Raw genomic sequence first — 55,132 nt, forward strand, 5'->3', positions numbered from 1 at the left:
GATACGTCGACGGCGATCACCCTCGCTCCGGACGCCGCCGCGATCATCACCGCCGACAGGCCCACGCCCCCGCAGCCGTGCACCGCGACCCACTCCCCCGCCGCCACCCGCCCCTGCTGCACCACCGCCCGGAACGCCGTCGCGAACCGGCAGCCCAGCGAGGCCGCCGTCGCGAACGACATGCCGTCGGGCACCGCGACGAGGTTGACGTCGGCGTGGTCCAGCGCGACGTACTCGGCGAACGAGCCCCAGTGGGTGAAGCCGGGCTGGGTCTGGCGCTCGCACACCTGCTGGTCGCCCGCCGCGCAGGATGCGCAGGTGCCGCAGGCGCAGACGAACGGGACGGTCACTCGGTCGCCAGGCCGCCATGCGGTCACTCGGTCGCCCACCGCCTCGACGACACCGGCGAGTTCATGGCCCGGAACGTGCGGGAGCGTGATGTCCTCGTCGTGGCCTTGCCAGCCGTGCCAGTCGCTGCGGCAGAGGCCGGTTGCCTCTACGCGTACGAGCACTCCGTGGGGGGCGGGGGTGGGGTCCGGGGCGTCGTTTCTGACCTCGGCCGGTTGCCCGTACCGCTCGAACATCACTGCGCGCATGTGCTTCCGCCTCCGAGGTGGGTGCCGCGATATGCCGGTTTGTTGTCTGCGGCACCATCGTGGCTGGTCGCGCCCACGCGGCGGAGCCGCATATCGATAACAGCCCCGCGCCCCTTCGGGGCGCTGATCAACCCTGCGTGACCTTGTCCCGTTCCTCCTCCTTGACCCTCGTCGCACTCGCCTCCGCGCTTCCATCCCCCTCGCTCAAGCCGAACCGCTGATGCAAGCGGCGCAGTGGCCCCGGTGCCCACCAAGTTGCTCTGCCCGTGAGGCGCATGACTGCTGGGACCAGGAGGCTGCGGATGATCATGGCGTCCATGAGGACCGCCAGGGCGATGCCCAGGCCGAGCATCTTGGTGTTGGTTACTCGGGAGGTGCCTATGGCGACCATCACCACGGCCAGGATGACGGCGGCGGCGGTGATCAGGCCGCCTGTGCGCTGCAGGCCGTGCCGGACTGCCTGCTGGTGGTCGCCTGTGTGGTCGTACTCCTCCTTGATGCGGGAGAGCAGGAACACGCCGTAGTCCATGGAGAGTCCGAAGGCCACGCAGAACATCAGGACCGGGAGGGTGGTCTCGATGGAGCCGGGGCTGGTGAAACCGAGCAGGCCGGAGAGATGGCCGTCCTGGAAGACCCAGACCACCGCGCCGAACATCGCCGTCAGGCTGAGCGCGTTGAGCACCACCGCCTGGAGGGGGATGAGCACGCTGCCGGTGAGGAGGAAGACCAGGAGCAGGGTGACTATGGCGATGAAGGCCGCCGCCCAGGGCAGTTGCTCGGCGATCGCGTCCTTGGAGTCGACCAGGACGGCCGCGGTGCCGGTCACCTCGGTGTCGAAGGGGGCGTCCGTTTCCCGTAGTTCGCCGACGAGTCGCTGGGCCGGGTCGTCGACCGGCTCGCCCTCGGGCTGCACCGTGAAGTAGGCCGAGTCGCCCTTGACCAGCGGGCCCTCGACCCGCAGCACGTCGGGAAGGGCGGTGATCCGCTGCTTGTAGGCGGTGTACTGCGCCTTGGTTGCCCCTCCCTCGGCCAGCACTTCGAGGCCACCGCCGGGGCTGCCCGGGAAGCCCTCCCGGATGTGCTGCTGCACGACGTGGGACTCGGCGCTGGACGGCAGCTGGCGGTCGTCCGCCGTGCCGAACTTCACGCCCAGGAACGGCAGGCCCAGCAGCACCAGCACGGCCGTGGTGCCCAGGGCGAAGAACGGGGCGCGGCGCATGACGAGGGACGCGGTGCGCGCCCAGCCCGTGCCCTCCTCCTCAGCGGTGCCGGGGGTGCCGGTCGCCTTGGACGGCCTTCCGCGTCGGAACAGCTTCCGCAGATCCAGTGCGTTCACCCGGTGGCCCAGCAGGACCAGCGCCGCCGGGAGCAGGATCAGCGCCGCCGCCGCGGCCAGCAGCACCACGGCGATGCCGGCGTAGGCGAAGGACCGCAGGAAGTACTGCGGGAAGAGCAGCATCGCCGCCAGCGACACCGCGACCGTGAGGGCGGAGAAGAGGACGGTGCGGCCCGCCGTGCGCAGTGTGGTGCCGACCGCCGTCAACGGCTCGGCTCCTCTGGAGAGTTCCTCGCGGTAGCGGCGGACGATGAACAGGGCGTAGTCGACGGCCAGGCCCAGGCCCAGGGCCGTGGTCAGGTTCATCGCGAAGATGGAGACGTCGGTGAACTCGGTGAGGCCGCGCAGTACCGCGTTCGTCCCCAGGATCGCGACGATGCCGATGCCGAGCGGCAGCAGGGCCGCGACCGCGCTGCCGAAGACCATCACCAGCAGGACGAGGGTCACCGGCAGGGCGATCACCTCGGCGCGGGTCAGGTCCTCCTGGATGATCGTCTGCATCTCGTGCCGCACGGCGACCATGCCGCCGACCTTCACCTCCACCGGGCCGTGCGTGCCGCGGAACGAGGGCAGGATGCGGTCCAGGGTCTCGCCCATCGCCGTCTCGTCGCCGGTGAGGCGGGCGGCGATCAGCGCTTCGTGTCCGTCCTTGGCGCGCAGCGCGGCAGCCGCCGAGGGTTCCGCCTGCCAGTAGGAGCCGACACCTATGACGCCCTTCTCCCTTGCCAGCCGCTCGGCGATACGCTCGGCCTCGGCGGCGACCGCCGGATCGTCGACCGAGGCGCGGCCCGCGTCGACGAGCAGCAGGAAGTTGGGCTGGGAGGCGGGGAATTCACGCTCCAGCGCCTTGGTCGCGTAGGTCGACTCGGCGTCCGGGTCCTCCCAGCCGCCACTCCCCAGCCGGTCGGCGACACCGCCGCCGGCCAGCACGGCCAGGGCGGTCAGCACCAGGGCCGCGAGCAGCGACAACCGGGGTCGGGCGGTGACGAGGCGGGTCCAGCCTCCGACCCTGGGCGGGCTGTTGACTTCGGTCATGGTGCGGTGTCCCCCTCGCCGTGGAAACCATAGACTGGAAAACACGAGACATCGCTCGCGTTCCGACTCCAGAATGCGAGCGGTCACTCGTGTTTGTCAATGACGTTCCGAGAGCTGGGGATAACCGCGTGTCCGACAACCAGGAGAAGAAGGACCAGCCGCGCCGCCGCCAGGCCCGCGGTGAGCGCCGTATCGCCCAGCTGCTGGAGGCCGCGGCCACCGTCTTCTGCGCGACCGGCTACACGGCGGCCAGCGCCAACGCCATCGCCCGCGAGGCGGGCGTCTCGCCGGGCACGCTGTACCAGTTCTTTCCGAACAAGGAAGCGATCGCGATCGAGCTGGGCGACCGGCTCATGCACGAGATGCGGGAGGCGTACGGCGAGGCGCTCGCGCCGATCGACCCCGCGACCCCGCTGGAGGAGGCCGTCGGCGCGGCTGTCGACCGCTTCATCGCCTTCAACTGCGCAAACCCCGTGTTCTTCGCGCTGATGCACGGCCCCGACGTCCCCGGCCGGATCGCCGAGGACCACGACGCGCTGCACGCGACCCTGCTCGCCCGGGTGGAGGGCCTGCTCTCCTCACTCCTGCCGGACACCCCGGCCACCGACATCACCCGCACCGCGCATGTCGTGCTCGGGATGTACATGGCCGGCCTGGAACTGGTGCTCGCCCACGAGGGCGCCGAACGCGACGCGTACATACAGGAATTGAAGAACGTCCTGATCCGCTACCTGGACCCGATGGTCGGCGACCGACTCGGCCGCACGAACCTCACCACGACGCCGCCGACCCCCTCTTGGAGAGGTACCCCCTAGGGGTATAGTCTGTGGGTAAGGGGCTCCCCAGGGCCCCCTCAGCCCCACATGCCTCCACGAGGAGTAACGACATGAGCATCACCGCCACGTACAAGGTCAGCGGGATGAGCTGCGGACACTGCGAGGGCGCCGTCTCCGGCGAGATCTCCGAACTCCCCGGTGTCAGCTCGGTGAAGGCCGTCGCCTCGACCGGCGAGGTCACCGTCACCTCGGAGGCCGCACTGGACGAAGAGGCCGTGCGTGCCGCCGTCGACGAGGCCGGCTTCGAGCTCGTCGGCACGGTCTGAGAGCACTCCGAGAACACCCAGAGAACCCCCAGAGAACACCGTGAGCGCACTCCGAGAGCACTTGAGCGCATGACCGGCATCATCACCACCGCCTCCGCCGCTCCGGCGCAGGTAGCCACGACCTCCGAGGTCGAGCTGCTCATCGGCGGGATGACCTGCGCCGCCTGTGCGGCCCGCGTCGAGAAGAAGCTCAACCGCATGGACGGCGTGACGGCCACGGTGAACTTCGCGACGGAGAAGGCCAGGGTCACCTACCCCGCCGGCCTCGAGGTCGCGGACCTGATCACCACGGTCGTCAAGACCGGCTATACGGCCGAGGAGCCCGCGCCCGTCAGCGAGGCGACATCGCCCGAGGACCCCGAACTCACGTCCTACCGGCACCGCTTCACCGTCTCCGCGCTGCTCGCCATCCCGGTCATCGTGCTGTCGATGGTCCCGCCCCTCCAGTTCGACTACTGGCAGTGGCTCGCGCTCACCCTCGCCGCGCCCGCCGTCGTCTGGGGCGGGTGGCCCTTCCACAAGGCCGCCTGGACGAACCTCAGGCACGGCGCCGCCACCATGGACACGCTGGTGTCGCTCGGCACGCTGGCCGCGTTCGGCTGGTCCCTGTGGGCGCTGTTCTTCGGCGACGCGGGCATGCCGGGCATGCGGGACAGTTTCCGGCTGACCGTCGGCGGCATGGACGGCGCGTCGACGATCTACCTCGAAGTGGCGTCCGGAGTCGTCGCGTTCATCCTGCTGGGCCGCTATCTGGAGGCCCGCTCCAAGCGCCGCGCGGGGGCCGCCCTGCGGGCGCTCATGGAATTGGGTGCGAAGGACGTCGCCGTCCTGCGCGATGGGCGGGAAGTGCGGATTCCGGTGGCCCGGCTGGCTGTCGGTGACCGGTTCGTCGTACGGCCCGGCGAGAAGGTGGCCACCGACGGGACGGTCGTGGAGGGCTCCTCCGCCGTCGACGCCTCCATGCTGACCGGCGAGTCCGTGCCGGTGGATGTGACGGTCGGGGACGCGGTCACGGGCGCCACGGTCAACGCGGGCGGGCGGCTGGTCGTCGAGGCCGTCCGGGTCGGCGGCGACACCCAACTCGCCCGGATGGCCAAGCTGGTGGAGGACGCGCAGAACGGCAAGGCCGAGGTGCAGCGGCTCGCCGACCGGATCTCCGGGGTCTTCGTGCCGGTCGTCATCCTCATCGCGGTCGCCACGTTCGGCGCCTGGCTCGGCCTCACCGGCGACACCGTCGCCGCGTTCACCGCGGCCGTCGCGGTCCTGATCATCGCCTGCCCGTGCGCGCTGGGCCTGGCCACCCCGACCGCCCTCATGGTCGGCACCGGCCGCGGCGCCCAGCTCGGCATCCTCATCAAGGGCCCCGAGGTCCTGGAGTCCACCCGCCGCGTCGACACGGTCGTCCTGGACAAGACCGGAACGGTCACCACCGGCCGGATGACCCTCCAGAAGGTGTACGTCGCCGAAGGCGTCGACGAGCAGGAGCTGCTGCGGCTCGCCGGCGCCCTGGAGCACGCCTCCGAGCATCCCGTCGCCCGTGCGGTCGCCGTGGGCGCGGAGGCGCGCGTCGGACCGCTGCCGCAGGCCGAAGGATTCGAGAACGTACCCGGGAGGGGTGTGCGAGGACGCGTGGAGGGCCGTGAGGTGGCCGTGGGGCGCCTCTATGACGCTCTCCCCGAGGAGTTGACGCGGGCGAAGGGCCAGGCCGAGAGCAGCGGTCGTACGGCCGTCGTCGTCGGCTGGGACGGAGTGGCACGCGGTGTCGTCGCCGTCGCGGACGCCGTCAAGGAGACCAGCGCCGAGGCGGTGCGCGAGCTGCGCGCGCTGGGGCTCACGCCGGTGCTACTGACCGGCGACAACCGGGCGGTCGCGCAGGCGGTCGCGCGGGCCATCGGGATCGACGAGGTGATCGCCGAGGTGCTGCCCGAGGACAAGGTCGATGTCGTACGGCGACTGCAGCGCGAGGGACGTACGGTCGCCATGGTCGGTGACGGCGTCAACGACGCGGCGGCGCTCGCCACCGCCGATCTCGGGCTGGCGATGGGCACGGGGACGGACGCGGCGATCGAGGCGAGCGATCTGACGCTGGTGCGCGGGGATCTGCGGGTGGCCGCGGACGCGATCCGGCTGTCCCGCAAGACGCTGTCCACGATCAGGGGAAACCTTGTGTGGGCGTTCGGATACAACGTGGCCGCGCTGCCGCTGGCCGCGACGGGGCTGCTGAACCCGATGATCGCCGGGGCGGCGATGGCCTTCTCGTCCGTGTTCGTGGTGACGAACAGCCTTCGACTGCGGACATTCCGCTGAAGTTACCGCTGGTTACGCGGAAGCTGAGGTGAGAGACCCTCTAGAGTCCGCGACGAGCCTCACATAAGCTCTTCACAAGGCTCACGCATCATCCTTACGATGAGGCCCCGATCAGCAAATCGGGGCTCTTGCGCATCTAACGGACATATGCAAGAGACGCAGATCACAGTGATGAGAAGGTAACCATCGAAGGGGTTCGAAGGTCTAAATTGACGATGTCAGGAAGCGTCTTGGGGGGCGCCAACTGACATCTGAGGATGTCTTGGGGGACTTCCTCAGAGCTGCGTTGCCGGGGCACGTACAGACGGGAAGCTTTGAGCGGCCCTCCCGATCGTGCGCTGTCCCGGCAGACCGCACACCCCAGGAGTACGACGAGTTCCACTCGTTTTACTCAAAGGCTGCCTCGGCAGTTTGCTTGACAGCGATTTCAGGCGCTGGTTTCTCACAGACGCCCGGCCGGATCCCGTGGGGGGAATCCGCACCGGGACATGGGAAGGCGCCCTGATCGTCGGCCCGTGGGGGGACCGGCGCAGGGCGCCTTCCTCTTTTTTGGGGCTCGGTTCGCCTCCGGGGCGCCAAAGTCGGTGTCGAGAAGCCGACCGTGCTCAGCGCTTCGCGCCTCCGGAGCCACCGCGCCCATCACAGAAGGGTCCGGCACGCGCGCCCGAAACCGCAGGGCAAGCCCCAGTGACGGGGCACCAGTGACCCGGCGCCCCTCACCGGCAGGTGTCAGCGAGCCTCGACCGGCACGAAGTCGCGCTCGACCACGCCCGTGTAGATCTGGCGCGGGCGGCCGATGCGGGAGCCGGGCTCCTTGATCATTTCGTGCCACTGGGCGATCCAGCCCGGCAGGCGGCCGAGGGCGAAGAGGACCGTGAACATCTCGGTCGGGAAGCCCATGGCGCGGTAGATCAGGCCGGTGTAGAAGTCGACGTTCGGGTAGAGGCTGCGCGAGACGAAGTAGTCGTCGGAGAGCGCGTGCTCCTCCAGCTTCAGCGCGATGTCCAGCAGCTCGTCGGACTTGCCGAGGGCCGAGAGGACATCGTGCGCCGCCGCCTTGATGATCTTCGCGCGCGGGTCGAAGTTCTTGTAGACCCGGTGGCCGAAGCCCATCAGACGGACGCCGTCCTCCTTGTTCTTCACCTTGCGGATGAAGGAGTCGACATCGCCGCCGGACGCCTGGATGCCCTCGAGCATCTCCAGGACGGACTGGTTGGCACCGCCGTGCAGCGGCCCCCACAGGGCGGAGATGCCGGCGGAGATCGAGGCGAACATGTTCGCCTGCGAGGAGCCCACCAGACGCACCGTCGAGGTCGAGCAGTTCTGCTCGTGGTCCGCGTGCAGGATCAGCAGCTTGTCGAGGGCGGCGACCACGACCGGGTCGAGGTCGTACTCCTGAGCCGGCACCGAGAAGGTCATGCGCAGGAAGTTCTCGACGTACCCGAGGTCGTTGCGCGGGTAGACGAAGGGGTGGCCGATCGACTTCTTGTACGCGTACGCCGCGATCGTCGGAAGCTTGGCGAGCAGCCGGATCGTGGAGAGGTTGCGCTGCGTCTCGTCGAACGGATTGTGGCTGTCCTGGTAGAAGGTCGACAGCGCCGAGACGACCGACGACAGCATCGCCATCGGGTGGGCGTCGCGCGGGAAGCCCTTGTAGAAGTTCTTGACGTCCTCGTGCAGCAGGGTGTGCTGCGTGATGTCGTTCTTGAACGTGGTGAGCTCGTCGACGGTCGGCAGCTCGCCGTTGATCAGCAGGTAGGCGACCTCCAGGAAGGTGGAGCGCTCGGCCAGCTGCTCGATCGGGTAGCCGCGGTACCGCAGAATGCCCGCTTCGCCGTCCAGATAGGTAATGGCGGATTTGTACGCGGCGGTGTTGCCGTAACCGCTGTCCAGCGTCACCAGACCGGTCTGGGCGCGGAGCTTGCCGATGTCGAAGCCCTTGTCACCGACGGTGCTGTCGATCACCGGGTAGGTGTACTCGCCGTCGCCGTACCGCAGTACTACAGAGTTGTCGCTCACGTCTTCCCTCACCGACGTTGTGCCTCATCTTCGAGGTTGCCCTGACTGTCTCTACCATCCCCCATTTGGCGCAGGAGAGTGCACTCGGGGTCGACCATTGGGCCTATTGGCGGCACTGAGTGCCGCCAACTGTTCATCCTGCCCCTTCTTGTTCCCCGTCTGCTAGTGCTGTGTGACCCAAACGACTCATTTGATCGATCATTTTTCCCACGGCCTCTCGTCAGCCGTTCAGGGGCCGCGGCGAGAGCCTGAAGTCGAGGGCCGTACAGCGGCGTCCCGCCGACACCGTGCGCACCGCCTGTCCGATCGCCTTGCGTGAACCGACGAGGACGACCAGCTTCTTGGCCCGGGTCACCGCGGTGTACAGCAGATTCCGCTGGAGCATCATCCAGGCCCCGGTGGTCACCGGGATCACCACCGCCGGATATTCACTCCCCTGCGAGCGGTGAATCGTCACCGCGTACGCATGGGCCAGCTCGTCCAGCTCGTCGAATTCGTACGGAACCTCCTCATCTTCGTCGGTCAGCACCGTGAGGCGCTGGTCGACCGGGTCGAGCGAGGTGACCACGCCGACGGTGCCGTTGAAGACACCGTTCTTGCCTTTCTCGTAATTGTTGCGAATCTGGGTGACCTTGTCGCCGACCCGGAAGACACGGCCGCCGAACCGCTTCTCGGACAGGTCGGGGCGGCCGGGTGTGATCGCCTGCTGGAGCAGGCCGTTGAGGTTGCCGGCGCCCGCGGGCCCCCGGTGCATGGGGGCGAGCACCTGGACGTCGCGGCGCGGGTCGAGCCCGAACTTGGCCGGAATCCGCCGTGCCGCCACGTCCACCGTGAGCCGGCCGGCCTCCTCCGTGTCGTCCTCGACGAAGAGGAAGAAGTCCTTCATGCCGTCGGTGACCGGATGCTGCCCGGAGTTGATCCGGTGCGCGTTCGTCACCACGCCCGACTGCTGGGCCTGGCGGAACACGCGCGTGAGGCGGACGGCGGGGATCGGGCTGCCGTCGGCCAGCAGATCGCGCAGCACCTCGCCGGCTCCGACGCTGGGCAGTTGGTCGACGTCCCCGACGAACAGCAGGTGGGCCCCCGGAGGCACCGCCTTCACCAGCTTGTTGGCGAGCAGGAGGTCCAGCATGGAGGCCTCGTCCACCACCACCAGGTCGGCGTCCAGGGGCCGGTCCTTGTCGTAGGCGGCGTCGCCGCCGGGCTTCAGCTCCAGCAGGCGGTGGACGGTGGAGGCCTCGGCGCCGGTGAGTTCGGCGAGGCGTTTGGCGGCGCGGCCGGTGGGGGCGGCGAGGACGACCTTCGCCTTCTTGGCGCGGGCCAGTTCCACGATCGAGCGGACCGTGAAGGACTTGCCGCAGCCCGGCCCGCCGGTGAGCACCGCGACCTTCTTCGTCAGCGCCAGCTTGACGGCGGCCTCCTGCTCGGGGGCGAGGTCGGCGCCCGTACGGCCCTTCAGCCAGCCGAGCGCCTTGTCCCAGGCCACGTCATGGAAGCCGGGCATCCGGTCCTCGTCGGTGCGCAGGAGGCGCAACAGCTGGGCGGAGAGGGAGAGTTCGGCGCGGTGGAAGGGGACGAGGTACACGGCGGTGACGGCTCCACCGTCCGGGCCCGGCACCTTCTCCCGTACGACGCCGGGGTCCTCGCCCTCCTCGCCGGGCGCCGCCAGCTCGGCGAGGCACTCGATGACCAGGCCGGTGTCCACCTGCAGCAGCTTCACCGCGTCGGCGATCAGCTGCTCCTCGGGGAGGTAGCAGTTGCCCTGGTCGGTGGCCTGCGACAGCGCGTACTGCAGGCCCGCCTTGACCCGCTCCGGGCTGTCGTGCGGGATGCCGACGGACTGGGCGATCTTGTCGGCGGTGAGGAAGCCGATGCCCCAGACGTCGGAGGCGAGGCGATAGGGCTGGTTCTTCACCACGGAGATCGAGGCGTCGCCGTACTTCTTGTAGATGCGGACGGCGATGGACGTGGACACCTCCACCGTCTGCAGAAAGAGCATGACCTCCTTGATCGCCTTCTGCTCCTCCCAGGCGTCGGCGATCTTCTTGGTCCGCTTGGGACCGAGCCCGGGGACCTCGATGAGCCGCTTGGGCTCCTCCTCGATGATCTGCAGGGTGTCCAGGCCGAAGTGCTGGGTGATCCGGTCGGCGAAGACCGGCCCGATCCCCTTGACCAGCCCGGAGCCGAGATAGCGGCGGATGCCCTGGACGGTGGCCGGCAGGACCGTCGTGTAGTTCTCGACGGTGAACTGCTTGCCGTACTGCGGATGCGAGCCCCAGCGGCCCTCCAGCCGCAGCGACTCCCCGACCTGGGCCCCGAGCAGCGCACCGACGACGGTCAGCAGATCCCCGCCGCCGCGGCCGGTGTCGACGCGGGCGACCGTGTAGCCGTTCTCCTCGTTGGCATACGTGATCCGCTCCAGGACACCCTCGATCACGGCGAGTCGTCGCTCACCGCCCGCCGCCTGGCTCCCCGCCTGATTGGCCATGATCCGACGCTACAGCCGGCCTCTGACATCACGATCCGGTCTCGCACTCTTGTCAACGTTCGTGTAATCGATTCCAATCCTCTGTACGCAATCGATGTAATCGATTCCATGCATCCACGAGGAGGTGGAGCGGCGATGGCGAGCATCAAGGACGTCGCTGCCGAGGCGGGGGTTTCCGTCGCCACGGTGTCGCGCGTCCTGAACGAGCATCCGTCGGTCAGCGCGGACGCGCGCACGCGTGTGCTGGCCGCCGTCGAGACGCTGGACTACCGTCCGAACGCCGTCGCCCGCTCCCTGCGCACCGACCAGACCCACACCCTCGGCCTGGTCATCAGCGACGTGATGAATCCGTACTTCACCGAGCTGGCCCGCTCCGTCGAGGAGGAGGCCCGCGCGCTCGGCTACAGCGTGATCATCGGGAACGCCGACGAGCGGCCCGAGTTGCAGGACCACCACGTACGGAATCTGCTGGACCGGCGCATCGACGGGCTGCTGGTCTCCCCCACCGACGGCGGCTCCCCGCTGATGCTGGACGCCGCGCGGGGGACGCCGATGGTGTTCGTGGACCGGTGGATTCCGGGTGTGGACGTACCCGTGGTGCGCGCCGACGGGCGGGCCGCCGTACGGGATCTTGTCGCGCATCTGCACGGGCTCGGGCACCGGCGGCTCGCCATCATCGCGGGCCCCGCTGCCACCACCACCGGCAGCGAGCGTGTCGAGGCCTTCCGGGAGGCCCTGGCCGAGTACGGGATTCCGCTCCCGGCCGCCTACATAGGGCAGGGCGACTTCCAGGCCGAGAGCGGACGCCGGGTCACCGACGGCTTCCTCGATCTGGCCGAGCCGCCCGAGGTCGTCTTCGCCGCCGACAACCTGATGGCGCTCGGCGCGCTGGATGCCGTACGCGCGCGCGGGATGCGAGTGCCACGTGACATAGCACTGGCCGCGTTCGACGACATCCGCTGGTTCGTGCACACCGATCCCCCGATCACCGCCATCGCCCAGCCGACCGGCGAGCTGGGCCGGGCCGCCGTCCGGGCGCTCGTCGACCGCATCGAAGGGCGGCCCGGCGAGTCCGTCACTCTCGCCGCCCGGCTCGTCGTACGCCGCTCGTGCGGCGAGAACCCCGAACAGAACAGGAGCACGTCGTGAGCAACGAGGACGAGTTGCTGCGCATCGAGGGCATACGCAAGTCCTTCCCCGGTGTGGTCGCGCTCGACGGCGTCGACTTCGACCTGCGCCGGGGCGAGGTGCATGTGCTCCTCGGCGAGAACGGCGCCGGCAAGAGCACGCTGATCAAGATGCTGTCGGGCGCCTACCACCCCGACAAGGGCCGCGTCCTGGTCGACGGCAAGGAGACGCAGATCCGCGGGGCGCAGGACGCCGAGCGGCTGGGCATCGCCACCATCTACCAGGAGTTCAACCTGGTTCCCGATCTGACGGTCGCCGAGAACATCTTCCTGGGCCGCCAGCCGCGCCGCTACGGGATGATCGACCGCAAGCGGATGGAGGCCGAGGCCGCCGTCCTGCTGGAGCGGGTCGGCGTCCATGTGTCGCCCCGCGCGCGTGTGCGTGAACTCGGTATCGCCCGCCTCCAGATGGTGGAGATCGCGAAGGCACTCAGCCTCCACGCGCGCGTGCTCATCATGGACGAGCCGACCGCCGTGCTCACCTCCGAGGAGGTCGAGAAGCTCTTCTCCATCGTGCGCACGCTGCGCGAGGACGGCGTCGGCATCGTCTTCATCACGCATCACCTGGAGGAGATCGCCGCCCTGGGAGACCGGGTCACGGTCATCCGGGACGGCAGGTCCGTCGGACAGGTCCCCGCCGCCACGCCCGAGGACGAGCTGGTACGCCTGATGGTCGGGCGGTCGATCGACCAGCAGTACCCGCGGGAGCGCGCCGACACCGGGGACGCCCTGCTCAAGGTGGAGGGGCTCACCAGGGACGGCGTCTTCCACGACGTGTCCTTCGAGGTGCGCGCCGGTGAGGTCGTCGGGATCGCCGGGCTCGTCGGAGCCGGTCGTACGGAGGTCGTGCGGGCCGTGTTCGGCGCCGACCCGTACGACAAGGGCGCCGTGAAGGTCTCCGGTTCCCCGGTTCCCAAGTACGACGTCAACGCGGCGATGACCGCGGGCATCGGGCTGATCCCCGAGGACCGCAAGGGCCAGGGCCTGGTGCTCGACGCCTCCGTCGAGGAGAACCTCGGTCTCGTCACCATGCGGGCCGCCTCCCGTGCCGGTCTCGTCGACCTCAGGGGACAGCGCGAGGCCGCCGCGCGCATCGCCGGGCAGCTCGGCGTGCGGATGGCCGGACTCGGCCAGCACGTACGGACGTTGTCCGGCGGCAACCAGCAGAAGGTCGTCCTCGGCAAGTGGCTGCTCGCCGACACCAAGGTGCTGATCCTCGACGAGCCGACGCGCGGGATCGACGTGGGCGCCAAGGTCGAGATCTACCAGCTGATCAATGAACTGACGGCCGCCGGTGCCGCCGTACTGATGATCTCCAGCGATCTGCCCGAGGTGCTCGGCATGAGCGACCGGGTGCTGGTGATGGCCCAGGGCCGGATCGCGGGCGAACTGGCCGCCGACGAAGCAACGCAGGACGCGGTGATGGCGCTCGCCGTCAGCACGCCCACGACAGAAAGGGAGGCCACCCGTGGCCGCTGACACGCTCAAGAGCACATCGGGCGCGAGTGGCGCCTCGGGGCTTCGCCGCCTCCTGCTCGACAACGGGGCGCTCACCGCGCTGATCGTCCTCGTCATCGCCATGTCGGCGCTGTCCGGCGACTTCCTGACGACGGACAACCTCCTCAACGTCGGCGTCCAGGCGGCCGTGACCGCCATCCTCGCCTTCGGTGTGACCTTCGTGATCGTCTCGGCGGGCATCGACCTGTCGGTGGGCTCGGTCGCCGCGCTGTCGGCCACCGTCCTTGCCTGGAGCGCCACTTCGGAGGGGATTCCGGTCCCGATAGCCGTCCTCCTCGCGGTCGCCACGGGTATCGCGTGCGGCCTGGTCAACGGCTTCCTGATCTCGTACGGCAAACTCCCGCCGTTCATCGCGACGCTCGCCATGCTCTCGGTGGCCCGCGGTCTGTCCCTGGTGATCTCGCAGGGCTCCCCCATCGCCTTCCCGGACTCCGTCTCGCACCTCGGTGACACGCTGGGCGGCTGGCTGCCGGTGCCCGTGCTCGTGATGGTCGTCATGGGGCTGATCACGGCCTTCGTGCTGGGACGGACGTACATCGGCCGCTCCATGTACGCGATCGGCGGCAACGAGGAAGCGGCCCGGCTGTCGGGGCTGCGGGTGAAGAAGCAGAAGCTCGCGATCTACGCCTTCTCCGGGCTGTTCGCCGCCGCCGCGGGCATCGTGCTCGCCTCGCGGCTGTCCTCCGCGCAGCCGCAGGCCGCGCAGGGGTACGAGCTGGACGCGATCGCCGCGGTCGTCATCGGTGGCGCCTCGCTGGCGGGCGGTACCGGCAAGGCGTCCGGCACGCTGATCGGCGCGCTGATCCTGGCGGTGCTGCGCAACGGACTCAACCTCCTGTCGGTGTCCGCCTTCTGGCAGCAGGTCGTCATCGGTGTCGTGATCGCGCTGGCGGTGCTGCTGGACACCGTGCGCCGCAAGGCCGGAGCGACTCCGGTGACGACCGGCGGGGGCGGCAACAAGGGCAAGCAGGCGGTGACGTACCTCCTCGCCGCGGTGGTCGCGGCCGCGATAGTCGGCGCCACCTCCCTGCTGCACACCGGCTCGTCGAGTGCGGCCCAGCAGAAGGTGGGCCTGTCCCTGTCGACCCTCAACAACCCGTTCTTCGTGCAGATCCGGGCCGGCGCCCAGGCTGAGGCGAAGAAGCTGGGCGTCGACCTGACCGTCACCGACGCGCAGAACGACGCCTCGCAACAGGCCAACCAGCTGCAGAACTTCACCAGCGAGGGCCTCGGCTCGATCATCGTCAACCCGGTCGACTCGGACGCGGCGGGCCCGGCGGTGCAGGCCGCCAACCAGGCCGACATCCCCGTCGTCGGCGTCGACCGCGGCGTCAACAACGCGGAGACCGCCGCGCTGGTCGCCTCCGACAACGTGGAGGGCGGCAAGCTGGGCGCCCAGGCGCTCGCCGAGAAGCTGGGCGGTCAGGGCACGATCGTGATCCTCCAGGGCCAGGCCGGTACGTCCGCCAGCCGTGAGCGCGGCGCGGGCTTCGCGGCCGGACTCAAGGAGTACCCGGGCATCAAGGTCGTCGCCAAGCAGCCCGCGGACTTCGACCGCACCAAGGGCCTCGACGTGATGACGAACCTCCTCCAGGCCCACCCCGGCATCGACGGCGTCTTCGCCGAGAACGACGAGATGGCGCTCGGTGCGATCAAGGCGCTGGGGTCGAAGGCCGGGAAGTCGGTCCAGGTCGTCGGTTTCGACGGCACTCCGGACGGTCTGAAGGCGGTCGAGGCAGGCACGCTGTACGCATCCGTGGCGCAGCAGCCCAAGCAGCTTGGGAGGATCGCCGTGGACAACGCCGTCCGGGCGGCCGAGGGGAAGAACGTCAGCAAGACGGTGAAGGTGCCGGTGAAGGTGGTCACGAAGGAGAACGTGGCCGGCTTCGGCGGCTGACCGGATCTCGACCGAAACCGACCCGGACCGAATCGGGGAGACATTTCATGTACGACTACGACCTCCTGGTCGTGGGGTCCGCCAACGCCGACCTGGTGATCGGCGTCGAGCGGAGGCCCGCCGCCGGGGAGACGGTGCTCGGCTCCGAACTGACCGTCCACCCCGGCGGCAAGGGCGCGAACCAGGCGGCCGCGGCCGCCCGGCTCGGGGCCCGTACGGCGCTGCTGGCCCGGGTCGGCGACGACGCCAACGGCCGGCTGCTGCTCGACTCGCAGCGGGCGGCCGGCGTCGACACGGTGGGCGTCCTGGTCGGCGGCGCGCCGACCGGGGTGGCGCTGATCACCGTGGACCCGTCCGGGGACAACAGCATCGTGGTCTCGCCGGGCGCCAACGCCCGTCTGACGCCACCGGACGTACGGGTCGCGGCCAGCCTCTTCCAGGCGTCCCGGGTGGTCTCGGCGCAGCTGGAGATTCCGCTGGAGACGGTCGTGGAGGTGGCGAGGAACATCGCGGACGGCAGCCGCTTCGTACTGAACCCGTCCCCGCCGCGCCCCCTGCCGTCCGAACTCCTCGCCGCCTGCGACCCGTTGATCGTCAACGAGCACGAGGCGAAGGTGATCCTGGGCGAGTCCGCCGTGGGGGATTCCCCCGAGGACTGGGCGCGGATCCTGCTCGCGAAGGGCCCGCGGTCGGTCGTCGTGACGCTGGGCGCGGACGGTGCGCTGGTGGCCTCCAACGAGGGTGTCACCCGGGTCCCGTCCGTGAAGGTGAACGCCGTGGACACGACGGGCGCGGGCGACGCGTTCACGGGCGCGCTGGCCTGGAAGCTGGGCGCGGGCTCGTCCCTGGTCGAGGCGGCGGCGTACGCGGCCCGGGTCGGAGCGGCGGCCGTCACCAAGCCGGGCGCGCAGGAGTCGTTCCCCACGGCGGCAGAGGTGGACGCCCTGTGAAGAAGGCGGGCATCCTCAACCGTCATCTCTCCGGTGCCCTGGCCGAGCTGGGCCACGGGGACGGGGTGCTGGTCTGCGACGCCGGCATGCCGATACCGGACGGGCCCCGCGTCGTGGACCTGGCGTTCCGGGCCGGGGTGCCGTCCTTCGCCGAGGTGCTGGACGGTCTGCTGGCCGAGCTGGTCATCGAGGGCGCGACGGCGGCGACGGAGGTGCGGGACGCCAATCCGGCGGCCTCAGCGCTGCTGGACGGCCGCTTCCCCGAGCTGGAGCTGGTCTCCCACGAGAAGCTCAAGGATCTGACGGCTCACGCCCGGCTGGTCGTACGGACGGGGGAAGCACAGCCGTACGCGAATGTGCTGCTGAGGTGCGGAGTCTTCTTCTAGCGGCTACTCAACAGACTTGAGAGGGCCCGGTCCGTCGACCAGGCCCCCTCATGTTTTCCCCTCCGCATCAGAACCCCACGATCCCCCCAGATCTCCCCCCAGAAGTCCTGATGCCAAGTACGACCCGCGGGGTCCCGGAAGGGTTGCACGGTTTCTCCGGAATTTTTTTCGGCCCGTCCACGCGCCGGGTCCCTACGATGGCCCGGAGGACGACGGCCCAGAGGTTCCCGTGCGGTGCGGGTGGGGGTGCACGCCGATGCTGATGCAGGAGTTCACGACCGAGGTGGTGCCTGCCGCTGAGCGGTTCGATCTGTGGCAGGACATCAGCGCGCGCACGTACATGCCCCATCTGCTGCGCACCGACTGCCGGGACGACTTCCGCGCCACGCTGCGCACGCTGCCGCTCGGTGATGTGCAGATCTCCTCGGTGGCCTTCGAGCATCTGGTGTCCGTCCGCACGACCCGGCTCATCCGGCGCTTCGATCCCGAGGTCTACCTGTTCAACTGCCAGCTCCACGGCAAGGGAGTCGTCGCCCAGGACGGCCACGACCGGGCCTTCCGCGCCGGGGACCTGCTGCTCATCGACAGCAGCCTGCCGTACGAGTCCTGGCACTGCATGTCGTCGGAGACCGCGTCGACGGTGATCGTCGCGATGCCGCGCACGGTGCTGCCGCTGCCGCCGCGGACGGTACGGCGGCTGCTGGCCCAGCCGATTCCGCTGGACCGGGGCCTGGGCGGGGTGCTGTACCGCTGGCTTGCCGACATCGCGGCCCGCGCCGACGAGTTCACCGAGGCCGATGTGCCGACGCTGGCCTCGGTGACCACGGATCTGCTCGCGTCCGTGTTCGGCGACTGCCTGGACGCCGAGGACGCGCTGACACCGGAGGCCCGCCGCCGCGCCCTGCACACACGGATCCGGGACTTCATCGACCAGAACCTCGGCGATCCGTCACTCTCCCCGGCGGGCATCGCGGCAGCCCACGGCATCTCGGTACGCCACCTCCACCAGCTGTTCGCCGACGAGGGCGCGACGCCGGCCGCCTGGATCCGCCACCGCCGCCTGGAGCGCTGCCGCCGCGACCTGGCCGACCCGCGCCTGCGTGCCCGCTCCATCCAGACGGTGGCCGCCCGTTGGGGCTTCACCGACCCGGCGGCGTTCAGCCGGGTCTTCCGGCGGGAGTACGGAATGGCGCCCCGGGACTACCGCCACCACACCTGACGGACCCGCCGCTTGTCGCACGGAAGCGTGCAGGAATCGCCAAGATCCGTGCACGCCCGGCCAAGGATCCGGGCGCTTTGCCTTGACATCCTGTTGCCCGGGGGAGGACCCGTCGCACCGCGGGGGAAGCACGGGGACGGGGGTACGGCGGCTCACTGCCGGTGTCGGCGCGGCAGTGAGCACCGTACACAGCGCCTGTCATCCGGCCGTGTGCTCCACGAACCGCGCCGCCGTCTCCGCCAGCACCTCCCGCCCGTCCCGGGCCCACAGCGCGTCGTTGAACAGCTCGACCTCGATGGGCCCGGTGTACCCGGCCGCCTCGACGTGTCCCTGCCACTCCCGCATGTCGATCGAACCGTCCCCGATCTGACCGCGGCCGTTCAGCACGCCCTGAGGCAACGGGGTGGTCCAGTCGGCCAGTTGGAAGGTGTGGATACGGCCGCCGGCGCCCGCGCGGGCGATCTGCGCGGGCGCGTTGTCGTCCCACCAGATGTGGTACGTGTCCACCGTGACGCCGACCTGGTGCGCGGGGAAGCGTTCCGCGAGGTCGAGGGCCTGGGTGAGGGTGGAGACCACGCAGCGGTCCGCCGCGTACATCGGGTGCAGCGGCTCGATCGCCAGCCGTACGCCGTGGGATTCGGCGTACGGCCCCAACTCGCCCAGCGCGTCGGCGATCCGCTCCCGCGCGCCGTGCAGGTCCTTGGAGCCCGCGGGCAGACCGCCCGAGACCAGGACCAGCGTGTCCGTGCCGAGCGTGGCCGCCTCGTCGATCGCACGGCGGTTGTCGTCGAGGGCCTTGGCCCGCTCCTCGGGGTCGATCGCCGTGAAGAAGCCGCCGCGGCACAGGGTCGTCACCGTCAGGCCCGCCTCGCGGACCAGCTTGGCGGTCGCCTCCAGGCCGTACGACTGGACCGGCGCACGCCAGAGGCCGACGTTACGGATGCCCAACCGACCGCAGGCGTCGGCCAGTTCGGGCATGCTCAGCTGCTTCACCGTCATCTGGTTGATGCTGAAGCGTTCGAGGCCGGTCACTGGTTCACTCCGTACAGGCTCAGCAGGTTCTTCATCCGCTCCTCCGCCAGCTTCGGGTCCGGGAACAGGCCCAGTCCGTCGGCGAGTTCGTAGGCGCGGGCGAAGTGCGGGAGGGAGCGGGCCGACTGCAGGCCGCCGACCATCGTGAAGTGGGACTGGTGGCCCGCGAGCCAGGCCAGGAAGACCACGCCCGTCTTGTAGAAGCGCGTCGGGGCCTGGAAGAGATGGCGGGACAGCTCGACGGTGGGGTCGAGCAGCGCCCGGAAGCCGGCCGCGTCCCCGGTGTCCAGCACCCGTACCGCCTCTGCCGCCAGCGGCCCCAGCGGGTCGAAGATGCCGAGCAGGGCGTGGCTGAAGCCCTGCTCGTCGCCCGCGATCAGCTCGGGGTAGTTGAAGTCGTCGCCGGTGTAGCAGCGGACGCCCTGCGGGAGTCGGCGGCGGATGTCGATCTCGCGCCGGGCGTCCAGCAGCGAGACCTTGATGCCTTCCACCTTGTCGGGGTGGGCGGCGATGACCTCCAGGAAGTTGTCAGTGGCCGCGTCGAGGTCGGACGAGCCCCAGTAGCCCTCCAGCGCCGGGTCGAACATGGGGCCGAGCCAGTGCAGGATCACGGGTTCGGTGGCCTGGCGCAGGAGGTGGCCGTAGACCTCCAGGTAGTCCTCGGGGTCGAACGCGGTGGCGGCCAGCGCGCGGGAGGCCATCAGGATCGCCTGGGCGCCGCTCTCCTCGACCAGCGCGAGCTGCTCCTCGTACGCCGCCCGGACCTCGGGCAGCGAGCCCTTGACGATCTGGTCGGTGCCGACACCGCAGGCGATCCGGCCGCCGACCGCCTTCGCCTCGGCGGCACTGCGCCGGATCAGCTCGGCCGCGCCCGCCCAGTCCAGCCCCATCCCCCGCTGGGCGGTGTCCATCGCCTCGGCGACCCCGAGCCCGTGGGACCACAGATGGCGGCGGAAGGCGAGGGTGGCGTCCCAGTCGACGGCGGCCGGCGAGTCGGGGCTGACGTCGGCGAACGGGTCGGCAACGACATGGGCCGCCGAGAAGACCGTACGAGAGGTGAACGGGGCGCCGGGGGTGACGGCGAGGGGTTCGGGGCGGGGCTCGTACGCCCTCAACCCGCCTTCGGCGTCCGGGAGTCGGATGGTCACAGCGCGATCTCCGGTACGTCGAGACGGACGCCCTCGGCCGAGGACTTCAGGCCCAGTTCGGCGAGCTGGACGCCTCGGGCGCCGGCGAGGAGGTCCCAGTGGTAGGGGGCGTCGGCGTAGACGTGCCTGAGGAACAGCTCCCACTGGGCCTTGAAGCCGTTGTCGAACTCGGCGTTGTCGGGCACCTCCTGCCACTGGTCGCGGAAGACCTCGGTGGCGGGGATGTCCGGGTTCCACACCGGCTTGGGGGTGGCGGACCGGTGCTGGACGCGGCAGTTGCGCAGACCGGCGACCGCCGAGCCCTCCGTGCCGTCGACCTGGAACTCCACCAGTTCGTCGCGGTTGACGCGGACGGCCCAGGAGGAGTTGATCTGGGCGATCGCGCCGCCGTCGAGCTCGAAGATGCCGTACGCCGCGTCGTCGGCCGTGGCGTCGTAGGGCTTGCCGTTCTCGTCCCAGCGCTGCGGGATGTGGGTGGTGGCGATGGCCTGGACGGACTTCACCCGGCCGAACAGCTCGTGCAGGACGTACTCCCAGTGCGGGAACATGTCGACGACGATGCCGCCGCCGTCCTCCGCACGGTAGTTCCAGGAGGGGCGCTGGGCGGCCTGCCAGTCGCCCTCGAAGACCCAGTAGCCGAACTCCCCGCGGATCGACAGGATGCGGCCGAAGAAGCCGCCGTCGATCAGGCGCTTGAGCTTGAGCAGGCCGGGGAGGAAGAGCTTGTCCTGGACGACGCCGTGCTTGATGCCGGCGTCGGCGGCGAGCCTCGCCAGCTCCAGGGCGCCCTCAAGCCCGGTGGCGGTCGGCTTCTCGGTGTAGATGTGCTTGCCCGCGGCGATGGCCTTCTTGAGCGCCTCCTCGCGGGCGGAGGTCACCTGCGCGTCGAAGTAGATGTCGACGGTCGGGTCGGCGAGGACCGTGTCGACGTCGGTCGAGATGTTGTCGAGATCCAGGCCGTGCTGCTCGGCGAGCGCCCTGAGCGCGTGCTCGCGGCGGCCGACCAGGATCGGCTCCGGCCACAGCACGGTGCCGTCGCCGAGGTCGAGGCCGCCCTGTTCACGGATGGCCAGGATCGAGCGGACCAGGTGCTGGCGGTAACCCATGCGCCCGGTCACGCCGTTCATGGCGATACGCACCGTCTCGCGTGTCACGTCATTCCCTTCGTGGGCGTCGTACGCGGTCGTGCGCCGCGTACGCCCCTCGCGTCACAGGCGAGCGAGGTGAGCCGTACAGCAAGCGCTTTCTATCTAGTGAGAAGCTAGCCTCTGACCAGGGGTCTGGACAAGACCGTAACGAGGTCGAGTTGTTCGAGGGGGCGAACAACAGGGGTCGATGGCCTTAAGGTCTGCTCGGCATGCGGGGAACCGTGGCTCCGGCCGGCCTGTCTACGACGACGTATGCCGAGCCTGACGAGTACGAAGAGGTACGACGAGATGCGCGACCGGAGGACGACGAGATGACGGTGACCCTGGCGGACGTGGCGGCCCGCGCGCAGGTCTCGCCCGCGACGGTGTCGCGCGTGCTGAACGGGAACTATCCCGTGGCAGCCTCCACCCGTGAGCGGGTGCTGCGGGCCGTGGACGAGCTGGACTACGTGCTGAACGGCCCGGCGAGCGCGCTGGCGGCGGCGACGTCGGACCTGGTGGGGATTCTCGTCAACGACATCGCCGACCCCTTCTTCGGGATCATGGCCGGCGCGATCCAGTCGGAGATCGGGGGGCCGGGGGGACGTGCCGGGGGTGAGCGGCTCGCCGTCGTCTGCAACACCGGGGGTTCACCGGAGCGTGAGCTGACATATCTGACCCTGCTTCAGCGGCAGCGGGCGGCGGCCGTGGTGCTGACCGGCGGCGCCGTGGAGAACGCGCCGCATGCGGCCGCGGTGGCCGCGAAGCTGCGGAAGCTGGGCGACGCGGGAACGCGGGTCGTCCTGTGCGGCCGGCCGCCGGCACCGGACACCGAGGCGATCGCCCTGACCTTCGACAACCGCGGCGGCGGGCGGGAGTTGACCGAGCACCTGATCGGCCTCGGACACCGCCGGCTGGGCTACATCGCGGGACCCGAGGAGCGCACGACGACCCGGCACCGGCTGGAGGGCCACCGGGAGGCGCTGGCCGCACACGGGATCGAGGAGGACCCGCGCTGGACGGTGCACGGCCGCTACGACCGCCGCTCGGGCTACGAGGCGACGCTGGAGCTGCTGCGCCGGGACCCGTCACTGACGGCCGTGGTGGCCGCCAACGACTCCGTCGCGCTGGGCGCGTGCGCCGCGCTGCGGGACTCCGGACTGCGGATCCCGGACGACGTGTCCGTCGCCGGCTTCGACGATCTGCCGTTCAGCATCGACGCGGTACCCGCCTTGACGACGGTCCGCCTGCCGCTCGCGGAGGCGGGGGCGCGGGCGGGACGTATCGCGATGGGGCGCGAGGAGCCGCCGCCCGGGGGGATCGCGACGGCTCGGGGGGAGCTGATGGTGCGGGGGTCTTCCGGGGTGCCGCGGGACTGAGGGTGCGGTGTCTTCGCGGGTGACCGGCTGGGCTGGGAGCGGGGTTGCCGAACGGCAAAGGCCCGTACCGTACGCCGCTGCGTCACCGCCTCCCGCACCGCCTTGGACGTGCCCAGCCGGAACATGTCGTCGCGCGCGCCGCGCACCATGGCCCGCGCCCCTTCCCGTCGTCCGCGGCCACCACGTGCGCCAGCCCGCGCAAGACGGTGACGCATGACCAGCGGAGCGCCTCGGCGTCAGGCGGCCATGTGGCTCATCGGATGACGGGGCGCCAGCCACACTCCGACCCCCGGCGCGAGCCGGGCCGCGCGCGGCCGGCGGAACCCGAGGGGTCGCAACTGGTCCATGTGGCGCGGGGAGATCGTGGCCGCGACGGCGCCGACGCCCTCGTCGTCGACGGCACGCAGGCCGGGGGCCAGCAGCTCGGCGACCACACTGCGGTCCCAGGCCTCCGTGTCGTCCGGCGCGCAGGCAGCGACCACCGTCCAGTGCGGCCCGTCGAGGCCCGCCGCCTTCAGCGCCGCCGGCAGGACCGGCTCTTTCGGCTCTTTCGGAACGGAGGTGGCGAGTTCGCGGGCGAGGAGGCTGCCGAAGCGGGCGTGGGGAGGTTCGGCCCCGGTGCCGGGCGGCAGCCACACGGCGGCCGCGAGGAGTTCGCCGTCCGCGCGCTCGGCCACCCACACCTCGCCCTCTTCGAGGGCGTAGTGGGCCAGCATCAGGCGCATGGCGCGCTGCGCCTGGTCCCAGTCCACGGCGGGACCTCCCGGCACCTGGAGCGGAAGGCGGGGCGCAGTCGCGGCCGGGGCGAGCAGGCGCACCACGGCGGGTACGTCCACCAGTCCGGCCGCGCGTACGACGCTGCTCCGGGGCTGCAGCTGAAGGATCGTCATGCCGACGTCCCACCTCTTCCATCGATACGAAACGGTTTCGTACAGATACGCTACGGCGGGCTCGATCGAAACGCAAGCGTTTCTTTATTTCGACTGGACTGGCGGCTCCCCGCGCCCTAGGCTCGCCCCCGACGGTATCTCTGACTGAGTCAACCATTCGGGGGTCGACGCTCATGACCGTCCAGGACATCCGCGCCTTCAACCGCTTCTACACGAACGTGATCGGCGCCCTCGACTACAGCCGCCACCTCTACGCGCCATACACCCTCACCGAGTCCCGCGTCCTGTACGAACTCGCGCACTCCCCCCGTACGGACGCGGCCGACCTACGCACCGAACTCTCCCTGGACGCGGGCTACTTGAGCCGCATCCTCAACAAGTTCGAGCAGGACGGCCTGATCGAGCGCACCCCGTCCCGGCGCGACCCGCGCCGCCGCAACGTCACGCTCACCGCACGCGGCCGGGAGACCGCCGCGCTGCTCGCCGAGCGGGCGGACGAATCCGTCGGCGCGCTGCTGTCCACCGTGCCGCCCGCCGACCGCCCCCGCCTGGCCGAGGCGATGCGGACGGTCCGTACGATCCTGTCCGCCGCCCGTCCGCCCCGCGCCGAGGACGTCGTCCTGCGCGAGCCCGGCCCCGGCGACCTCGGCTGGATCGTGCAGCGCAACGCCGCGCTGTACGCCGGCGAGTACGGCTGGAACGCCGACTACGAGGGCCTGGTGGCACGTATCGTCGCCGACTTCGCGGAGGATCACGACCCCCACCTGGAGCGGGTGTGGATCGCGGAGCTGGACGGCCGGCCGGTGGGCTGTGTGATGTGCGTACGGGACGACGCGCCGGCCACGGCCCGCCTGCGCCTGCTGCTGGTCGAGCCCGACACCCGCGGCCTCGGCATCGGCGACCGTCTCGTCCGCGCCGTGATCGACTTCGCCCGCGGCGTCGGCTACCGCGAACTCGTCCTGTGGACCAACGACGTCCTGGCCGCCGCCCGCCGTATCTACCAGCGCCACGGCTTCGTCCTCGTCGCCGAGAAGCCGCACCGCTCCTTCGGCAAGGATCTGGTCGGCCAGGACTGGCGCCTGGATCTGCACGGGACAGGTGAGTGACGAGTAGGGTCGATGACCATGAAGCTGGCGTTCTCCACCCTCGGCGTCCCTGGCCTCCCCATCGCGGACGTGCTGCGCCTCGCGGCCACGCACGGCTATCACGGCGTCGAGTTGCGCGCACATCCTGAGGAGCCGGTGCACCCCGGCATCGGGCTCGCCGAACGGGCCGACGTAGTGGCCGAGTTCAAGGGGGCGGGGGTGGAGGTCCTGGGCGTGGCGGGTTACGCGCGCGTGGCCGCACCGGGCCCCGACGAGCCGGTGATCGAGGAGATCCACCGCCTCCTGGACCTCGCCCGCGACCTGGGCGCCGGCTACGTCCGGGTCTTCCCCGGCGCCGGCACCGACCAGTCCCCCGAGGAAGCCGACGCGACGGCCGCGCGACGCCTGGGCACGGCCGCGGAGTACGCGGGCGACCTCGGCGTACGCATCCTCCTCGAAACCCACGACTCCCACCGCACCGGCGCCGCCGCGATCCGCGTCCTGGGCCTGGTCGGCCACCGCCAGGTCGGCTCCCTCTGGGACGTCATGCACACCTGGCTCGGCGGCGAACAGCCTCACGAGACCTACGCCGCCCTCTCCCCCTACCTCGGCTACGTCCAGGTCAAGGACATCGCCTCCGCCACCGACACCACCCCTCTCCCCCTCGGCACGGGCGTCCTCCCCCTCACCGAATGCGTCGAGGTCCTCTCCCGCCACGGCTGGGACGGCTGGCTCTGCTGGGAGTACGAGAAGCGGTGGTACGAGGGGGCCGCACCGCTTCCGGAACTGCTGGGGGCGGGGCGCGAGCACCTGGCCCGGCTGCTCAACGAGTCGGCGTAGGCCGGGCGACGAGCTCGGCCGACGGGTCCGGCGCGACGGCCCGCTTCCGCTCCGGTCAACCGGCCTCTGGAGGAGCCGGCCCCGCGGGCTGGGCCCATTCCGGTGTCCAGACTCCGGCGGCGGGGCGGCCGGGGTAGGCGGAGATGAGGTAGCGGCGGAGGGTGGCAAGAGCGGGGTGGGAATTGTCGTTGCGCCAGAGCAGTGAGTGCGGGTAGACCGGGGTCGGGTCACGCATAGGGATGCGGCGCAGGTCATAGCCGGCGGGCCAGACCAGAGGGGTCCGCTCGCTGAGGAACGTCCCCAGGGTCGAGGAGCCGCCGATGGTGTCGAGCAGAGCCTCGACGCCGAAGTTGGGGCCTGTCGCCTCGACAGTGAAACCGAACGCAGCCGCGAGCTCGTCGTAGTACGCCGCCCACTCCGTGCCGGGGTCGTTGCCGGGCATCCAGATCCGGCAGCCCGCGAGCTGTGCGGGCGTGACCGACTGCTCGCCGGCGAGCGCGTGGGCGGGGCCGGTGACCAGCTGGAGGGGCTCGTCGAGGACCGGCACGGCCTCGATGTCGTCGGGGAGACGCCGTCCGGGCATGAGCACGGCGCGGAAGGTCGCGTCGATCGTGCCGGACTCGACGGCATCGATGGCCCGGTCCCCGCCGAACAGGGTGACCACGTCCAGCTCGATGTCCGGATACGCCCGGTGGAAGTCGCGCACCAGGCCCCCTGTCGCAACGCGGCGGCCGACCACGTCGACGCGCAGCGCGCGGCTGCCGGGCCGTACGGAGGCGGCTGCCCGCTCGGCGGCTCGCAGGAGCGTGCGGGCATGGGGCAGGAAGGCCTGCCCGTCGATGGTGAGCTCGGCACCGCGTGCGGTGCGGGTGAACAGCCGCACACCGAGCTCCGCCTCCAGCGCCGCGACGCGCTTGGACACCGCCTGCTGGGTGAGCGAGAGGTCGGCGGCGGCCTTCTGGAACTGTCCCGCGTCGACGGCGACGACGAAGGTGCGGACGGCATTGAGATCCATGCCGCCCAGCCTAGATATACAACCTCTGGTTGTGCACTTGCGGTGTGTCAGTTGTTTGATCTGGGAGTTTGCCTCTCGCTTTGATGCTCTGAGTCAACGCGACGTTGAGCGGAGGTCACTCGCCCGTGCCGGATTCCTTTGTCCATCTGCACAACCACACCGAGTACTCGATGCTGGACGGCGCGCAGAAGCTCCGACCTATGTTCACCGAGGTGGCACGGCAGCGGATGCCCGCGATCGCCATGAGTGATCACGGCAACATGTTCGGTGCCTACGAGTTCGCGCAGGTCGCCAAGGGCTCCGAAGGCATCAAGCCGATCATCGGCATCGAGGCGTACGTGGCACCCTCCTCCCGGTTCATCCGGAAACAGGAGTTCTGGGGGCCCGGTGGCCGTCGCGCCATGAACGCGGACGGCGAGGGGTCGAAGGATGTCTCGGGTGGCGGCCGCTTCACCCACATGACCATGTGGGCGCGCAACGGCCAGGGCCTGCGGAACCTGTTCTGGCTCAGCACGCAGGCCAGTTATGAAGGTCAGTTCCCTGCCGGAAAGCCGCGTATGGACCGGGAGTTGATCGCTGAACGGCCAGACGGCGTCATCGCCACCACCGGCTGCCCCTCCGGCGAGATCCAGACCCGCCTGCGGCTGAACCAGTACGACGAGGCGAAGGCTGCTGCCGCCGCCTACCAGGAGATCTTCGGCTGTGAGAACTACTTCCTGGAGCTGATGGACCACGGCCTGGACATCGAACGCGAGGTCCGTGAAGGCCTGTTGCGCCTGGCCAGGGAACTGAGGATTCCCCTCCTGGCCACCAATGACGCGCACTACGTCACCGAGGACCAGGCCGACGCCCACGACAGCCTGCTGTGCATCGGTGTCGGCAAGAACAAGGACGACCCGGGCCGTTTCCGATTCAACGGCTCCGGCTACTACCTCAAGAGCGCCGCCGAGATGCGCGGCCTGTTCTCGGAGCTGCCGGAAGCCTGCGACAACACCCTGCTGATCGCCGAGCGCGTCGAGTCCTACGACGAGGTCTTCGACTACGTCGACGAGATGCCGCAGTTCCCGGACGTGCCCGAAGGCGAGACCCAGGAGTCGTGGCTGCGCAAGGAAGCCCTCAAGGGCTTGGCGATGCGCTACGGGGACCCGATCCCCCAGCACGTCCTGGACCGCTTCGAGACCGAGATGTCGGTCATCGGCCCCATGGGATTCAGCTCCTACTTCCTCGTCGTGGCGGACATCTGCCGCCACGCCCGGGACAACAAGATCTCCCTCGGTCCGGGCCGGGGTTCGTGCACCGGCTCGATCGTTGCCTACGCCACCCGCATCACCGAGTTGTGCCCCCTGGAGCACGGCCTTCTCTTCGAGCGGTTCCTGAACCCCGAGCGCATCAACCCGCCGGACGTGGACCTCGACTTCGACGACCGTCAGCGGGACCGGATGGTCCGCTACGTCACCGAGAAGTACGGCGGGGAGTACACCGCCATGGTGAACACGTTCGGCAAGATCAAGGCCAAGAACGCGATCAAGGACTCGTCACGCATCCTCGGCTACCCCTACGCCCACGGCGAGCGGATCACCAAGGCGCTCCCGCCGGACCAGAACGGCAAACCCGCCCCGCTGGCTGCCGTCTTCGACCCCTCCCACGAGCGGTACGGCGAGGCCGGCGAGATCCGGCAGATGTACGAGAACGAGCAGGACGTGAAGCGGGTCATCGACACAGCCCGCGGGGTGGAGGGCCTCACCCGCGGCACCGGCGTGCACGCCGCGGCGGTGATCCTTTCCAAGACAAAACTCACCGACCGCATCCCGCTGCACATGCGTGCCGCAGACGGCGTGAAGATCACCGGCTTCGACTACCCGTCCTGCGAAGCCATGGGCCTGATCAAGATGGACTTTCTCGGGCTGCGGAACCTGGGTGTCATCGACCAGGCGATCGAGAACATCCGCGAGAACCGGGGCATCAGCCTGGCCACCGTAGATCCCCTGGACGGCGACCCGTCCACCGTCGTGATCCCTCTGGACGACGCCAAGACCTACCGGCTGCTGGCCGAAGGCAACACGTTCGGCGTCTTCCAGCTCGACGGCGGCGGCATGCGCGTCCTGCTGAAGCAGATGGAACCCACCCGGTTCGAGGACATCGCCGCGGTCAACGCCCTCTACCGCCCCGGCCCGATGGCGGCCAACGCGCACACCAACTACGCGCACCGCAAGACCGGCCGCCAGGAGATCACCCCCATCCACCCCGAGCTGCGCGACGCCCTGGAGCCGATCCTCGGCAACACCTTCCATCTGCTCGTCTACCAGGAGCAGATCATGGCCATCGCCCGGGAACTGGCCGGCTACACCCTCGGCGGCGCCGACCTGCTGCGCCGTGCGATGGGCAAGAAGAAACCGGAGGTGCTGGCCGCGGAGTGGGACAAGTTCCACGACGGCATGCGCGGCAACGGATACAGCGACGAAGCCATCAAGGCCCTGTGGGACGTCATGCTCCCGTTCTCCGGCTACGCATTCAACAAGTCCCACACCGCCGGCTACGGCCTGGTCTCGTACTGGACCGCCTACCTCAAGGCCAACTACCCGGCCGAGTACATGGCCGCCCTGCTCACCTCGGTCGGCGACGACAAGGACAAGGCCGCGATCTACCTCGCCGACGCCCGCAAGAACGGCGTCCGCGTCCTCCAGCCCGACGTGAACGAGTCCGTCGCCGAGTTCACCGCCGTCGGCGACGACGTACGTTTCGGGCTGAAGTCCGTACGCAACGTCGGCGACAACGTCATCGAAGCCATCGTCGACGCGCGCCGCCGGAAAGGGAGATTCGATTCCTTCCCCGACTTCCTCGACAAGGCCGACCTGCCCGCGCTGAACAAGCGGGCCGTGGAGTCCCTGATCAAGGCCGGCACCTTCGACTCCCTGCGGCACTCCCGCAAGGGCCTCACCGCCATCCACGAGGACGCCATCGACGCGATCATCCCCGTGAAGAAGGCGGCAAGCTTCGGGCAGGACGATCTCTTCGCCGACCTGGGCGGCGCAGCAAGCGGCGAACCGGCCTTCGGCCTCGACTTCCCCATCGACGACACGGAGTGGCCCCGCAGACAGTTGCTTGCGACCGAACGCGAAATGCTCGGCCTCTACGTCTCCGCCCACCCGCTGGACGGCGCCGAGCACATCCTCTCCAGGGCACGGGACTGTTCCATCGCCGAACTGCTCGCCTCCGGCCGCGCGACCGGGGACGTCCAGCTCTCCGGACTGATCACCGGCCTCCAGCTCAAGATGACCAAACAAGGCAACGCCTGGGCCGTCGTCAACCTCGCGGACCGTGACGCCGGCATCGATGTCCTGTTCTTCCCCGCCGCCTACCAGCTCGTACAGCACGCACTGGTTGAGGACAACGTGATCTCCGTCAAGGGCAAGATCGAAGACCGGGACGGAACAGTGAACATCTTCGGAAGGGAACTCGCCGTACTGGACGTGTCCTCCGCCGAACACGGCAGCATGCCTCCTGTTCGGCTCGCGCTACCCGCACACCGCATCACCGAACAGTCCGTGAAGGAACTCAAGCGCATCCTTGCGGACCACCCAGGCGCCAGCCCCGTGCACCTCACCGTCCGAGGCGCTCGCAAGACCACCGTCTACGCCCTACAGGCCACCGTGGACCCCACGACCATCGCCTCCGACGTGAAGGGCACCTTCGGAGCCGACGCCTGGGAAGGCGTTGCATAACGTGCCGGTCAACTGCTGAGGACGCGGGCCCAGACCGACTTGCCGAATTCGCGGTCTCTGACTTCCCAGGCGTCGGACAGGGCCTCAACGAGGAGGAGACCTCTTCCTGATGTGGCGTCGGGGTCCTCGCCGAACTCCGCAGCGCGAATGCCCTCGATTTCAGACACCACCTGATCGCCGACGCCACCGGCATTCCGCTCGCCGCCACCCTGTGAGACGACGTGTCGCGCTGGTGGGGCGGATCAGTGGGTGAAGGCGACAGATTCAGCGAGATCCTTCTGGGTTTCGAGCGCGGTGAGACGTTCGGTGAGTGCCGCGTGGATTGCGCTGTAGGTGTCGGAGCCGAGAGCCAGGCGCAGGGGCGGGCTCGGGTGGCGGGTGGTGTCGTAGATGGCGGCGGCGAGCTTGGCGGGGTCGCCGGTGAAGACGTTCTCGTCTGCGGTTTTCAAATAGTGCCGGGTCTGGCCGACGGCATTGTCGCGGTAGACGGTCGTTTCGGTGGTGTATTGCAGGGCTGAAGCGAAGCCGGTGCGGGTGGCGCCGGGCTCGACCAGAGTGAGGTGGATGTTGAAGTCGGAGACCTCGCGGCCGACGCTCTCGGTGAAGCCCTCCAGCCCCCACTTGCCCGCGTGATAGGAGCTGTGAGTGGGGATGCCGACCTGGCCGCCCACGCTGGAAATCTGGATGATCCGACCTCCGCCCTGCTCACGCATCGGCTGCAGGAAGGCACGGGTGATCATCATCGGCGCGAGCAGGAGGACCTCGATCTGGTCGCGGATCTGCTCGACGGTCATTTCCTCGGCGGCGCCCACAACCGCGTATCCGGCGTTGTTTACCACGATGTCCACCGGCCCGGACCGGAGAGTCCTGCCGACCACCTTGTCCACGTCGGCCGGCCGCGTGAGGTCGAGGATCTCGACAGTCAGCCGGTCGCCGTGCGTCTCGCGCAGGTCTTCCAGAGCTGCGGGGCGGCGGACCGTCGCCGTGACGCGGTCGCCGCTCCGGAGGGCGTGCTCGGTGAGGTGGCGGCCCAGTCCACCGGAGGCTCCGGTGACGAACCAGTGGCGTACGGACTTGTCGGAGGGAGTAGGCATGGGAGTCCCCTGGAGTAGAGTGTTACCGGAATACGTTCCGGTTACGAGTTAAGCGGAACGGATTCCGGAAAGCAACCGGAGACAGGCACCGAAGGAACCCGCATGCCCGCCACGCCCCGCCGCACCAGGAGTGACGCGCTGCAGAACCGCGAGCGCCTGCTGGAGGTCGCCGCGCAGGCCTTCGCCGAGCAGGGGCTGGACACCGCGCCTACCGCCATCGCCAAGCAGGCAGGCGTCGGTGTCGGAACGCTCTATCGGCACTTCCCGACTCGGGAAGTCCTCATCGACGCCGCCTACCGGCGTCAACTCACCCAGGTGTGCGAGAAGGTGAACGACCTTCTCACCCAGCACCCGGCCGCCGAGGCCACCCGGATGTGGATGGAACACTTCATCCGCTACGCCACGGCAAAGAGCGGAATGTCCGAAGCCCTCAACGCGGTCATCGCCTCCGGCATCGATCCATACTCCGACAGCCGCGCACTCCTTACCGACGCCGTCGCCACGCTCCTCACGGCCGGCGCCCGAGACGGCAGCCTGCGAACCGACGTCGCCCCCGACAATGTCCTACTCCTCATGGGGGGCATCGCCTATTCCGTGCAGCACGGCACCGAAGAGCAAGCTCGCCCGCTCGTCGACCTCTTCATGGACGCGCTGACCAAGGACTCGACCTCGAGCTGAGCCAAACTCCCGATGCGGCACGCCAACGCGAGCGCAGCCACGGTCAATTCATCGAGTGGCCCTGTCGGCTCTCACCAGGTTCTGAATGCCGCGTGTTCCGCGAGGGGATCCGCATGCATCGTCACCCAGCTTTACCGTGCCAACGCCTTGGCCAGCCGCCTCTCCAGCCGTTCCCTGCACGCCGGCCACTCCGTCGCCGTAATCGAATAGATCGCGGAGTCACGCAAGCGGCCGTCCTCACCCGGTGCCCATGAACGCGACCAGTTCCTGAGTACGCCCTCGAAGTGGGCGCCGGTGGCGGCGATCGCCGCGCGGGAGCGGGCGTTGCGGGCGTCCGTCTTCAGGTCGATCCGGGACACGTCCCACTCCTCGAAGGCGTGCCGGAAGAGGAGGAGCTTGGCCTCTGTGTTCATGCCCGTGCCCTGGGCCGACGCCGCCAGCCAGGTGAAGCCGACCTCGATGGCGTCCAGGCGGTCGTCGGAGAGCCAGGAGCGTGGCTCCCAGTACGACGTCGTACCGAGCGCACGTCCCGATGCGACCGACACCTGGGCGTACGGTGCCAGGAGGCCCGTCGCCGCTCGGGCGAGCTGCGCGTCGATGTACGCGCCGACCTCCTCCGCCCTCGGCACCCACGTGAACTCGTACGTACCCCGGTCCTCCTCCGCCGCCACCGCCAAGTCGGCCGCGTGGCTGTGCTCCAGCGGTTCCAGGCGCACCCGTGCACCCTCCAGAACCGGCCCCTCCAGCTGGAAACCCAACTCCCCACGCTCCTTCGCGAATCCACCGACGGTCATTGAAGATCTGACGGCCATTGAAGATCTGGGGAAGTCTCCCGTGCGCATCCGAATTCGTCGAAGGAGTTTCTCGCCGGGCAAGAACCGGGTGACGTACGCCTGCTGCCCGACCGTGTCCTCCATGTCCCCAGTACCCCGGATTGGTCCAGTTGGCCCCTTGAGCGGTGCTCCCCCGTACGCGAGGGTGACAGGGGCAGCGGGGCCCGCGGCGGGAACTTGGGGGAGGGGCCGGTATGGGGGATCAGAGCGGTCCGTTCGTCGGGCGGGGCAGTCATCTCTCGGCCCTGGACGGGCAGTTGGCGCATGTTGTCGCCGGGGCGTCGCGGATCGTGCTGGTCGACGGGCCCGCCGGGATCGGGAAGACCGCGCTGATCGGGCGCTTCGTCGCCGGGCACCCGGACACCGGGGTGCTGAAGGGGTGCGGGGAGGAGAACGAGACCGGGCTGCCGCTCGGGCTGCTCGACCAGCTTCTCTCCGTCACCACACACAACGGACAGGTCGACCCGCTGCCCCCGGCAGTCGACGCGCCGACCGCCGGTGCGCGGCTGCTCGACGTACTGGGCGAACTCCAGGCCCGTACGGCCGGGCCGCTGATCCTCGTCGTCGACGACGCGCACTGGGCGGACTCCTCGTCCCTCCAGGCGCTTGCCTTCGCCCTGCGCCGGCTGCGCGCCGACCGGGTCCTCACGGTCGTCGTCGTACGGGAGGCCGACGACCCGGCGCTGCCCGAGGGGTTGCGGCGGCTGCTCACCGGGGAGGGGACGCTGCGGCTGTCGCTGACGGGGCTGAGCGCGGGTGAGGTCGGTGAGCTCGCCGCCGCGTGCAACGGTCCGCTGCCGCCGACCGCCGTGGTACGGCTGCTCGACCACACCGACGGCAACCCGCTGCACGTCAAAGCGCTGCTCGAACAGGTGCCGCCGGCCCGCCTGATGTCCACGGCGTTCCCGCTGCCCGCGCCACTGGGGTACGCCCGGCTGATCGAACAGCGGCTGGCGGACTGCACCGGCGAGGCACAGGCCCTGGCCGCCGCCGCGAGCGTGCTCGGCATGTCCTGCCCGCTGCACAGGGCCGCCCGGCTCGCGGAGCTGAAGGACCCGCTGCCCGCCCTTGAGGAGGCGGTCGGTGCCGGACTGCTCGACGAGACGCCGGAGCCGGGCGGCCCTCGCGTGTCCTTTCCGCATCCCATGCTGCGCGCCACCGTCTACCGAAGGCTCGGGCCCGTACTGCGGCACGCGCTGCACCGGGCCGCCGCCGGGCAGTCGGACTCGGCGTACGGCCGTCTCCAGCACCTGGTGCACGCCGCGCAGGGCCCGGACGACACGCTGGCCGGACAGCTCGCCGACGCCGCCCACACCGAGGCCGCCGCCCGCCGCTGGGGCAGCGCCGCCCCGCTGCTGCGCGACGCCGCCCGGCTGGCCTGTACGGAGCGGGGCCGTGAGCGGTACGGCGTCGAGGCGATCGAAGCACTGCTGTGGGAGGGCCGGCGCGATGAGGCGCAGGCGGTGTTCGACGAGTTGCCGGGGGACGGCTGCTCGGCCGCGCATCGGTACGCGCAGGCGCTGCTGCTGCCCTTCGACGGCGACCTCAGGCACGCCGAGCCCCTGCTGTGCGAGGCCTGGAACGACTGTGACCCCACGACGGACCCGGAGCTGGCCTCGTGCATCGCCGGAATGCGCAGCTTCCTGGCGCTGTCCCTCAACCAGGGCCTGGACGCCGCCGAATGGGCCGAACGGTCCCTGCGACTGTCCGCGCGGCGGGCCTCCAGCACCATGCTGCGCTACGTCCGGATGACCGGCTACGGCCTCAGCGGTGACATCGGGCGCGGGCTGGCCGTGGCCGCGGAGCTGCCGGACACCTCCCTCGTCACCGCCGCCGACGTGGATCTGCTCTGCGGACGCGGTCTGCTGCGGCTGTGGTCGGGCGAACTGGCGGAGGCCGAACGGGACTTGCGGGAGGCGGTGTTCATCTGCCGGGACGGGCCGATGATGCTGCGGATCATCGCGATGTTCCAGCTGGGCCTCACGCGGTGCGCGCTGGGCGCCTGGGAGGAGGCCGCACAGCTCCTGGACTCGGCCGCGTCCCTCACCGACGACACGGGCAACGAACTGCACCCGACGGTGCACTCGGCGGCCGGGTGGGTCTTCGCCGCCCGCGGGGACCACGACCGCGCGGAGTGGCATCTGAGCCAGGTATCCGACTTACCGGTCGTGCCGGGGACCGTCATGACCGAGTCCCGGCGGGCGCGCGCCTTTCTCTCGCTCCTGCGGGGCCGGCCGGACACCGCCGCCGCCGAACTGCTGCCGCTCCTGGAAGCGGACGCCGCCGAGGGACTCTGCGAGCCGATGTCCGCACCGTGGCGCGATCTGCTGGCCGAGGCGCTCATCGGGCTCGGGCGGCTCGACGAGGCGGACCACGCGCTGACCGCCTTCGAGGCGCTGGCCACCGAACGTGGACACGCGGCCGCCCTGGCCACCGGCTGCCGGATCCGGGGCGAGCTGTTCGCGGCCCGGCACCAGCCCGGGGCCGCCGAGGAGATGTTCGGGACCGGACTCGCGCACGCCGCCCGGGTCACCGCGCCGTACGAACAGGCCCGGCTCCAGCTCGCGTTGGGCGAACTGCTGCGCCGGACCGGTCGCAGGACCGCCGCCGCGCAGGCGCTGCAGGCCGCGCACGAGACCCTGACGGGTCTCGGCGCGGTTCCCCTCCTGGAGCGCTGCACCCGCGAACTCGCCGCCTGCGGAACGGCCCGCGCGGCCGGGTGTCCCCCATCGTCACCCGACCGCGGCCCTGTGCTGACCCCGCAGGAGCTGGCCGTCGCCCGGCTCGCCGCCTCCGGTCTCACCAACCGCCAGGTCGCCCGGGAACTGCTGCTCAGCGTGAAGACGGTCGAGTACCACCTGGGCCATGCCTACACGAAGCTCGGCATCTCCTCCCGGGTCGGGCTGGTGACGAGACTCCCGCCCGGCCCGGTCGGCACCGGCTGACGCGTCAGCGCTGGATCAGGAAGCGCGGGCTGGTCGCGAAGCTCGCGTCCGGGTCCTGCAGCCCCATGTACACGGAGGCGTAGATCTCGCACTGGTGCCCCTTGTGCTTGTTCAGCTCGGCGGCGGTGATGCCGAACACGAACACGCTCTGCTGCTTGTCCCAGGGAGCCTGGCTGAGCAGCCCGCTGACCACAGCGGCCGTCTTCGTCGGGATGTTCGTGCCGTCGAAGAGATCCTTGACGGTGACCTCGACCTCGTAGGGCGCACCGATCCGGAAGATGGCGTCGCCCGCCTCGACCTCCACCGCGACCTCGGCCGCCTCCTTGGGGTTCAGGGTCGGGTCGGCGCTCGGGCTGGTCGTGTTCCGGGCGAACACCCGGACGATCTCAACGTCGTTCGGTCCCACAGCGATCATCTCCCTCGTACGGGAAGCGTGCCGCCCGGCCCCTGCCGGGCGTTCTCCGCATCCCTCGTCGGGGACACTAGGGACGGCACGGCCCACCGCGCCTCGGGGTACGCCTCGGGGAGAACCCCAGGGCGCGACCCCGGGCACCGCCCCTAGCGCGGCAACGTCGCCCGCAGTTCCGCGAACGCCTCGTGGAAGGCGGGGAACGTCTTCCGTACGCACCTGGGGTCGTCGAACGTGATCCCAGGTGTCCGGAGCCCGGTCACCGCGAAGGACATGACGACGCGGTGATCGCCGTACGACTTGATCTCGGCCCCCGCGACAGGCGCGGTGCCGGGGTGGATCTCGATCCAGTCCGGCCCCGTCTCCACCCGCACGCCCAGCCGTCGCAGCCCCTCCGCGCAGGCGTCGAGCCGGTCGCACTCCTTCACGCGCGTGTTGCCGACGTCCTCGATGCGTACGGGCCCGGAGGCGAACGGTGCGATCGCCGCCAGGGTCGGCATGGTGTCTGAGATGTCCCGCATGTTGACCGTCAGGCCACGGAGTTCGCCCGTCCCCCTGACCGTCGTGCTCTCCGCACCGACCGTCACCTGCGCACCCATCCGGCCCAGTACGTCCACGAAGTCCAGGTCACCCTGGAGCGCCCCGGCGCCCAGCCCGGGAACCGTCACCTCGCCGCCCGTGACGGCCGCCGCGGCGAAGAAGTAGCTCGCGGTCGAGGCGTCCGGTTCGATCGCGTACGTCGTGGCCCGGTAGCCGCCCGGCGGGACCACGAAGACGTCGCCGTCCCGCCCGACCTCCGCCCCGAACGCCCGCATCATCGCGATGGTGATCTCCACGTACGGTGCCGAGACCAGGTCCGTGACCTGGATCCGCAGGCCCTTGCGGGTCAGCGGGCCGAGCAGCAGCAAGGCCGTCAGGTACTGCGAGGACTGGCCGGCGTCCAGGGTCACTTCGCCGCCCTCGACCCCCGACGCCCGGACGATCAGGGGGTGGTGGCCCTCCGTCTCCTCGTGCCGGAGGTCGACGCCCAGGTCGCGCAGGGCGCGGGACAGGGGCAGCAGGGGGCGGCGGCGCATCTGCGCGGAGGCGTCGAAGCGGTAGGTCCCGCGCCCCGTCGCCGCCAGGGTCGGCAGGAAGCGGGCCGTCGTCGCGCCGTCGCGGCAGTACACCTCCGCCTCCGTCACGGAAGGGCCCTCGGGGCGGCCGTCGATCTGCCAGGTGTCCGGGGTCCGGCCCACGCGGTAGCCGAGGCGGGTCAGGCCCTCCGCGAAGCCTTCCGTGTCGTCGGAGCGGAGCGGGCGTACGAGGGTCGTGACCCCGTCGGCAGCCGCCGCCAGGAAGAGGGCGCGGGCGGTGATGGACTTGGAACCGGGGATGTCGACAACAGCCATGCCTCATGATCGCCCGGCCCGCACCGTCGGTGTCGTCACGTCCACGGGATGGACCACGGAACGTCGCCTGGTGGTCACCGACGTCCCGTTGATCCCTCGGTCACCAACTTCCGGGAATCGGGGCCAACCAGGGAACCCGGCCACACCCCCACTCGTCCAACCCGCAAGCTGTCGGAGAGTCACCGTGGTGCGGTGTCGGCCTCGCTGCTGGCTGCGAACGCTGACCTACCCTCTCCGCCGCGCTGCGGCCGGCAGCATGCCGCCATCGGCGCGCCCCCCTCCCATAGCGCCGATGGCGGCCCCTCCCCCACTAACGTGCGGTCCCTTGACTGGCAGAAACTTCCCGGATATTGGTGACTCCTCGGAAGTTTCCTTCAGCGGATCACCTCCGGAAGGAGCGCACGTGCCCTCCAGACGTACCGTTCTGGCCGCCACCGCAGGCGTCGCCGCCACTCTCGCGGTGGGCGGAACCGCCTACGCGGACGACAAGAAGCTCCGCTCTCTCATCTCCCGTATGACGCTGCCCGAGAAGGTCGGGCAGCTTTTCGTCATGCGGGTCTACGGCCACTCCGCCACCGCCCCCGACCAGGCCGACATCGACGCCAACCTCAAGGAGATCGGCGTCCGCAACGCCGCCGAGCTCATCGCCGAGTACCGCGTCGGCGGCATCATCTACTTCACCTGGGCGCACAACACGCGTGATCCCCAGCAGATCGCCGACCTGTCCAACGGCATCCAGCGCGCCTCGCTCCAGCAGCCGCGCGGGCTGCCCGTCCTCGTCTCCACGGACCAGGAGCACGGGATAGTGTGCCGAGTCGGCGAGCCCGCCACCCTTTTCCCGGGCGCCATGGCCATCGGGGCAGGCGGGTCACGCACCGACGCACGTTCCCTCGGCCGAATCGCCGGGCAGGAGCTGCGAGCCATCGGCATCCGGCAGAACTACTCCCCCGTCGCCGATGTCAACGTCAACCCCGCCAACCCGGTCATCGGCGTCCGCTCCTTCGGTTCCGAACCCGACGCGGTGGCCGGTCTGGTGGCCGCCGAGGTCGGCGGGTACCAGCGGTCGGGCGTCGCGGCGACCGCCAAGCACTTCCCGGGGCACGGGGACACCACCGTCGACAGCCACACCGGCTTCCCCGTCATCACGCACAGCCGAGAGGAATGGGAAGAGCTGGACGCCGGGCCCTTCCGGGCCGCGATCCGCGCGGGCATCGACTCGATCATGACCGCGCACATCCAGTTCCCGGCCCTCGACGACGCCGGCGATCCGGCCACCCTCTCCCGCCCGATCCTCACCGGCATCCTGCGGGAGGAACTCGGTTACGACGGAGTCGTGGTGACCGACTCCCTCGGGATGGAGGGTGTGCGCACCAAGTACGGCGACGACCGCGTGCCGGTGCTCGCGCTCAAGGCCGGCGTGGACCAGCTCCTCAACCCACCGAAGCTGGACGTCGCGTGGAACGCCGTCATCCAGGCCGTGGAGGACGGGGAACTCACCGAGGCCCGGCTGGACGAGTCGGTCCTGCGCATCCTGCGGCTGAAGGCGAAGCTCGGACTGTTCAACGCGCCCTACGTCAGCCCGAGCGGCGTCGACCGGAACGTCGGCACCCCGGCCCACCTCGCCGCCGCCGACCGCATCGCCGAGCGGACAACCACGCTCCTCGTCAACGAAGGCGGACTGCTGCCGCTGTACGCAGGCGAGCATCCCAGGCTCCTCGTCGTCGGCGCCGACCCCGCCTCCCCGTCCGGCACCACCGGACCGCCCACCGCCGTCCTCGCCGCCGCCCTCACCGAACTCGGCTTCACCGCCACGAGGTTGTCGACCGGTACGGCACCGACCTCGGCGACCATAAGCGCCGCCGTCGCCGCGGCGGGCGAGGCGGACGCCGTCGTGGTCGGGACGTACAACGTGACGGCGAGCAGCACCCAGAAGACCCTGGTCCAGGAGCTGCTGGCGACCGGGAAGCCGGTGGTGGCGGTCGCCACCCGCAATCCCTACGACGTGGCCCAACTGCCCGCTGTACAGGCCTACTTGGCGTCCTACTCCTGGACGGACGTCGAGCTGCGCGCCGCGGCTCGCGTGATCGCCGGGCGGGTGCGGCCGCGCGGGAAGCTGCCGGTGCCGGTACAGCGGGCCGACGATCCGGCGCAGGTGCTGTATCCGGTCGGACATGGGCTGTCGTACAGGACGTAGCGCACATACGTCATGCGCCCGGCGTACACCCGCCAATGGGCGCAAAGCACCCCGGCACGTCTGGCGTGTGCCCGCCTCGGCGGGTCACGCTGGGCGGGGATGTCGGGGGGATGGCGATGCAGAAGAAGGGTTCCGTGGGGGTGGTGTGCGCGCTGACGGCGCTGCTCGTCGCCCTGCTGGCGGGGTGCCAGGGTGATCCGCCCGCGGCTGCGGAGGAGACGCCGGCCGGCAGCGGGCGGGTGACCTCGACGCAGTCGTCCGGCCATGGCGCGGTGTTCCTCGCGGTCGACGAGTGCAGTTCCTTCGGTACGACGAGCTTCACCGAGGTGCCGTGCACCGGTGAGCGGGCGGCGGCACGGGTCGTGGCGCGGCACGACGGCCGGGTGGGCGACGGGCCGCTGTGTCCCGGGACCACGGACTTCGTCCTGCACATCAGCGACGAGGCGCCGGTTTCCGACGAGGACGGCGACGGAACGGTCCCCCAGGGCTACGCCTGTATGCGCAACATCTCCCCGCCCCACCCCGGCGACCCCGGCGGCGGAGGCGGCCCCCGCACCATCGTCGGCGACTGCGTCTACAGCTCCGGCGACGGACAGGTCCGCGAGACGTCCTGCACGGGCAAGGGCAAGCAGGAACCCGAGTACGAGGTGACGAAGGCCGTCGGCAAGCGCACGGAGTGCCCGCCGTCGACGGCGCTGTACGTCCAGCTGGGCGGGCCGGAGCCGGTGGGCTGCGCCCGGCCGCTGTGAGCAACGGCCGGGCGCACCTCATGCGTTACGGACGCAAGGTCGGCTCGCGCTCGATGTCACGCTTGTCCAGCTTGCGGTCGAACTTGGCCAGCGGCTTGGCCGCCGCGGGGTTCGACTGGACGGCGCTGGACGCGACGCCCGCCCACTGCAGGATGCGTGCCGTCGCCAGGGACTTCTCGTCGGCGACGAGGCCCGCGACATTGGCGCCGTGGTTGAGGCCCGGCGCGGTGAAGACGTAACTGTCACGCGCCTTCTTGCCGAGGCGGAACGGCTCGGCGCCCCACGGGTCGTTCTCGCCGTAGACGAAGAGCATCTGCCGCGCGTTGTGGCGGACCCAGGTGTCGACGTCCTTCATGACGTACGGCTGGAACTTCATCGGGATCGACCGCGGCACGAAGTTGCGCGGCGGCAGGTAGCCGTAGCGGATGTACTTCTTCTCGATGTGCGGGAAGACGATCGTCGGCGCGCCCAGCTGGGTGCCCGCCTGGTAGTAGTACGGCGTGTACGGCTCCAGGCCCTGGTCCGTGTAGAAGGAGAACCCGGCGATGGTGTCGAGGGTGTTCCAGATGGCGTCGTCGGTGGCGTTCTTGGCGTCCGCCGGGATGGTGTCGCAGTCGGACAGCAGGCTGTACTGCCAGAAGCCCCAGACGTAGTCCAGGACGGTGGCCTCGTAGGCCTTGTCGAGGCTGCCGACGGTGTTGAAGGTGTAGCCGTTGTCGGCCGCGTACGCTGCGTACCGCTTCTCCATCGGCTCCCGGCGCACCAGGGCCTCACGCTGCACGCCGTTCAGCCGGTCGCGGCACTCCTTGGTGCCGACGGTGGCGAAGAACTCGTCGTAGGCCGAGTCCTCGTTGTTCACGACGTCGTTGGGGGCGACGTAGGCGACGACGCCGTCCATGTCGCGCGGGTAGAAGCGCTCGTAGTACGTGGCGGTCATGCCGCCCTTGGAGCCGCCCGTGGAGAGCCACTTCTGGTCGTAGATGGGCTTGAGCGCCTTGAAGATGCGGTGCTGGTCGCTGGCCGCCTGCCAGATGTCCAGCTTGGTCCAGTTGGCCGGGTCGGGCCGGGACGGGGTGAAGAAGCGGTACTCCATGGAGATCTGGTTGCCGTCCACGATCTGGGTCGGCTCGCTGCGGCGGGGCGTGGTGGAGACGTTGTAGCCGCTGGTGAAGAAGACCGTCGGGCGGGCCTCGTCCTTGTGCAGCACGGTGATGCGCTGCTGGAACGTGCCCTTGGACGGGCGCCGGTGGTCGACCGGCTGGGTGTAGTTGAGGACGAAGAAGCGATAGCCGGTGTACGGCTTCTCCTCGACCAGGCTCATGCCCGGAATCGAGAGCAGCTTCTCCTTGATGTCCGTGGTGCCGGTGGCCTCCGGCTCGGCAGCGGTGGCCGCCCCCGCCGTACTCAGTGTGCCTATGAGCACGGTGAGCGCCAGCAACCATCTGAGCGCCTTGCGCATGCACCCTCCCGGTGAATACAGATGTGCGCCGGAAGCTAGCGGAGCAAGTCACCTGAGCACCAGGGGAGATGACGGTCAATGGGGAAAACCCTGTAGGAAACCTGTGGATCAGTACCGGATCCAGCCGGTACTGACCGATCCCCGGCCGACCGCGCCCTTCACGCGCACGCTGCGGTGGCCCATGTAGACCAGCGGCGTGCTGATGCGGCGGATGCGCTTGTCCGTGAAGGCGACCGGGCGATGGCCGCGCACCTGCACGCTGACCTTCATCGTCCGCACGGGTCCGGGGTTCTTGGCGAGCGTGACGGCACAGATCTCACGGCCCTGCTTGTAGACGCGCACGATGCCGGTCGAGAACGTGAGTGTCCTGACCTTCCGGCCGGCGCAGGGCTTGGCGGCCGCGTGCGCGTCGGCAGGCGCCGCCACCGCGAGCAGTCCGGATGTGGTGAGCACGGCAATACCGAGCGCCAGTCCCCGGCGTATCGCACCACTGTCCACTGTCATCCCTCCCGTACCCCGTCCATGAGCGTACGGGTGTACGGACGCACGACGTATGTCGGATGGTTGCGCGCCCGTCAGCGCGACGCGCCGACCGGCTCCTCCGGCTCGGACTGCCCGACGAACGTCCGCCACAGCTCCGCGTACTGCCCGCCCCGCGCGAGGAGTTCCTCGTGTGTGCCGTCCTCGGCGACGCGGCCGTGGGCCATGAGGACCACGCGGTCCGCGCGGGCCGCGGTGGTCAGGCGGTGAGCGACCACGAGGGTGGTGCGGCGGCCTGCGAGGCGGTCGGTGGCCTGGTTGACCAGGGCCTCGGAGGCCAGGTCCAGGGCGGCTGTCGCCTCGTCGAGGAGGAGGATGTCCGGGTCGACCAGCTCGGCGCGGGCCAGCGCGATCAGCTGCCGTTGGCCCGCGGAGAGGTTGCGGCCGCGCTCGGCGACCTCGTGGAGGTAGCCGCCTTCGAGCGTGGCGATCATGTCGTGCGCGCCGACCGCCCGGGCCGCCGCCTCGACCTCGGCGTCGGTGGCGTCGGGGCGGCCGTAGGCGATGGCGTCGCGGACGGTGCCCTGGAAGAGGTAGGCCTCCTGCGGGACCACGCCCAGGCGGTGGCGGTACGACGTGAGGTCGAGGGCGCGCAGGTCGGTGCCGTCGACGGTGACGCGGCCACCGGTGGGGTCGTAGAAGCGGGCCACCAGCTTGACGAGGGTCGACTTGCCGGCGCCGGTCTCGCCGACGAAGGCGACGGTCTGGCCGGCGGGGATGGCGAGGTGGATGCCGGTGAGGGCCTCCTCCTCGCCGCCGTAGGCGAAGTGCACGTCCTCGAAGGCGACGTCGCCGCGCAGCGAGAGCACGTCGAGCGGCTCGTCGGCGCTCTTCGTCGACGTCGGCTCCTGGAGCAGCTCCTGGATACGGCCCAGCGAGACCGTCGCCTGCTGGTAGCCGTCGAAGACCTGGGAGAGCTGCTGGACGGGGGCGAAGAACAGGTCGATGTAGAGGAGGTACGCCACCAGCGCACCGGTGGTGAGCGTGGCGTTGTCGACCCGGCCCGCGCCCACGATCAGTACGGCAGCCGCGGCGACCGACGACAGCAGCTGCACGCCGGGGAAGTACACCGATATCAGCCACTGGCCCCGGATACGGGCCTGGCGGTAGCTGTCACTGCGCTCCGCGAACCGCCGCCCGCCGTCCCGCTCGCGACGGAACGCCTGCACGATCCGCAGCCCGGACACCGACTCCTGGAGGTCGGCGTTGACCACCGACACACGTTCCCGGGCCAGTTCGTACGCCTTCACGCTCGCCCGGCGGAAGAAGACCGTGGCGAGGATCAGCGGCGGGAGGGTGGCGAAGACGACCAGCGCCAGCTGTACGTCGATCACCAGCAGGGCGCCCATGATGCCGAAGAACGTGACGACCGAGACGAACGCCGTGACCAGGCCGGTCTGGAGGAAGGTCGACAACGCGTCGACGTCCGTCGTCATCCTCGTCATGATCCGGCCGGTCAGCTCCCGCTCGTAGTAGTCGAGTCCGAGCCGCTGGAGCTGGGCGAAGATCTTCAGGCGCAGGGAGTACAGCACGCGCTCGCCGGTGCGTCCGGTCATCCGGGTCTCGCCGACTTGCGCCGCCCACTGGATCACGACGGTGAGCAGTCCGAGCAGCGTGGCCGCCCAGACCGCGCCGAGAGCCATCTCCGAGACACCGCTGTCGATGCCGTGCCGGATCAGGACGGGCAGGAGGAGACCCATGCCGGCGTCCACGGCGACGAGGGAGAGGCTGACGAGGAGGGGGAGGCCGAAGCCGCGGAGCAGCCTGCGCAGGCCGTAGCTCTCCTCGGCTCGCACGGCACGTGCCTCGTCGATCTCCGGGGTGTCGGTCGCCGGGGGCAACGCGTCCACCTGGGCGAGGAGTTCGGGGGTGGCCGGGGTGCCGTCCATCGCGAGGTCGCGCGGGGTGCGCTCGCCCGCCCACAGCCGGGGCGTGATGCCGCGCTCGGCGTCGAACTCGGCGTCCAGCTCGTCCCGTACGGAGGTGTCCTCCTGCGGACAGGCGGGCTGGGCATGGCCGGGCGAGACGCCGCCCAACTCGTCCGGGTCGGTGAGGAGCCGACGGTAGAGAGCCGACCGCTGCTGGAGTTCCTCGTGGGTGCCGATGTCGGCGAGCCGGCCGTCTTCGAGGACCGCGATGCGGTCGGCGAGGTTGAGGGTGGAGCGGCGGTGGGCGATGAGGAGGGTGGTGCGGCCCTCCATGACGTGCTTCAGGGCCTCGTGGATCTCGTGCTCGACGCGGGCGTCCACGGCGGAGGTGGCGTCGTCGAGGACGAGCAGCCGCGGGTCGGTGAGGATCGCGCGGGCGAGGGCGACGCGCTGGCGCTGTCCGCCGGAGAGGGTGAGGCCGTGCTCACCGACCTTGGTGTCGTAGCCGTCGGGGAGTTCCCTGATGAATCGGTCCGCCTGGGCGGCGCGGGCGGCTCCCTCGATCTCGTCGTCCGTCGCGTCGGGACGGCCGTACGCGATGTTGTTGCGGACCGTGTCGGAGAAGAGGAAGGAGTCCTCGGGGACCAGCCCGATCGCGGCCCTCAGGGAGTCGAGGGTCAGCTCGCGGACGTCGTGGCCGCCGATGAGGACGGCGCCGTGGGTGACGTCGTAGAACCGGGGCAGCAGGAGCGAGACCGTCGACTTGCCGGAGCCGGAGGAGCCGACGACGGCGAGGGTCTCGCCGGGGTGGATCTCGAAGCTCAGCCCGTCGAGGACAGGGCGGTCGTCTTCATAGCCGAAGGAGACGTCGTCGAACTCGACGGTGGCGGGGGCGTCGGCGGGCAGCGCCTTGTGGCCATCGTCGAGCGTCGGCTCGGTGTCGATCAGCTCCAGGACGCGCTCCGTGCCGGCGCGTGCCTGCTGGGCGACCGTGAGGACCAGGGCGAGCATCCGGACCGGGCCGACGAGCTGGGCGAGGTAGGCGGAGAAGGCGACGAACGTGCCGAGCGTGATGTGACCGCGCACGGCGAGCCAGCCGCCCAGCGCGAGCATCGCGACCTGGCCGAGGGCGGGGACGGCCTGGAGTGCGGGGGTGTACTTGGAGTTGAACCGGATCGTGCGCAGCCGCCCCGCGAAGAGCTTCCGGCCGACCTCCCGCAGCTTCCCGGTCTCCTGGTCCTCCTGCCCGAACCCCTTCACCACGCGTACGCCGCTGACGGCGCCGTCGACGACGCCCGCGACGGCCGCCGCCTGGGCCTGGGCGTACCAGGTGGCGGGGTGCAGCTTGGTGCGGCTGCGCTTGGCGATGAACCAGATCGCGGGCGCGACCGCGAGCGCGACCAGCGTGAGCGGGAGCGACAGCCACGCCATGATGACCAGGGAGATCAGGAAGAGCATGAAGTTCCCGATGGTCATCGGGAGCATGAAGAGCAGGCCCTGGATCAGCTGGAGGTCGCTGGTCGCCCGGCCGACGACCTGACCCGTGGACAGCTCGTCCTGACGGCGGCCGTCGAGGCGGGTGATCGTGCCGTACATCTCGGTCCGCAGGTCGTGCTGGACGTCGAGGGCGAGACGGCCGCCGTAGTAGCGGCGGATGTAGGTGAGGACGTAGACGATGAGCGCGGCGCCTATCAGGGCGCCCGCCCAGACCGCCATGGACCGGTTGTGATCGACGATCACGTCATCGATGATCACCTTGGTGATCAGCGGGGCCAGCGCCATGACGGCCATGCCGACGAGCGAGGAGCCGAGGGCCAGGACGACGTCCTTGGGGTAGCGCCAGGCGTACGCCCACAGCCTTCGCGCCCAACCTTGCCCCTGCCGCGCTGCCACGTCGGTGCCTCCCCGTTCTGTTGGATCTACGGAAGGCACCAACGCGGAATGAAGCGGATTTCATCCCTCCGTCATGATCTCGCGGTGATCATCGCCGTGATCAGACGCGGACCCGGAGATCGTAGAACCGCGTCGTCTGTACCGCGTTCTGGTTGTCGTCGCTGGCCAGCAGTACCTTCAGGCGGCCCTTGGTCCAGCCGGTGATCGTCATGGCCTCGATGTTGTCGAGGAGGGGGTTGGGCTGGGGCTGCTTGGCGGTCGCTCCGAGTGACGGGCAGTTCACGAGGTCGGCGAGGAGCGTCTTCTTGACCAGCCGTACGCCGTCCTGGCCGGTCAGCGTGTCGATGCCGCTGGTGTCGGTCGCGCGGCGCGGGTCGGCGAGGTAGAGGCGGACGGTGTTGCCGACGCCGGAGGTGAAGCCGCGCTCCAGGACGAGGAACCGGCCGTCGGGCAGCGCGGTGACCTCGGGGACGCCGAGGCCGGTGTCGGCCCGGTAGGCGTACTGGGCGCCGAGCCCGAAGGTGCCGTGGTGGCGCTTCCAGGTCTGCCAGCGGACGATGCCGGCGGTGTCGCCGGATAGCGCGTACTCCATCGACGCGAGCAGGGTGCGCTCGCCGGGGAGCATCGTCAGGCCCTCGAAGGTGCCGTTGGTGACGGCCCGCCCGGCCGGGGCGACCTGGAGGGAGGCCGGTACCGGGAGACGGTCGAGGATCTTGCCGTCACGGGAGTAGCGGCGTACGGACGGCTCGGTCTCGGAGCTGATCAGCCGGGTACCGTCGCGTTGCACGACCAAGCCCTCGGAGTCCAGCGCGGCGCCGCTCTCGTCCGCGAGCTGGACGACGGACTTCGGCTGGAGGGTCCTGCGGTCCAGCGTGAACAGCGACGAGCGGTCGGAGAGCGCGGCGAGGTCGCCGTTCCGGTCCACGGCGAGCGCGGAGAAGTTGCCGACATAGGTGCCCTGGTACGTCGTCTTGTCCAGGGCGTCGGAGAAGCCCTGGATGGCGACGGAGGGCGAACAGGCGTGATTCTCGCCCGCGTTGGCGGGCCCTGCGACGGTGAGGCAGGTGGCCGCCGCCAGGCCGGCGGTGGCGGTCGCGAGTACGGTTCTCAGGCGCATGGGCGTCACCGTAGGGCGGGCCGGTGACGGAGGGGAGACCGGCTCATGAAGCGTCGCTGTTGCGGCACTCGTTGAGATCCGCGTAGACCGCCGAGCGGGACACGCCGAGCCGTTCGGCGATCCGCGGCACCGCGTTGCGCACCGTGAAGACACCGCGCCGGTCCAGGACATGGAGGAGAGCCAGCCGCTCCACCCGGGTCAGACTGCTCACCGGCTTGCCGCGGGACACCTCCTCGGCCCGGATCAGCGCGTCGACCACATCGTCGAAGTCGTTGCTGAACGTGGTGTCCGTCACCTGCACGGGCGGCGTCCCCGCCAGTGCCGTCAGCAGGTCGCCGGCCTGCCGCAGAGCCGTGACGTCGACATTGACGCAGAGCGCCCCGAACACATGGCCCGCACCGTCGCGCAACGGCATGGTCGAGGACTTGATGATCCGCCCGTCCCCGGTGCGCGTCACGTAGTTGATGTCGTTCGTCGCGTCGTCCCCCTGCGCCAGCACGGCCAGGCCGATCTCGCTCAGCGCGCCGCCGACCTTGCGGCCGGTCACCGCACCGGAGACCGCCGCGACCGACTGCTCACCCCGCCGGTAGTCGTGCAACACGACCTCGCACGTCGGCCCGAACGTCTCCGCCAGCCCATCGATGACCGGCAGCAACGCCGCCAGGATCGCGTCCGCACTTCCGTCGGCCATCACACCGCCCCTCAGTCACTCCCAGCCGTCACACCACTATAGCAAACGTCCATCAGCTGGACGTAAAGTCCAGAGAGGTGTCCTACCCGCACTCGAATGGCCGTACGGCCAGGTACGATCCCCGCGTGAGTACTTACTGGCACGCCGTCACGCCCCCTCCCTGCGCCTGACCGGGCGCAGACGCTGAGGACTTGATTCCCCGGCCCCGACCGACCCACCGGGCGGTGAGGGGCCGTCGTCGTGCGCCCGTTTCGGACCCAGTCCCAGACGCATCGACGACGGAAGACCACGACTGTGCCGAACCGCACCACCACTCTGTTTCCCGCGCGCCCGGACGCGCGCCTCCTCACCGGCCCCGCGCCCATCCTCATCTCGGCCCTGCTGTGGGGCACGACCGGCACCGCCTCCTCCCTGGCCCCGGCCGGTGCCCCGGCGGCGGCGATCGGCTCCGCCGGTCTCACGCTCGGCGGCATCCTGCTGTTCCTGACCTCCCGCGGCGCCCGCTCGCTGCCCGCCGCCTGCACGCGCCGTGAGCGGTGGCTGCTGGTGCTGGGAGCGCTGGCGGTGGCGGGATATCCGGTCACCTTCTATCCGGCGGTGGCCCGCACCGGCGTCGCGGTGACGACGGTGATCGCGCTCGGCAGCGCGCCGGTCTTCGCCGGACTGCTGTCCTGGATGACCGGGCAGTCCCGGCCCACCGCACGCTGGACGCTCGCCACGGCGGCGGCCGTCCTGGGCTGCGCCCTGCTGGTGCTGGGCCCCGAACTCACCGGCCACGCCACGCCGATGGACGTGACGGGCGTCGCGCTCGCCGCGGGCGCCGGACTGTCTTACGCCGTCTACTCGCTGATCGGCGGCCGGCTCATCACCCGCGGCCACGCGTCCGACGCGGTGATGGGCGTGCTGTTCGGCGCGGCCGGGGTGCTCGTCCTGCCGCTCGTGCTGCTCGTGGACACGCAGTGGCTGACCACGACACGCGGCGCGGCGGTGGCCGGCTATCTCGCCCTGTTCACCGTCGCTCTCGCCTACCGGCTCTTCGGCTACGGGCTGCGCCACACCCCCGCCTCGACGGCCACGTCACTGACCCTGGCCGAACCCGCCGTCGCCGCGATCCTGGGCGTCACCGTCCTCGGCGAACGCCTCCCGGCCGCCTCCTGGTGCGGACTGGCCGTCCTCGTACTGGGGCTGGTGTTCGTCAACGGTGATCGTCAGCGATGAAACGTTGTCAACTCGCGTAGACAAGGGTCGATTTGCCGCTTCAGGTCACCGAATGGACACACGGAGTCCATTTACACCGCCGCATGTGCATGTCACTCTCCCACTTGCCGCCTCCATTCAACCCGCGTAGATGGGACCCCCGTTATGCTGGCGACACGCATCCGGCACTGGAAGCCCGTGGCTCTGACCACTGCGGCCGTCCTGGTCGGCCTCACCGCCTCGACGCTGACCGCGACCTCCGCCGCGGCCACGACCACGGCGTACGACGACACGTACTACGCCGACGCGATCGGCAAGACCGGTACGGCGCTGAAGGACTCGCTCCACACGATCATCAGCGACCAGACGAAGCTGTCGTACTCGGCGGTCTGGAACGCGCTGAAGGTGACGGACCAGGACCCGAACAACAGCGGCAACGTGATCCTGCTGTACTCGGGCATCTCCCGCAGCAAGTCGCTCAACGGCGGCAGCACCGGCAACTGGAACCGCGAGCACACGTGGGCCCAGTCCCACGGCGACTTCGGCACCTCGGCCGGCCCCGGCACGGACCTGCACCACCTGCGCCCCGAGGACGTCCAGGTCAACAGCATCCGCGGCAACAAGGACTTCGACAACGGCGGCAGCAGCTTCACCAACTCCGGCGGCAGCCTCACGGACTCGAACTCGTTCGAGCCCCGCGACGCCGTCAAGGGCGATGTGGCCCGCATGATCCTCTACATGGCCGTCCGCTACGAGGGCGACGACAGCTGGGCCGACCTGGAGCCCAACGACAGCGTCACCAACGGCAGCACGCGGTTCCACGGCCGCCTCTCGGTCCTGAAGCAGTGGAACGACGAGGATCCGCCGAGCACCTTCGAGGAAAACCGCAACGAGGTCATCTACGACACCTACCAGGGCAACCGCAACCCGTTCATCGACCACCCGGAGTGGGTCGAGGCGATCTGGTAGACGCGCTCGCGACCAGAGCGACCAGAGCGACTAGAGGTGCGTAGGCGCGAACATCCGCAGCACAGCCGGGAGTACGACCACCGACGGCCCCGGTGCTGCCAGCGCCTTCGCCAGGTCCGTCTCCAGGGTCTCGGGGGACGTACGAACCCCCGGGACCCCGAAGGACTCCGCCAGCGCCACATAGTCGGGCCGCGTCAGCTCCGTCGCCGTCGCCTCGCCGAACGCGTCGTTCATGTACTCGCGGAGGATGCCGTAGCCGCCGTCGTCGACGATGAGCCAGGTGACCGGCAGGTCGTACTGCTTGGCCGTCGCCAGCTCGGCGATCGAGTACAGCGCGCCTCCGTCGCCCGACACCGCCAGCACCGGGCGGGTCGGGTCGGCGGCAGCGGCACCGAGCGCCGCGGGGAAGCCGTAGCCGAGGCCGCCGGCGCCCTGGGCGGAGTGCAGGAGGTTGGGGCCCTTGGCGTCGAAGGCCGACCAGGCCCAGTAGGCGAGGATCGTCATGTCCCAGAAGGACGGGGAGTCGGCGGGCAGGGCCCTGCGTACCGAGGCCAACACGTCCTGTTCCAGGGTGAGTTCCTGGGCGGCGATGCGCTCGGAAACCTTCGCCAGTACCGCCCGCACGCGCTCCGGCGCCGACGGGTCCGTCCGCTCCTCCACCGTCTCCAGCAGCGCCTGCAACGCCAGTCGCGCGTCCGCGTGGATGCCCAGTGCCGGGTGGTTGGACTCCAGCTTGCCGAGGTCGGCCTCGATCTGGATGACCCGGCCGCGCGGCTTGAACGTGTGGTAGTTGGACGACACTTCACCCAGACCCGAGCCGACCACCAGCAGGACGTCCGCGTCCTCCAGGAAGTCCGTGGTGTGCCGGTCCTCGATCCACGACTGGAGCGACAGCGGGTGCTTCCAGGGGAACGCGCCCTTGCCACCGGGCGTGGTGACCACCGGCGCCTGCACCCTCTCGGCGAGCCGGCGAAGTTTGCCCGAGGCGTCCGCCCGTACCACTCCCCCGCCCGCGATGATCGCCGGGCGGGCCGCCTTGGACAGCAAGTCGGCTGCCACCGCCGTCAGTTCGGGGCGCGGCGGCAGCTCGTCGGGGAAGGCGTCGCCGCCCGTCACCACGGGGATCGAGGTCTCCGCCAGCAGCACGTCCTGCGGGATCTCCACCCACACCGGGCCGTGCGGGGCCGTCAGCGCCGACTTCCAGGCCGCCTCGATCGCGGACGGGATCTGTGACTGCGTACGGACGGTGTGGACGGACTTCACCACGCCCCTGAACGAGGCCGCCTGGTCGGGGAGTTCGTGCAGATAGCCGTGGCGGCCACCGCCCAGCCCCGCCGTCGGGATCTGGCTGCTGATCGCGAGGACGGGCGCCGAAGCCGCCGCCGCCTCCTGAAGCGCCGCCAGGGATGTCAGCGCGCCCGGTCCCGTCGACAGCAGCAGCGGTGCCGCCTCGCCCGTGATCCGGCCGTACGCGTCGGCCGCGAACCCGGCGTTGTTCTCCACCCGCAGCCCGATGTACCGCAGGTCGGACCGCCGCAGCGCGTCGAACATGCCGAGCGCGTGCTGGCCGGGCAGCCCGAACACCGTCGTGGTGCCGAGCGCCGCCAGCGTCTCCACGACCAGGTCTCCGCCGTTGCGGCCGGGGGGCGGGTTCAGGGCGGCCGAGATCTGCGCCTCGGTCGGACGGAGCACCAGGTCGTGGTCGTGAGTCACTTCGCGCGGGCCTCTGCAATCTGGCGGGACATGATCGTGGTCAGTTCGTACGCCGTGTGGGACGCGGCCACCGACGTGATCTCGGCGTGATCGTACGCGGGGGCCACCTCGACGACATCCGCCGAGACCAGGTTGCAGGACGCCAGGCCCCGCAGGATCTCAAGCAGCTCCCTCGACGTCATGCCGCCCGCCTCCGGCGTCCCCGTGCCGGGCGCGTGCGCCGGGTCCAGGCAGTCGATGTCGATGGAGACGTAGAGCGGACGGTCGCCGATGCGCTGGCGGAGCTGGTCGGCGACCTCGTCGACACCGCGTCGCATCACATCCGCGGACGTCACGATGCCGAAGCCCATCTTCGCGTCGTCGTCCAGGTCCTGCTTGCCGTACAGCGGTCCGCGCGTACCGACGTGCGAGAGGGCGGAGGTGTCCAGGATCCCCTCCTCCACCGCCCGCCGGAACGGCGTCCCGTGCGTGTACTCGGCGCCGAAGTACGTATCCCAGGTGTCGAGGTGCGCGTCGAAGTGGAGCAGCGCCACCGGGCCGTGCTTCTTGGCGACGGAGCGGAGCAGCGGCAGCGCGATCGTGTGGTCGCCACCGAGGGTCATCAGCCTGGCCCCCGTCCCCAGCAGCTCGTCCGCCGCCGCCTCGACCGTCTCCACGGCCTCGTTGATGTTGAAGGGGTTCACCGCGATGTCCCCGCCGTCCGCGACCTGTGCCAGCGCGAAGGGGGACGCGTCCTGCGCCGGGTTGTACGGGCGCAGCAGCCGGGACGCCTCGCGGATCGCGTTGCCGCCGAAGCGGGCGCCCGGCCGGTACGAGACACCCGAGTCGAACGGCACGCCGACCACGGCGACATCGGCACGGCCGACCTCGTCGAGCCGCGGCAGCCGGGCGAAGGTCGCGGGTCCGGCGTACCGCGGGATGCGGGAGGAGTCGACGGGACCGCGGGGCGTCTCGGTGCTGCTCATCGGGAAATGCCTTCTTTCTCACGCTTCATCGCGTATGTACTACTTGCCATACGACTTTACTGGTGCGCCGGGACCGGCTCCGACCGGGGTTCGGGCGCCCGCCCGGCGAGCCGCTCGCGCCAGGCGGCGAGTACGGCCGGGTCGGTCGCCGGAGTCGCCAGGGATACGACGACGTAGGTGGCCAGCGAGGACAGCAGCCCGTAGTAGATGGGCTCGTTGGCGAGGATGCCGTACGTCGCCATCAGGCCGATGACGGCGAGACCGCCGACGGCGACGGAGGCGAGCGCGCCCTGGGCGGTGCCCCGCTTCCACAGCAGTCCGCCGAGGATCGGGACGAGGAGTCCGCCGACGAGCAGGTTGTACGCCACCGTCAGCGCCTCGACGACGTTGTTGAGCGCGATGGCCGTACCGATCACCGCGAGGCCCATGATGAGGATGAAGGCGCGGTTGTCCTTGACCTCGTCGCGGTCACCGCCAGTGATCTTCCCCCGCAGCCGCGACCAGATGTCGTTGTTGGCGACGGTGGCACAGGCGATCAGCGCGCCGGAGGACGTCGACATGACGGCCGCCAGCGCGGCGGCCAGCACCAATCCCCGTACACCCACCGGGAGTTCGTCCTTCACGATGGTCGCGAAGGCGTCGTCCGCGCTCCCCAGCTTCGGGTACAGCACCTTGGCCGCCGTACCGATGACGGCGCCCGCGAGGGCGTACGCGAGGCAGTACGTGCCCGCGACCGTGCCGCCCCACTTCGCCGTCCTGTCGCTGCGGGCCGTGAACACGCGCTGCCAGATGTCCTGACCGATGAGCATGCCGAACGTGTAGATCAGCACGTAGGTGAAGATCGTCTCGCCGCCGATGCCCAGCGGGTCGAAGTACTCGGTCGGCAGCTGGGCCTTCATCTCGCTGAAGCCGCCCGCCTTGACGACGGCGATGGGCAGCAGGAGCAGCAGCACACCGATCGTCTTCACCACGAACTGCACCATGTCCGTCAGCGTGATCGACCACATGCCGCCGAGCGTCGAGTACGCGACCACGATCGAGCCGCCGAGGATGATCGCGACGGTCCGGTTCATGTCGAAGAGGACGTCGAAGATCGTGGCGTACGCGATCGTCGAGGTGACCGCGAGCATGAGGGTGTACGCCCACATCACGACACCCGAGATGACGCCCGCCCGGCCGCCGTAGCGCAGGTCGAGCATCTCGGAGACGGTGTAGACCTTGAGGCGGGCGATACGGGCGGAGAAGAAGACGGAGAGGGCGAGGAGTCCGAGGCCGATGGTGAACACCATCCAGGCGCCGGACAGCCCGTACTGGTAACCCAGCCCGACGCCCCCGATGGTGGACGCGCCGCCGAGGACGATCGCGGCCATGGTGCCGGAGTACATGGTCGGGCCGAGACGACGGCCCGCGACCAGGAACTCGCTCTTGGACTTGGCGCGGCGCATGCCCCACCAGCCCATGGCCAGCATGCCGACCAGATAGACAACGATCACCGTGTAGTCGATGGCCACAGGGACCTCCTTCGGTTCGGTCTCGCCGGCGGGTTGCTGAGGACCGACCATAGGTGGCCGGAAAGCGGCTGCGAAGTGTACGTTTCATCCATTCACAGCGCCGGATGTGGAGGGAACGCACACCATGCCGGAACCCTCTGTTCCCCCCACCCCACCCGTGCCCCTCGCATCCCTCCTGGCCCGCGAGGACCTCGCCCTGCGCCAGATCGCCGGGCCCACCGATCCGGACATCGTCATCCACTGGGCGCACACCTCGGAGATGGCGGACCCGTACCCGTATCTGCTGGGCGGCGAGCTGCTGCTGACGGCCGGGGTGCACATCCCGGATGCGGAGGGCTCAGGCACCTACTTCGACGACTACGTCTCCCGGATCGTCGCGGCGGGCGGCGCGGCCCTCGGCTTCGGGCTCGCCCCGGTGCACGACACGGTGCCGCGCGCGCTGGTCGCGGCCTGCGAGGCGTATGAGCTGCCGCTGGTCGAGGTCCCGCCGCAGACCACCTTCTCCGGCGTCGCACGCGCGGTCTGGCAGCTCATGGCGCAGGCCCGCCTCGCGGAGCTGCGCCGGGTGACGGAGGCCCAGCAGAGCCTGGCCGCCGCGGCCTCCCGCCCGGATCCGGTGCCGTCGGTGCTGCGGCAAC

General features: G+C 70.1%; 41 protein-coding genes and 1 pseudogene. 20 read left to right on the top strand and 22 right to left on the bottom strand.

Translation table 11 applies throughout. The annotated features are described in order from the left end of the window. Together ACTWQO_RS40855 and ACTWQO_RS40860 are read right to left on the bottom strand one after the other, a co-directional pair. On the bottom strand, nt 1–596 hold a 596-nt coding region (locus ACTWQO_RS40855), incomplete at its 3' end, for an alcohol dehydrogenase catalytic domain-containing protein (RefSeq protein ID WP_443242442.1). A 127-nt stretch (nt 597–723) separates the two neighbouring features. Next, a complete protein-coding gene (locus tag ACTWQO_RS40860; RefSeq protein WP_443242443.1) occupies nt 724–2,967 on the bottom strand; it encodes an MMPL family transporter in 2,244 nt (747 codons plus the stop codon). 128 nt (nt 2,968–3,095) lie between these two features. On the opposite strand from ACTWQO_RS40860, the gene ACTWQO_RS40865 reads away from it, so the two are divergent. From ACTWQO_RS40865 to ACTWQO_RS40875, 3 genes are all read left to right on the top strand, one after another. After that, nucleotides 3,096–3,782 carry a TetR/AcrR family transcriptional regulator gene (locus ACTWQO_RS40865; protein WP_443242444.1) on the top strand — a complete coding sequence of 229 codons (687 nt, stop codon included), beginning with the start codon at nt 3,096–3,098 and terminating at the stop codon, nt 3,780–3,782. 71 nt (nt 3,783–3,853) lie between these two features. After that, nucleotides 3,854–4,069 carry a heavy-metal-associated domain-containing protein gene (locus tag ACTWQO_RS40870; RefSeq protein WP_443242445.1) on the top strand — a complete coding sequence of 72 codons (216 nt, stop codon included), beginning with the start codon at nt 3,854–3,856 and terminating at the stop codon, nt 4,067–4,069. A 69-nt stretch (nt 4,070–4,138) separates the two neighbouring features. Beyond that, nucleotides 4,139–6,376, top strand: a complete 2,238-nt coding sequence (locus tag ACTWQO_RS40875; RefSeq protein WP_443242446.1) for a heavy metal translocating P-type ATPase — start codon at nt 4,139–4,141, stop codon at nt 6,374–6,376. A 729-nt stretch (nt 6,377–7,105) separates the two neighbouring features. Here ACTWQO_RS40875 and ACTWQO_RS40880 read toward each other — a convergent pair. Next, nucleotides 7,106–8,395: a citrate synthase gene (locus tag ACTWQO_RS40880; protein WP_362938109.1), complete on the bottom strand. Its 1,290-nt coding sequence runs from the start codon at nt 8,393–8,395 to the stop codon at nt 7,106–7,108. Between the two features lie 220 nt (nt 8,396–8,615). Beyond that, nucleotides 8,616–10,883: an SF1B family DNA helicase RecD2 gene (recD2, locus tag ACTWQO_RS40885; protein ID WP_443242447.1), complete on the bottom strand. Its 2,268-nt coding sequence runs from the start codon at nt 10,881–10,883 to the stop codon at nt 8,616–8,618. A gap of 135 nt (nt 10,884–11,018) precedes the next feature. Here recD2 and ACTWQO_RS40890 point away from each other — a divergent pair, with 135 nt between their 5' ends. The 6 genes from ACTWQO_RS40890 to ACTWQO_RS40915 all read left to right on the top strand — a co-directional run bounded on the left by ACTWQO_RS40890 (nt 11,019) and on the right by ACTWQO_RS40915 (nt 18,040). Next, the gene (locus ACTWQO_RS40890) at nt 11,019–12,032 is read left to right on the top strand and encodes a LacI family DNA-binding transcriptional regulator (RefSeq protein WP_443242448.1); all 1,014 of its coding nucleotides are present in this window, start codon (nt 11,019–11,021) and stop codon (nt 12,030–12,032) included. After that, on the top strand, nt 12,029–13,549 hold the full coding sequence (locus tag ACTWQO_RS40895) for a sugar ABC transporter ATP-binding protein (RefSeq protein WP_443242449.1): 1,521 nt from the start codon (nt 12,029–12,031) through the stop codon (nt 13,547–13,549). The genes ACTWQO_RS40890 and ACTWQO_RS40895 overlap by 4 nt, the downstream gene beginning before the upstream one ends. After that, a complete protein-coding gene (locus ACTWQO_RS40900; RefSeq protein ID WP_443242450.1) occupies nt 13,539–15,485 on the top strand; it encodes an ABC transporter permease/substrate-binding protein in 1,947 nt (648 codons plus the stop codon). Before ACTWQO_RS40895 ends, ACTWQO_RS40900 begins: the two co-directional genes overlap by 11 nt. A 47-nt stretch (nt 15,486–15,532) precedes the next feature. Further along, nucleotides 15,533–16,435, top strand: coding sequence for a ribokinase (locus ACTWQO_RS40905; RefSeq protein WP_443242451.1), 903 nt, complete (start codon nt 15,533–15,535; stop codon nt 16,433–16,435). Next, nucleotides 16,432–16,821, top strand: a complete 390-nt coding sequence (gene rbsD, locus ACTWQO_RS40910; RefSeq protein ID WP_443242452.1) for a D-ribose pyranase — start codon at nt 16,432–16,434, stop codon at nt 16,819–16,821. Before ACTWQO_RS40905 ends, rbsD begins: the two co-directional genes overlap by 4 nt. A 256-nt stretch (nt 16,822–17,077) precedes the next feature. After that, entirely contained in the window at nt 17,078–18,040 is a 963-nt protein-coding gene (locus ACTWQO_RS40915) for an AraC-like ligand-binding domain-containing protein (RefSeq protein WP_443242453.1), read from the top strand. Nucleotides 18,041–18,238: 198 nt separating this feature from the next. On the opposite strand, the gene ACTWQO_RS40920 is transcribed toward ACTWQO_RS40915, so the two are convergent. From ACTWQO_RS40920 to ACTWQO_RS40930, 3 genes are read right to left on the bottom strand one after another with little or no spacing between them, the layout of a single operon-like run. Continuing rightward, a complete protein-coding gene (locus ACTWQO_RS40920) occupies nt 18,239–19,072 on the bottom strand; it encodes a sugar phosphate isomerase/epimerase family protein (protein WP_443242454.1) in 834 nt (277 codons plus the stop codon). Further along, nucleotides 19,069–20,220 carry a dihydrodipicolinate synthase family protein gene (locus tag ACTWQO_RS40925; protein WP_443242455.1) on the bottom strand — a complete coding sequence of 384 codons (1,152 nt, stop codon included), beginning with the start codon at nt 20,218–20,220 and terminating at the stop codon, nt 19,069–19,071. The genes ACTWQO_RS40920 and ACTWQO_RS40925 overlap by 4 nt, the downstream gene beginning before the upstream one ends. Further along, on the bottom strand, nt 20,217–21,374 hold the full coding sequence (locus ACTWQO_RS40930) for a Gfo/Idh/MocA family protein (RefSeq protein ID WP_443242456.1): 1,158 nt from the start codon (nt 21,372–21,374) through the stop codon (nt 20,217–20,219). Before ACTWQO_RS40930 ends, ACTWQO_RS40925 begins: the two co-directional genes overlap by 4 nt. Nucleotides 21,375–21,679: 305 nt before the next feature. On the opposite strand from ACTWQO_RS40930, the gene ACTWQO_RS40935 reads away from it, so the two are divergent. Continuing rightward, complete coding sequence (locus ACTWQO_RS40935; RefSeq protein ID WP_443242478.1) at nt 21,680–22,726, top strand: LacI family DNA-binding transcriptional regulator; 1,047 nt, start codon at nt 21,680–21,682, stop codon at nt 22,724–22,726. Nucleotides 22,727–22,728: 2 nt separating this feature from the next. Here ACTWQO_RS40935 and ACTWQO_RS40940 read toward each other — a convergent pair. Beyond that, nucleotides 22,729–22,937 (bottom strand): annotated as a pseudogene (locus ACTWQO_RS40940) (coenzyme F420-0:L-glutamate ligase); the annotation flags it as partial. A gap of 25 nt (nt 22,938–22,962) precedes the next feature. Then, on the bottom strand, nt 22,963–23,616 hold the full coding sequence (locus ACTWQO_RS40945; protein ID WP_443242457.1) for a hypothetical protein: 654 nt from the start codon (nt 23,614–23,616) through the stop codon (nt 22,963–22,965). Nucleotides 23,617–23,789: 173 nt separating this feature from the next. On the opposite strand from ACTWQO_RS40945, the gene ACTWQO_RS40950 reads away from it, so the two are divergent. Continuing rightward, nucleotides 23,790–24,722 carry a bifunctional helix-turn-helix transcriptional regulator/GNAT family N-acetyltransferase gene (locus ACTWQO_RS40950; RefSeq protein ID WP_443242458.1) on the top strand — a complete coding sequence of 311 codons (933 nt, stop codon included), beginning with the start codon at nt 23,790–23,792 and terminating at the stop codon, nt 24,720–24,722. An 18-nt stretch (nt 24,723–24,740) separates the two neighbouring features. Beyond that, the gene (locus ACTWQO_RS40955) at nt 24,741–25,541 is read left to right on the top strand and encodes a sugar phosphate isomerase/epimerase family protein (RefSeq protein ID WP_443242479.1); all 801 of its coding nucleotides are present in this window, start codon (nt 24,741–24,743) and stop codon (nt 25,539–25,541) included. A 55-nt stretch (nt 25,542–25,596) separates the two neighbouring features. On the opposite strand, the gene ACTWQO_RS40960 is transcribed toward ACTWQO_RS40955, so the two are convergent. Further along, nucleotides 25,597–26,556: a LysR family transcriptional regulator gene (locus ACTWQO_RS40960; protein ID WP_443242459.1), complete on the bottom strand. Its 960-nt coding sequence runs from the start codon at nt 26,554–26,556 to the stop codon at nt 25,597–25,599. A 125-nt stretch (nt 26,557–26,681) separates the two neighbouring features. Here ACTWQO_RS40960 and dnaE point away from each other — a divergent pair, with 125 nt between their 5' ends. Next, nucleotides 26,682–30,278, top strand: a complete 3,597-nt coding sequence (gene dnaE, locus ACTWQO_RS40965; protein ID WP_443242460.1) for a DNA polymerase III subunit alpha — start codon at nt 26,682–26,684, stop codon at nt 30,276–30,278. 242 nt (nt 30,279–30,520) lie between these two features. Here the strand turns inward: dnaE and ACTWQO_RS40970 are convergent, their stop codons facing one another. Continuing rightward, a complete protein-coding gene (locus tag ACTWQO_RS40970) occupies nt 30,521–31,372 on the bottom strand; it encodes an SDR family oxidoreductase (protein ID WP_443242461.1) in 852 nt (283 codons plus the stop codon). 102 nt (nt 31,373–31,474) lie between these two features. On the opposite strand from ACTWQO_RS40970, the gene ACTWQO_RS40975 reads away from it, so the two are divergent. Continuing rightward, nucleotides 31,475–32,050 carry a TetR/AcrR family transcriptional regulator gene (locus ACTWQO_RS40975; RefSeq protein WP_443242462.1) on the top strand — a complete coding sequence of 192 codons (576 nt, stop codon included), beginning with the start codon at nt 31,475–31,477 and terminating at the stop codon, nt 32,048–32,050. A gap of 131 nt (nt 32,051–32,181) precedes the next feature. On the opposite strand, the gene ACTWQO_RS40980 is transcribed toward ACTWQO_RS40975, so the two are convergent. Continuing rightward, the gene (locus ACTWQO_RS40980) at nt 32,182–32,808 is read right to left on the bottom strand and encodes a GNAT family N-acetyltransferase (RefSeq protein WP_443242463.1); all 627 of its coding nucleotides are present in this window, start codon (nt 32,806–32,808) and stop codon (nt 32,182–32,184) included. 269 nt (nt 32,809–33,077) lie between these two features. Between ACTWQO_RS40980 and ACTWQO_RS40985 the strand changes: the two genes are divergently transcribed. Further along, a complete protein-coding gene (locus tag ACTWQO_RS40985; RefSeq protein WP_443242464.1) occupies nt 33,078–35,828 on the top strand; it encodes an AAA family ATPase in 2,751 nt (916 codons plus the stop codon). Nucleotides 35,829–35,832: 4 nt separating this feature from the next. Here the strand turns inward: ACTWQO_RS40985 and ACTWQO_RS40990 are convergent, their stop codons facing one another. Continuing rightward, nucleotides 35,833–36,234 (bottom strand): hypothetical protein, encoded by a 402-nt coding sequence (locus tag ACTWQO_RS40990; RefSeq protein ID WP_443242465.1) that lies wholly within the window; start codon nt 36,232–36,234, stop codon nt 35,833–35,835. A gap of 152 nt (nt 36,235–36,386) precedes the next feature. Beyond that, the gene (gene aroA / locus ACTWQO_RS40995) at nt 36,387–37,628 is read right to left on the bottom strand and encodes a 3-phosphoshikimate 1-carboxyvinyltransferase (protein ID WP_443242466.1); all 1,242 of its coding nucleotides are present in this window, start codon (nt 37,626–37,628) and stop codon (nt 36,387–36,389) included. Between the two features lie 403 nt (nt 37,629–38,031). Between aroA and ACTWQO_RS41000 the strand changes: the two genes are divergently transcribed. Continuing rightward, on the top strand, nt 38,032–39,822 hold the full coding sequence (locus ACTWQO_RS41000) for a glycoside hydrolase family 3 protein (RefSeq protein WP_443242467.1): 1,791 nt from the start codon (nt 38,032–38,034) through the stop codon (nt 39,820–39,822). A 116-nt stretch (nt 39,823–39,938) separates the two neighbouring features. Continuing rightward, nucleotides 39,939–40,571: a hypothetical protein gene (locus ACTWQO_RS41005; RefSeq protein ID WP_443242480.1), complete on the top strand. Its 633-nt coding sequence runs from the start codon at nt 39,939–39,941 to the stop codon at nt 40,569–40,571. 25 nt (nt 40,572–40,596) lie between these two features. On the opposite strand, the gene ACTWQO_RS41010 is transcribed toward ACTWQO_RS41005, so the two are convergent. The 5 genes from ACTWQO_RS41010 to ACTWQO_RS41030 form a co-directional block, all read right to left on the bottom strand. Continuing rightward, complete coding sequence (locus ACTWQO_RS41010) at nt 40,597–42,030, bottom strand: S28 family serine protease (protein WP_443242468.1); 1,434 nt, start codon at nt 42,028–42,030, stop codon at nt 40,597–40,599. Nucleotides 42,031–42,138: 108 nt separating this feature from the next. Beyond that, the gene (locus ACTWQO_RS41015; RefSeq protein WP_443242481.1) at nt 42,139–42,528 is read right to left on the bottom strand and encodes a hypothetical protein; all 390 of its coding nucleotides are present in this window, start codon (nt 42,526–42,528) and stop codon (nt 42,139–42,141) included. 77 nt (nt 42,529–42,605) lie between these two features. After that, nucleotides 42,606–46,331 carry an ABC transporter ATP-binding protein gene (locus ACTWQO_RS41020; RefSeq protein WP_443242469.1) on the bottom strand — a complete coding sequence of 1,242 codons (3,726 nt, stop codon included), beginning with the start codon at nt 46,329–46,331 and terminating at the stop codon, nt 42,606–42,608. 100 nt (nt 46,332–46,431) lie between these two features. Continuing rightward, on the bottom strand, nt 46,432–47,448 hold the full coding sequence (locus tag ACTWQO_RS41025; protein ID WP_443242470.1) for an esterase-like activity of phytase family protein: 1,017 nt from the start codon (nt 47,446–47,448) through the stop codon (nt 46,432–46,434). Between the two features lie 43 nt (nt 47,449–47,491). Next, a complete protein-coding gene (locus ACTWQO_RS41030; protein WP_443242471.1) occupies nt 47,492–48,139 on the bottom strand; it encodes a helix-turn-helix transcriptional regulator in 648 nt (215 codons plus the stop codon). A 294-nt stretch (nt 48,140–48,433) separates the two neighbouring features. Between ACTWQO_RS41030 and ACTWQO_RS41035 the strand changes: the two genes are divergently transcribed. Next, on the top strand, nt 48,434–49,357 hold the full coding sequence (locus tag ACTWQO_RS41035) for a DMT family transporter (RefSeq protein WP_443242472.1): 924 nt from the start codon (nt 48,434–48,436) through the stop codon (nt 49,355–49,357). Between the two features lie 144 nt (nt 49,358–49,501). After that, complete coding sequence (locus tag ACTWQO_RS41040) at nt 49,502–50,305, top strand: endonuclease I family protein (protein WP_443242473.1); 804 nt, start codon at nt 49,502–49,504, stop codon at nt 50,303–50,305. A gap of 30 nt (nt 50,306–50,335) precedes the next feature. Here the strand turns inward: ACTWQO_RS41040 and ACTWQO_RS41045 are convergent, their stop codons facing one another. From ACTWQO_RS41045 to ACTWQO_RS41055, 3 genes are read right to left on the bottom strand one after another with little or no spacing between them, the layout of a single operon-like run. Continuing rightward, nucleotides 50,336–52,018, bottom strand: coding sequence for a thiamine pyrophosphate-binding protein (locus ACTWQO_RS41045; RefSeq protein ID WP_443242474.1), 1,683 nt, complete (start codon nt 52,016–52,018; stop codon nt 50,336–50,338). After that, nucleotides 52,015–52,983 carry an agmatinase gene (gene speB, locus ACTWQO_RS41050; protein WP_443242475.1) on the bottom strand — a complete coding sequence of 323 codons (969 nt, stop codon included), beginning with the start codon at nt 52,981–52,983 and terminating at the stop codon, nt 52,015–52,017. Before speB ends, ACTWQO_RS41045 begins: the two co-directional genes overlap by 4 nt. Before the next feature lie 56 nt (nt 52,984–53,039). Beyond that, nucleotides 53,040–54,494 (bottom strand): sodium:solute symporter, encoded by a 1,455-nt coding sequence (locus ACTWQO_RS41055; RefSeq protein WP_443242476.1) that lies wholly within the window; start codon nt 54,492–54,494, stop codon nt 53,040–53,042. A 124-nt stretch (nt 54,495–54,618) separates the two neighbouring features. Here ACTWQO_RS41055 and ACTWQO_RS41060 point away from each other — a divergent pair. Next, nucleotides 54,619–55,132, top strand: a 514-nt coding sequence (locus ACTWQO_RS41060) for a PucR family transcriptional regulator ligand-binding domain-containing protein (RefSeq protein ID WP_443242477.1), incomplete at its 3' end; no start/stop codon positions are given.

The sequence above is a fragment of the Streptomyces sp. 4N124 genome (assembly GCF_052245395.1).
Taxonomy (GTDB): Bacteria; Actinomycetota; Actinomycetes; order Streptomycetales; family Streptomycetaceae; genus Streptomyces.

Coding starts and splice junctions, on each gene's coding strand:
- ACTWQO_RS40860 (WP_443242443.1), bottom strand. CDS start 2,967: ATGACCGAAGTCAACAGCCCGCCCAGGGTCGGAGGCTGGACCCGCCTC.
- ACTWQO_RS40870 (WP_443242445.1), top strand. CDS start 3,854: ATGAGCATCACCGCCACGTACAAGGTCAGCGGGATGAGCTGCGGACAC.
- ACTWQO_RS40875 (WP_443242446.1), top strand. CDS start 4,139: ATGACCGGCATCATCACCACCGCCTCCGCCGCTCCGGCGCAGGTAGCC.
- recD2 (WP_443242447.1), bottom strand. CDS start 10,883: ATGGCCAATCAGGCGGGGAGCCAGGCGGCGGGCGGTGAGCGACGACTC.
- ACTWQO_RS40890 (WP_443242448.1), top strand. CDS start 11,019: ATGGCGAGCATCAAGGACGTCGCTGCCGAGGCGGGGGTTTCCGTCGCC.
- ACTWQO_RS40905 (WP_443242451.1), top strand. CDS start 15,533: ATGTACGACTACGACCTCCTGGTCGTGGGGTCCGCCAACGCCGACCTG.
- ACTWQO_RS40915 (WP_443242453.1), top strand. CDS start 17,078: ATGCTGATGCAGGAGTTCACGACCGAGGTGGTGCCTGCCGCTGAGCGG.
- ACTWQO_RS40935 (WP_443242478.1), top strand. CDS start 21,680: ATGACGGTGACCCTGGCGGACGTGGCGGCCCGCGCGCAGGTCTCGCCC.
- ACTWQO_RS40945 (WP_443242457.1), bottom strand. CDS start 23,616: ATGACGATCCTTCAGCTGCAGCCCCGGAGCAGCGTCGTACGCGCGGCC.
- ACTWQO_RS40950 (WP_443242458.1), top strand. CDS start 23,790: ATGACCGTCCAGGACATCCGCGCCTTCAACCGCTTCTACACGAACGTG.
- ACTWQO_RS40955 (WP_443242479.1), top strand. CDS start 24,741: ATGAAGCTGGCGTTCTCCACCCTCGGCGTCCCTGGCCTCCCCATCGCG.
- ACTWQO_RS40960 (WP_443242459.1), bottom strand. CDS start 26,556: ATGGATCTCAATGCCGTCCGCACCTTCGTCGTCGCCGTCGACGCGGGA.
- ACTWQO_RS40970 (WP_443242461.1), bottom strand. CDS start 31,372: ATGCCTACTCCCTCCGACAAGTCCGTACGCCACTGGTTCGTCACCGGA.
- ACTWQO_RS40975 (WP_443242462.1), top strand. CDS start 31,475: ATGCCCGCCACGCCCCGCCGCACCAGGAGTGACGCGCTGCAGAACCGC.
- ACTWQO_RS40985 (WP_443242464.1), top strand. CDS start 33,078: ATGGGGGATCAGAGCGGTCCGTTCGTCGGGCGGGGCAGTCATCTCTCG.
- aroA (WP_443242466.1), bottom strand. CDS start 37,628: ATGGCTGTTGTCGACATCCCCGGTTCCAAGTCCATCACCGCCCGCGCC.
- ACTWQO_RS41005 (WP_443242480.1), top strand. CDS start 39,939: ATGCAGAAGAAGGGTTCCGTGGGGGTGGTGTGCGCGCTGACGGCGCTG.
- ACTWQO_RS41010 (WP_443242468.1), bottom strand. CDS start 42,030: ATGCGCAAGGCGCTCAGATGGTTGCTGGCGCTCACCGTGCTCATAGGC.
- ACTWQO_RS41025 (WP_443242470.1), bottom strand. CDS start 47,448: ATGCGCCTGAGAACCGTACTCGCGACCGCCACCGCCGGCCTGGCGGCG.
- ACTWQO_RS41030 (WP_443242471.1), bottom strand. CDS start 48,139: ATGGCCGACGGAAGTGCGGACGCGATCCTGGCGGCGTTGCTGCCGGTC.
- ACTWQO_RS41040 (WP_443242473.1), top strand. CDS start 49,502: ATGCTGGCGACACGCATCCGGCACTGGAAGCCCGTGGCTCTGACCACT.
- speB (WP_443242475.1), bottom strand. CDS start 52,983: ATGAGCAGCACCGAGACGCCCCGCGGTCCCGTCGACTCCTCCCGCATC.